60 protein-coding genes and 2 tRNA genes (2 of these 62 running past the window's edge) are annotated in these 54,029 nt (G+C 68.7%); 33 read left to right on the forward strand and 29 right to left on the reverse strand.

From position 1 onward, the window contains the following. Positions 1 to 197 carry the beginning of a gamma-glutamyltransferase gene (gene ggt / locus G524_RS0108585; protein ID WP_425387212.1) on the reverse strand. The gene continues 1,531 nt to the left of window position 1, outside the view, so only the first 197 of its 1,728 coding nucleotides appear in the window; its start codon is at positions 195 to 197; the stop codon falls past the left edge of the window. Positions 198 to 203: 6 nt separating this feature from the next. After that, the gene (locus tag G524_RS0108590; RefSeq protein ID WP_027443353.1) at positions 204 to 1,247 is read right to left on the reverse strand and encodes a quinone-dependent dihydroorotate dehydrogenase; all 1,044 of its coding nucleotides are present in this window, start codon (positions 1,245 to 1,247) and stop codon (positions 204 to 206) included. Positions 1,248 to 1,630: 383 nt separating this feature from the next. Here G524_RS0108590 and G524_RS15390 point away from each other — a divergent pair, with 383 nt between their 5' ends. From G524_RS15390 to G524_RS0108650, 12 genes are all read left to right on the forward strand, one after another. Next, positions 1,631 to 2,494, forward strand: coding sequence for a helix-turn-helix domain-containing protein (locus G524_RS15390; protein ID WP_051221019.1), 864 nt, complete (start codon positions 1,631 to 1,633; stop codon positions 2,492 to 2,494). 123 nt (positions 2,495 to 2,617) lie between these two features. Further along, the gene (locus G524_RS16300; RefSeq protein WP_027443354.1) at positions 2,618 to 3,493 is read left to right on the forward strand and encodes a helix-turn-helix domain-containing protein; all 876 of its coding nucleotides are present in this window, start codon (positions 2,618 to 2,620) and stop codon (positions 3,491 to 3,493) included. A gap of 97 nt (positions 3,494 to 3,590) precedes the next feature. After that, positions 3,591 to 4,031: an SUF system Fe-S cluster assembly regulator gene (locus G524_RS0108605; protein ID WP_027443355.1), complete on the forward strand. Its 441-nt coding sequence runs from the start codon at positions 3,591 to 3,593 to the stop codon at positions 4,029 to 4,031. Then, on the forward strand, positions 4,028 to 5,524 hold the full coding sequence (gene sufB / locus G524_RS0108610; protein WP_027443356.1) for a Fe-S cluster assembly protein SufB: 1,497 nt from the start codon (positions 4,028 to 4,030) through the stop codon (positions 5,522 to 5,524). Before G524_RS0108605 ends, sufB begins: the two co-directional genes overlap by 4 nt. Continuing rightward, entirely contained in the window at positions 5,521 to 5,808 is a 288-nt protein-coding gene (locus G524_RS0108615) for a hypothetical protein (protein WP_027443357.1), read from the forward strand. The genes sufB and G524_RS0108615 overlap by 4 nt, the downstream gene beginning before the upstream one ends. Before the next feature lie 10 nt (positions 5,809 to 5,818). Continuing rightward, a complete protein-coding gene (locus G524_RS15400) occupies positions 5,819 to 6,346 on the forward strand; it encodes an endonuclease domain-containing protein (RefSeq protein WP_036857670.1) in 528 nt (175 codons plus the stop codon). After that, positions 6,346 to 7,089, forward strand: coding sequence for a Fe-S cluster assembly ATPase SufC (gene sufC / locus G524_RS0108625; protein ID WP_027443358.1), 744 nt, complete (start codon positions 6,346 to 6,348; stop codon positions 7,087 to 7,089). The genes G524_RS15400 and sufC overlap by 1 nt, the downstream gene beginning before the upstream one ends. After that, a complete protein-coding gene (locus tag G524_RS0108630) occupies positions 7,089 to 7,859 on the forward strand; it encodes a SufD family Fe-S cluster assembly protein (RefSeq protein WP_027443359.1) in 771 nt (256 codons plus the stop codon). Before sufC ends, G524_RS0108630 begins: the two co-directional genes overlap by 1 nt. A gap of 53 nt (positions 7,860 to 7,912) precedes the next feature. Next, positions 7,913 to 9,088, forward strand: coding sequence for a cysteine desulfurase (locus G524_RS0108635; protein ID WP_051221040.1), 1,176 nt, complete (start codon positions 7,913 to 7,915; stop codon positions 9,086 to 9,088). Positions 9,089 to 9,092: 4 nt separating this feature from the next. Further along, complete coding sequence (locus G524_RS0108640) at positions 9,093 to 9,578, forward strand: SUF system Fe-S cluster assembly protein (RefSeq protein WP_027443361.1); 486 nt, start codon at positions 9,093 to 9,095, stop codon at positions 9,576 to 9,578. Positions 9,579 to 9,583: 5 nt separating this feature from the next. Beyond that, positions 9,584 to 10,081 (forward strand): GNAT family N-acetyltransferase, encoded by a 498-nt coding sequence (locus G524_RS0108645; RefSeq protein WP_036857683.1) that lies wholly within the window; start codon positions 9,584 to 9,586, stop codon positions 10,079 to 10,081. Beyond that, positions 10,078 to 10,443, forward strand: coding sequence for a HesB/IscA family protein (locus tag G524_RS0108650; protein ID WP_027443363.1), 366 nt, complete (start codon positions 10,078 to 10,080; stop codon positions 10,441 to 10,443). The genes G524_RS0108645 and G524_RS0108650 overlap by 4 nt, the downstream gene beginning before the upstream one ends. Positions 10,444 to 10,461: 18 nt before the next feature. Here the strand turns inward: G524_RS0108650 and G524_RS0108655 are convergent, their stop codons facing one another. Together G524_RS0108655 and G524_RS15405 are read right to left on the reverse strand one after the other, a co-directional pair. Next, positions 10,462 to 11,406 carry an SH2 domain-containing protein gene (locus tag G524_RS0108655; protein ID WP_027443364.1) on the reverse strand — a complete coding sequence of 315 codons (945 nt, stop codon included), beginning with the start codon at positions 11,404 to 11,406 and terminating at the stop codon, positions 10,462 to 10,464. A gap of 54 nt (positions 11,407 to 11,460) precedes the next feature. Continuing rightward, complete coding sequence (locus G524_RS15405; RefSeq protein WP_051221020.1) at positions 11,461 to 11,865, reverse strand: hypothetical protein; 405 nt, start codon at positions 11,863 to 11,865, stop codon at positions 11,461 to 11,463. A 131-nt stretch (positions 11,866 to 11,996) separates the two neighbouring features. Between G524_RS15405 and G524_RS0108665 the strand changes: the two genes are divergently transcribed. Beyond that, the gene (locus tag G524_RS0108665; protein WP_027443365.1) at positions 11,997 to 12,998 is read left to right on the forward strand and encodes an adenosine kinase; all 1,002 of its coding nucleotides are present in this window, start codon (positions 11,997 to 11,999) and stop codon (positions 12,996 to 12,998) included. Positions 12,999 to 13,004: 6 nt separating this feature from the next. Here the strand turns inward: G524_RS0108665 and G524_RS0108670 are convergent, their stop codons facing one another. Beyond that, on the reverse strand, positions 13,005 to 13,391 hold the full coding sequence (locus G524_RS0108670; protein WP_027443366.1) for a hypothetical protein: 387 nt from the start codon (positions 13,389 to 13,391) through the stop codon (positions 13,005 to 13,007). A gap of 44 nt (positions 13,392 to 13,435) precedes the next feature. Then, complete coding sequence (gene purD, locus G524_RS0108675; protein ID WP_027443367.1) at positions 13,436 to 14,719, reverse strand: phosphoribosylamine--glycine ligase; 1,284 nt, start codon at positions 14,717 to 14,719, stop codon at positions 13,436 to 13,438. On the opposite strand from purD, the gene xseA reads away from it, so the two are divergent. Genes xseA through G524_RS0108690 form a run of 3 tightly spaced genes read left to right on the forward strand, consistent with a single transcriptional unit; the run spans position 14,718 to position 17,398 of the window. After that, entirely contained in the window at positions 14,718 to 16,187 is a 1,470-nt protein-coding gene (xseA, locus tag G524_RS0108680) for an exodeoxyribonuclease VII large subunit (RefSeq protein WP_027443368.1), read from the forward strand. The two genes, purD and xseA, sit on opposite strands and share 2 nt — an antisense overlap. Positions 16,188 to 16,211: 24 nt before the next feature. After that, positions 16,212 to 16,427 carry a DUF2093 domain-containing protein gene (locus tag G524_RS0108685; RefSeq protein ID WP_027443369.1) on the forward strand — a complete coding sequence of 72 codons (216 nt, stop codon included), beginning with the start codon at positions 16,212 to 16,214 and terminating at the stop codon, positions 16,425 to 16,427. 8 nt (positions 16,428 to 16,435) lie between these two features. Beyond that, positions 16,436 to 17,398, forward strand: coding sequence for an esterase-like activity of phytase family protein (locus tag G524_RS0108690; RefSeq protein WP_036857671.1), 963 nt, complete (start codon positions 16,436 to 16,438; stop codon positions 17,396 to 17,398). A gap of 93 nt (positions 17,399 to 17,491) precedes the next feature. Here G524_RS0108690 and rpmB read toward each other — a convergent pair whose 3' ends face one another. Beyond that, positions 17,492 to 17,779 carry a 50S ribosomal protein L28 gene (rpmB, locus tag G524_RS0108695; protein ID WP_027443371.1) on the reverse strand — a complete coding sequence of 96 codons (288 nt, stop codon included), beginning with the start codon at positions 17,777 to 17,779 and terminating at the stop codon, positions 17,492 to 17,494. 119 nt (positions 17,780 to 17,898) lie between these two features. Here rpmB and G524_RS0108700 point away from each other — a divergent pair, with 119 nt between their 5' ends. Then, positions 17,899 to 18,354, forward strand: coding sequence for a nucleoside deaminase (locus G524_RS0108700; protein ID WP_027443372.1), 456 nt, complete (start codon positions 17,899 to 17,901; stop codon positions 18,352 to 18,354). Positions 18,355 to 18,372: 18 nt separating this feature from the next. Here G524_RS0108700 and G524_RS0108705 read toward each other — a convergent pair whose 3' ends face one another. The 14 genes from G524_RS0108705 to G524_RS15420 form a co-directional block, all read right to left on the reverse strand. Continuing rightward, complete coding sequence (locus G524_RS0108705; protein WP_245561331.1) at positions 18,373 to 19,056, reverse strand: T2 family ribonuclease; 684 nt, start codon at positions 19,054 to 19,056, stop codon at positions 18,373 to 18,375. Positions 19,057 to 19,066: 10 nt separating this feature from the next. Then, positions 19,067 to 19,474: a hypothetical protein gene (locus G524_RS0108710; RefSeq protein ID WP_027443374.1), complete on the reverse strand. Its 408-nt coding sequence runs from the start codon at positions 19,472 to 19,474 to the stop codon at positions 19,067 to 19,069. Further along, entirely contained in the window at positions 19,471 to 20,343 is an 873-nt protein-coding gene (gene nadC / locus G524_RS0108715) for a carboxylating nicotinate-nucleotide diphosphorylase (protein ID WP_027443375.1), read from the reverse strand. Before nadC ends, G524_RS0108710 begins: the two co-directional genes overlap by 4 nt. A gap of 8 nt (positions 20,344 to 20,351) precedes the next feature. After that, the gene (locus G524_RS0108720; RefSeq protein WP_027443376.1) at positions 20,352 to 21,245 is read right to left on the reverse strand and encodes a hypothetical protein; all 894 of its coding nucleotides are present in this window, start codon (positions 21,243 to 21,245) and stop codon (positions 20,352 to 20,354) included. Between the two features lie 82 nt (positions 21,246 to 21,327). Further along, positions 21,328 to 22,134 (reverse strand): LytR/AlgR family response regulator transcription factor, encoded by an 807-nt coding sequence (locus G524_RS0108725; protein WP_027443377.1) that lies wholly within the window; start codon positions 22,132 to 22,134, stop codon positions 21,328 to 21,330. Beyond that, positions 22,131 to 23,351, reverse strand: coding sequence for a sensor histidine kinase (locus G524_RS0108730; RefSeq protein WP_027443378.1), 1,221 nt, complete (start codon positions 23,349 to 23,351; stop codon positions 22,131 to 22,133). Before G524_RS0108730 ends, G524_RS0108725 begins: the two co-directional genes overlap by 4 nt. Positions 23,352 to 23,438: 87 nt before the next feature. Beyond that, entirely contained in the window at positions 23,439 to 24,437 is a 999-nt protein-coding gene (locus G524_RS0108735) for a M48 family metalloprotease (protein ID WP_245561332.1), read from the reverse strand. Next, entirely contained in the window at positions 24,434 to 25,153 is a 720-nt protein-coding gene (locus G524_RS0108740) for a DsbA family protein (RefSeq protein WP_051221022.1), read from the reverse strand. The genes G524_RS0108735 and G524_RS0108740 overlap by 4 nt, the downstream gene beginning before the upstream one ends. A gap of 32 nt (positions 25,154 to 25,185) precedes the next feature. Beyond that, positions 25,186 to 26,553, reverse strand: a complete 1,368-nt coding sequence (locus G524_RS0108745; protein ID WP_027443381.1) for a M48 family metalloprotease — start codon at positions 26,551 to 26,553, stop codon at positions 25,186 to 25,188. A 64-nt stretch (positions 26,554 to 26,617) separates the two neighbouring features. After that, positions 26,618 to 28,246: a PAS domain-containing protein gene (locus tag G524_RS0108750; RefSeq protein WP_027443382.1), complete on the reverse strand. Its 1,629-nt coding sequence runs from the start codon at positions 28,244 to 28,246 to the stop codon at positions 26,618 to 26,620. Positions 28,247 to 28,340: 94 nt separating this feature from the next. Beyond that, the gene (locus tag G524_RS0108755; protein ID WP_027443383.1) at positions 28,341 to 28,793 is read right to left on the reverse strand and encodes a DUF2141 domain-containing protein; all 453 of its coding nucleotides are present in this window, start codon (positions 28,791 to 28,793) and stop codon (positions 28,341 to 28,343) included. Next, entirely contained in the window at positions 28,793 to 29,572 is a 780-nt protein-coding gene (locus G524_RS15410) for a sterol desaturase family protein (protein WP_036857672.1), read from the reverse strand. The genes G524_RS0108755 and G524_RS15410 overlap by 1 nt, the downstream gene beginning before the upstream one ends. A 56-nt stretch (positions 29,573 to 29,628) precedes the next feature. After that, positions 29,629 to 30,135, reverse strand: coding sequence for an MmcB family DNA repair protein (locus G524_RS15415; protein WP_051221024.1), 507 nt, complete (start codon positions 30,133 to 30,135; stop codon positions 29,629 to 29,631). Between the two features lie 32 nt (positions 30,136 to 30,167). Continuing rightward, positions 30,168 to 30,569, reverse strand: a complete 402-nt coding sequence (locus tag G524_RS15420; protein ID WP_051221026.1) for a hypothetical protein — start codon at positions 30,567 to 30,569, stop codon at positions 30,168 to 30,170. Between the two features lie 202 nt (positions 30,570 to 30,771). Between G524_RS15420 and G524_RS0108775 the strand changes: the two genes are divergently transcribed. The 3 genes from G524_RS0108775 (at position 30,772) to G524_RS0108785 (ending at position 33,923) form a co-directional block, all read left to right on the forward strand. Further along, positions 30,772 to 30,848, forward strand: a tRNA-Arg gene (locus G524_RS0108775). 1,096 nt (positions 30,849 to 31,944) lie between these two features. Next, positions 31,945 to 33,000, forward strand: a complete 1,056-nt coding sequence (locus G524_RS0108780) for a diacylglycerol/lipid kinase family protein (protein ID WP_027443384.1) — start codon at positions 31,945 to 31,947, stop codon at positions 32,998 to 33,000. After that, positions 32,997 to 33,923 carry a hypothetical protein gene (locus tag G524_RS0108785; RefSeq protein WP_027443385.1) on the forward strand — a complete coding sequence of 309 codons (927 nt, stop codon included), beginning with the start codon at positions 32,997 to 32,999 and terminating at the stop codon, positions 33,921 to 33,923. Before G524_RS0108780 ends, G524_RS0108785 begins: the two co-directional genes overlap by 4 nt. On the opposite strand, the gene G524_RS0108790 is transcribed toward G524_RS0108785, so the two are convergent. Then, a complete protein-coding gene (locus tag G524_RS0108790; RefSeq protein WP_051221028.1) occupies positions 33,920 to 34,456 on the reverse strand; it encodes a DUF2141 domain-containing protein in 537 nt (178 codons plus the stop codon). The genes G524_RS0108785 and G524_RS0108790 overlap by 4 nt on opposite strands. 230 nt (positions 34,457 to 34,686) lie before the next feature. Between G524_RS0108790 and rpe the strand changes: the two genes are divergently transcribed. From rpe to dxs, 7 genes are all read left to right on the forward strand, one after another. Then, positions 34,687 to 35,349, forward strand: a complete 663-nt coding sequence (rpe, locus tag G524_RS0108795) for a ribulose-phosphate 3-epimerase (RefSeq protein ID WP_027443387.1) — start codon at positions 34,687 to 34,689, stop codon at positions 35,347 to 35,349. Beyond that, entirely contained in the window at positions 35,349 to 37,232 is a 1,884-nt protein-coding gene (locus G524_RS0108800) for a heparinase II/III family protein (protein ID WP_027443388.1), read from the forward strand. Before rpe ends, G524_RS0108800 begins: the two co-directional genes overlap by 1 nt. 9 nt (positions 37,233 to 37,241) lie before the next feature. Continuing rightward, positions 37,242 to 38,840, forward strand: coding sequence for a bifunctional phosphoribosylaminoimidazolecarboxamide formyltransferase/IMP cyclohydrolase (gene purH, locus G524_RS0108805; RefSeq protein WP_027443389.1), 1,599 nt, complete (start codon positions 37,242 to 37,244; stop codon positions 38,838 to 38,840). Positions 38,841 to 39,044: 204 nt separating this feature from the next. Continuing rightward, a complete protein-coding gene (locus G524_RS0108810) occupies positions 39,045 to 39,230 on the forward strand; it encodes a hypothetical protein (protein WP_027443390.1) in 186 nt (61 codons plus the stop codon). A 3-nt stretch (positions 39,231 to 39,233) separates the two neighbouring features. After that, entirely contained in the window at positions 39,234 to 39,929 is a 696-nt protein-coding gene (msrA, locus tag G524_RS0108815) for a peptide-methionine (S)-S-oxide reductase MsrA (RefSeq protein WP_027443391.1), read from the forward strand. A 40-nt stretch (positions 39,930 to 39,969) separates the two neighbouring features. Beyond that, entirely contained in the window at positions 39,970 to 40,443 is a 474-nt protein-coding gene (locus G524_RS0108820) for a Fur family transcriptional regulator (RefSeq protein WP_027443392.1), read from the forward strand. Between the two features lie 77 nt (positions 40,444 to 40,520). Further along, positions 40,521 to 42,458, forward strand: a complete 1,938-nt coding sequence (dxs, locus tag G524_RS0108825) for a 1-deoxy-D-xylulose-5-phosphate synthase (protein ID WP_027443393.1) — start codon at positions 40,521 to 40,523, stop codon at positions 42,456 to 42,458. Here the strand turns inward: dxs and G524_RS15425 are convergent. Beyond that, entirely contained in the window at positions 42,455 to 43,429 is a 975-nt protein-coding gene (locus G524_RS15425) for an MlaA family lipoprotein (protein WP_051221030.1), read from the reverse strand. The two genes, dxs and G524_RS15425, sit on opposite strands and share 4 nt — an antisense overlap. A 126-nt stretch (positions 43,430 to 43,555) precedes the next feature. Between G524_RS15425 and G524_RS0108835 the strand changes: the two genes are divergently transcribed. Next, a complete protein-coding gene (locus G524_RS0108835; RefSeq protein ID WP_036857673.1) occupies positions 43,556 to 44,362 on the forward strand; it encodes a crotonase/enoyl-CoA hydratase family protein in 807 nt (268 codons plus the stop codon). 2 nt (positions 44,363 to 44,364) lie between these two features. Then, positions 44,365 to 44,667: a hypothetical protein gene (locus tag G524_RS16815; protein WP_156894052.1), complete on the forward strand. Its 303-nt coding sequence runs from the start codon at positions 44,365 to 44,367 to the stop codon at positions 44,665 to 44,667. Between the two features lie 19 nt (positions 44,668 to 44,686). Here the strand turns inward: G524_RS16815 and G524_RS0108840 are convergent, their stop codons facing one another. The 4 genes from G524_RS0108840 to G524_RS0108855 form a co-directional block, all read right to left on the reverse strand. Continuing rightward, positions 44,687 to 45,364: an NnrU family protein gene (locus tag G524_RS0108840; protein ID WP_027443395.1), complete on the reverse strand. Its 678-nt coding sequence runs from the start codon at positions 45,362 to 45,364 to the stop codon at positions 44,687 to 44,689. A 57-nt stretch (positions 45,365 to 45,421) separates the two neighbouring features. Next, positions 45,422 to 46,738, reverse strand: a complete 1,317-nt coding sequence (locus tag G524_RS0108845) for an amidohydrolase family protein (protein ID WP_027443396.1) — start codon at positions 46,736 to 46,738, stop codon at positions 45,422 to 45,424. After that, complete coding sequence (locus G524_RS0108850) at positions 46,735 to 48,165, reverse strand: amidohydrolase (RefSeq protein WP_027443397.1); 1,431 nt, start codon at positions 48,163 to 48,165, stop codon at positions 46,735 to 46,737. Before G524_RS0108850 ends, G524_RS0108845 begins: the two co-directional genes overlap by 4 nt. 90 nt (positions 48,166 to 48,255) lie before the next feature. After that, entirely contained in the window at positions 48,256 to 49,800 is a 1,545-nt protein-coding gene (locus tag G524_RS0108855; protein ID WP_027443398.1) for a peptide MFS transporter, read from the reverse strand. Positions 49,801 to 50,103: 303 nt separating this feature from the next. On the opposite strand from G524_RS0108855, the gene G524_RS0108860 reads away from it, so the two are divergent. Both G524_RS0108860 and G524_RS0108865 read left to right on the forward strand, forming a co-directional pair. Continuing rightward, positions 50,104 to 50,460 (forward strand): GntR family transcriptional regulator, encoded by a 357-nt coding sequence (locus G524_RS0108860; RefSeq protein WP_027443399.1) that lies wholly within the window; start codon positions 50,104 to 50,106, stop codon positions 50,458 to 50,460. 214 nt (positions 50,461 to 50,674) lie between these two features. Beyond that, a complete protein-coding gene (locus G524_RS0108865) occupies positions 50,675 to 50,956 on the forward strand; it encodes an integration host factor subunit beta (RefSeq protein ID WP_027443400.1) in 282 nt (93 codons plus the stop codon). A gap of 86 nt (positions 50,957 to 51,042) precedes the next feature. On the opposite strand, the gene G524_RS0108870 is transcribed toward G524_RS0108865, so the two are convergent. Then, on the reverse strand, positions 51,043 to 52,731 hold the full coding sequence (locus G524_RS0108870; protein WP_027443401.1) for a cation:proton antiporter domain-containing protein: 1,689 nt from the start codon (positions 52,729 to 52,731) through the stop codon (positions 51,043 to 51,045). 126 nt (positions 52,732 to 52,857) lie between these two features. On the opposite strand from G524_RS0108870, the gene G524_RS0108875 reads away from it, so the two are divergent. Beyond that, positions 52,858 to 52,942, forward strand: a tRNA-Leu gene (locus G524_RS0108875). 142 nt (positions 52,943 to 53,084) lie between these two features. Continuing rightward, the gene (locus G524_RS15430; protein ID WP_245561333.1) at positions 53,085 to 53,741 is read left to right on the forward strand and encodes a PilZ domain-containing protein; all 657 of its coding nucleotides are present in this window, start codon (positions 53,085 to 53,087) and stop codon (positions 53,739 to 53,741) included. Here G524_RS15430 and msrB read toward each other — a convergent pair. Then, on the reverse strand, positions 53,738 to 54,029 hold the 3' portion of the coding sequence (msrB, locus tag G524_RS0108885; protein WP_027443402.1) for a peptide-methionine (R)-S-oxide reductase MsrB. 197 nt of this gene lie beyond the right edge of the window; 292 of the gene's 489 nt are visible here — the last part of the coding sequence; the start codon falls outside the window, past its right edge; the stop codon is at positions 53,738 to 53,740. The genes G524_RS15430 and msrB overlap by 4 nt on opposite strands.

The following is a 54,029-nucleotide window of genomic DNA, read 5'->3' on the forward strand; positions in this document are numbered from 1 at the left end:
GCCGCATCCATCGCCGAGCCACCTTGCGCCAGAATCGCCTCGCCCGCCGCAGTGGCGCGCGGATCGGCGCTGCTGACCGCGCCCGGCGCGGCTGGCGCGCTGGCGGCAAGGCCTTCGGGCGCGCCCTGGGTGCTGGCGCAGCCGGCAAGGGCAAGGGCGAAGGGGGCAAGAAGCGTGGCAAGACGGCGCATGACCATTACCTGCTATGCGCTTCCCACCGCTTCGGCAATGCTGGCAAAGCCATCGCGCCGCATGAGGCGCTCAAGCCCGCGCACGATCCGCGCGCCAAGGCCGGGGCCGTGATAGACCATCGCCGAATAGAGCTGCACCAGCGAAGCGCCCGCGCGGATGCGCTCCCAGGCGTGTTCGGCGCTGGCGATCCCGCCCACCCCCACCAGCGGCACCGCCCCGCCGGTGGCCTTGCGAAAATCGCGCAGGCGCTGGGTTGCCAGCGTGCGCAGGGGCGCGCCCGAAAGCCCCCCCGCCTCGCCCGCTTGGCGTGAGCGCAGCGCCGGGCGGCTCACCGTAGTGTTGGCAACCACCAGTGCGCCGAGGCGCTTGTCGATGGCGATGCGCGCGATGGCGTCGATATCCGCCGGTTCGAGATCGGGGGCGACCTTCAAGAACACCGGCGGAGGGGCGGATGGCGTGGCCGCATCCCGCGCCGCGATCACCGCATCGATGAGGCCGGCAAGCGCGCCCTCGTCCTGCAGCGCGCGCAGGCCCGGGGTGTTGGGGGAGGAGACATTGACGCACAGATAGCTCGCGACCGGGGCCATCATCCGGGCCATCTCGCCATAATCGGCGATACGATCGGGCGAATCCTTGTTGGCGCCGATATTGACCCCGACAATTCCCGGCCGGCCCGCGCGCGCCTGCAAGCGCGCCAGCGCCGCCGCGGCCCCGGCATTGTTGAAGCCCATGCGGTTGATCACCGCCTGATCTTCAACCAGACGGAACAGCCGCGGCCTGGGGTTGCCCGCCTGAGGCAGCGGGGTGATCGAGCCGACCTCGGCAAAGCCGAAGCCAAGGCCGATGAGCGCGTCGGGCACCTCGGCATCCTTGTCGAACCCAGCGGCAACCCCGACCGGATTGGGAAAGGAAAGGCCCGCAAGCGTGATCGCCAGCGGCCCCTCGGGCGGCGGGGCGGGGCGTGGCGGCAGGGCCGCGAGCGCGCGCACCGCAAGGCGGTGGGCATTTTCGGGATCGAGCGCGAAGAGCGCGGGCTTCAAGAGGCTGAACAGCATCGCGCCCTTGCGCCTAGGTGAGCCACGCGGCGCTGTCGAGTTCCTGCCGCGCGCTGCGCTGCCAGCCTGCGCGGCAAATTCTCAGCCCCGGTTCAGCTTGCCCCCGCCGCGATGGGCCCGGCGCTTGTCGCTTGCATACAATCCCGCCGCGCAATTGCGCGATATAGGTCGCCTTGCGACCCGAAGGGCTCGGAGCAGGTTTGCGAAGAGTTCCTCAACTCATGAGGGCGGCATTCCTGTTGGGGGTGCCGCCCCTTTTTCGCCCCCCTTCCATTATCGTCCCGGCAAAAGGGCGGGAAACAAAGCGGACGCAAAGGGTTTGGCAGCGCAATGGACGCGATCGCCTCACCCCACCCTTCCGGTGCGCCCGGCGATGCGCCCCCGTGCTCACGCCCCCGGCGCTCATCGCGGTCGATTACATCCCCCCGCCCGCCGCGATCGCGCCGCTGGTGACGACGCTCTACCATTTCCGCTGCGACGAGCCGCTGATCCGCGACATCCAGCCCGCCGCGATCGGCAATCTGTGCCTGTTCCCCCATGGCTCAGGGGAGATGCACTTTGCCGATGGGCGGCGCGATCCCAACCACGCCGTGGGGCTGATGACCCCGCTCTCGCGCGCCACCCCGATCGTGGTCGAAGGCCCGTTCCACGCCTTCGGCGCGGCGCTCACCCCGCTCGGCTGGGCGGCGCTCACCGGGCTGCACGCGGGCCAGCACCGTGACCGGCTGCTGCCCGCGGCCAGCGTGCTCGGCCCGGAGATCGAGGCGCTCGGCAATCGGCTGATCGCCGCCTATCGCACCGGAAGCCTCACCGGGCGGGAATGCGCGCTCGAAATCGGCGGCTTCATCGCCGCCCGCGCTCGGCCCCTGCCGCAGCGCCACGTGGCACTGATCGCCGCGGTGGGCGCCTGGCTGGGCGCCGCCTTCAACCCCGAAGTGGGCGATCTGGCCGGAGCGGCAGGCTATTCGCCGCGCCAGGTGCAGCGCCTGGTGGAGCGCTATTTCGGCCTGCCGCCGCGCGCGCTGGCCCGCAAATACCGGGCGCTGCGCGCCGCAGCGCTGCTGGCAGGGCCGCAGCTTTCGCTGGCCGAGGAGGCGGCGCTCGCCGAAGCCTTCTTCGATCAATCGCACATGATCCGCGAAATCGTGCGCTTCATCGGGCGCACCCCGGCGCGGCTGGCGGACAAGGCCACGCCCTATCTGGCCGAGATGATCGCCCCCACCAACCTGCGCGAGCTCGAGGTCTGAGGCCGCGCGGGCCGGCTCCGCTGCCGGCTCTCGACAAGCCGGCGCCTTTGCCGCATGAATCCGGGCGAAAGAGGCGCAAGGCCGCGCCCGGGCCGCGAAAACAGAGCACAAGGGGGCCCCGCAATGGGGGCAGGGTTGCGTTTCGCCTATCGTATCATCGCGCCGCCCGAGCCGGCTTCTGGACTGATCAACACCTTCTATCTGATCGAGACCTACGCGCCGCGGATCGAGGAGGCGATCCCGGCCTATTCGGCGCAGCTGGTAGTGATGGTCCGCGGGCGGCTCGAGATCACCTATGCCGACGGACATACCGAGCGCTCCGGCGCGCTGGTGCTCAACGCCCCGCAGCTGCGCGCGGCGCAATGCGTGATCGAAGGCCCGGCGTTGATCCTGGGCGCCTCGCTCACGCACACCGCCTGGCAGGAGCTTGCCAACCTGCCCGCCGATGCGGTGCATGACCGGCTGATCGCCCCCGAAACGGTGCTTGGACCCGAGGAGATCGCCGCGTTCGAAGCCGCGGCCGCCGCCTGCGCGGCGGGCAAGGCCGCGCCCGAGACGCTGTGTAAGCCGCTTGTCAACGTCGTCGCGGCCCGGCGCCATGCGCTCAATCCTGGCCATCGGCGGGTGATCGAGGCGGTGCTTGCCTGGCTGGCCGAGGGGCTCGAGCCCTCGCTCGGCGCGCTGCAGGCGAGCGTCGATGTCTCCCCGCGCCAGCTCCAGCGCATCTGCCGCCGCTTCTTCGGGGTGCCGCCAGCCCAGGTGCTCAAGCGCTTCCGCGCGCTGCGCGCCGCGATGGTGCTGGCCCAGCCCGCGCTGAGCGAGGAGGTGCGCGCGCAATTGCTGGCCAGCTATTTCGATCAGGCCCACCTCATCCGCGACATCCGCCGCTACACCGGGCGCACGCCCTCGCAGCTCCACCCCGATCTCATCTCGAGCGGCCTGCTCGATCCGGCCGCGCATGGCGAGGCCGCCGCCCCGATTGCGGCGGCCAAGCCCTGAGGACGGCGCCCGCCGGCAAAGCCGCGGTTGAAATCGGAGCACATTGCTCCTAATTGCCAAATCAGAACGAATCGCTCTGATTTGAGAACCATTCGCAATGCGCCTGTCCAACCTTGCCGATTATGCCGTGATCACCATGTGCCAGGCGGCGCTCCACTGCGGCAGCGGGCGGGTGAGCGCAGCCGAACTGGCGGCGGAAACCGGCCTGCCGGTGCCCACGGTGCAGAAGCTGGTCTCCAAGCTCACCGCCGCGGGCCTGCTGCGCTCGGTGCGCGGCGCGCATGGCGGGTTGCAGCTCGGCCGGCCCGCGGCGGCGATCACCGTGGCCGATATTGTCGAGGCGATCGAGGGGCGCATCGCGCTCACCGCCTGCATCGACCATGCGGTGTGCGACTATGAGAGCGGCTGCACGATGAAGCCGCATTGGCCGATCATCAACGAGGCGCTGCGCACCGCGCTTGCCGGGATTACCCTGGCCCAGCTGCGCGGCCCGGCGCTGGCAGCGCGCGCCCCGCTTGCAGAGGACCACCCGGCATGAGCGACGAGATCGAAATCCAGGACCGGGCCGAACGCGACAGGCAAGCGCGCGAGGCCGCCGCGAAGGTAGCCGAATACGAACATGGCTGGGCGGCCGATATCGAGACCGAATTTGCCCCCAAGGGTCTCAATGAAGACACCATCCGCTTCATCAGCGCCAAGAAGGGCGAGCCCGAATGGATGCTCGACTGGCGCCTCAGGGCCTTCCGCCTGTGGCAGGGCATGAAAGAGCCAAATTGGGCCAAGCTCGGCTATCCGCCGATCGATTATCAGGACGCCTATTACTACGCCGCGCCCAAGAAGAAGCCGGCGCTCAAATCGCTCGATGAACTCGATCCCGAGATCAAGGCGGTCTATGACCGGCTGGGCATCCCGGTGGCCGAGCAGGAAGTGCTCGCCGGGGTCGAAGGCGCGCGCAAGGTCGCGGTCGATGCAGTGTTCGACAGCGTTTCGGTGGCCACCACCTTCCGCGAGGAATTGAAGCGCGCCGGGGTGATCTTCCTCTCGATCTCCGAGGCGATCCGCGAATATCCCGATCTGGTGCGGCGCTGGCTGGGCAAGGTGGTGCCGCAGCACGACAATTTCTTCGCCTGCCTCAACAGCGCGGTCTTTTCCGACGGCACCTTCGTCTATGTGCCCGAAGGCGTGCGCTGCCCGATGGAGCTTTCCACCTATTTCCGCATCAATGCCGAGAACACCGGCCAGTTCGAGCGCACGTTGATCGTGGCCGACAAGGGCGCCTATGTCAGCTATCTTGAAGGCTGCACCGCGCCGATGCGCGATGAAAACCAGCTCCACGCCGCGGTGGTTGAACTGGTCGCGCTCGATGATGCCGAGATCAAGTATTCGACCGTGCAGAACTGGTATCCGGGCGATGCCGAAGGGCGGGGCGGGATCTACAACTTCGTGACCAAGCGCGCGCTGTGCCAGGGCGCGCGCAGCAAGGTGAGCTGGACGCAGGTGGAAACCGGGAGCGCCATCACCTGGAAATACCCCTCCTGCGTGCTCAACGGCGAGGATTCGGTCGGCGAGTTCTATTCGGTCGCGGTCACCAACAATTGCCAGCAGGCCGATACCGGCACCAAGATGATCCACAATGGCCGCGGCAGCCGCTCGACCATCATCTCCAAGGGCATCAGCGCCGGCAGGTCGAACAACACCTATCGCGGTCTCGTGCGGGTGGGGCCGAATGCCGATAATGTCCGCAATTTCACGCAGTGCGACAGCCTTTTGCTGGGCGACCAGTGCGGCGCGCACACTGTGCCCTATATCGAGGTCAAGAACCCCACCGCGCAGATCGAGCACGAGGCGACCACCAGCAAGATCAGCGAGGATCAGCTGTTCTACGCCATGCAGCGCGGGCTGGCCGAGGAAGACGCGGTGGCGCTGATCGTCAACGGCTTTGCCCGCGACGTGCTCAAGGAACTGCCGATGGAGTTTGCGGTCGAGGCGCAGAAGCTGCTGGCGATTTCGCTTGAGGGGAGCGTGGGGTGAACCTTGCCATCCTCGCCTTGGGCACGGTCTTCGTGTGGGTCACCGGTTTGTTCTATCTCCGGCATGTCCGCGAATTTCTGCGGATGCGGACTGACCGGATCACCTTCGAACTGTTCCCCTTCGCCAGATCAGCCGAATTGCAGAGCGGCGGGTTCTGGCACACGATCCTGCGCGGCGTTCACGGGATCTCGGCGATCCTTTATGTGGTGATCGGCGTGCCGATCATGTTGTTTTTCATGGGCCTGCTGCCGTTCATGCTGGTCCGCCAGCTGATGCAGGGGTGAGAGAGAGCCGATGACCACCCGCAAAACCCTCGCCCTCAACCCCGAGGCCACCACCGCCGAAGCCCCCGCGCTCAAGAAGAAGGGCCGCGGGTGGGAGATTTCGGAGAAGCGCCTCGATGCGCTGCACGAACAGGCGCGCGAGCTGCGGCGCCATTCCACCGAGGCGCACAAGGCGCTCGCCGCCAGGTTCGCGGCGGCCGACATGGGCCGCTACGCCTTCAAGCGCCACGCGGTGGTGGGCAGCGCGATTGTCGATTTCGTCTGCCACAACCTCGGCCTTGCCCTCGCCATCGACGAGGAAGGGCAGAACGACACGCTCGCGAGGCGGCGCGACAAGAGCCTTGAAAGCGTCGGCATCAAGGTGATGCGGATCGCGGCCAAGGATATTCTCGAGGATATCGACGCGGTGCTCGCCCGCATCACCCTCGCCATGCGTGAGCGCATCGCGACGAAGACCAGGGCCGCCCACGCCCATAGGGCAGCCAACCCCAAGCAGACCTATTCGCGCCCGAAACCGCGCGCCCCAAGGAACGATTGATGCTCGAAATCACCAATCTCCACGTCAGCGTTGCCGACAAGCCGATCCTCAAGGGCCTCACCCTCTCTGTCCCCGCGGGCGAGGTGCACGCGGTCATGGGCCCCAATGGCGCGGGCAAATCGACCCTCGCCCACGTGCTCGGCGGCAAGCCGGGTTATGAGGTGACCGCAGGCAGCGTGACCTTCCGCGGGGAAGACCTGCTTGCGCTCGAACCGCACGAGCGCGCGGCGAGGGGCCTGTTCCTCGGGTTTCAATATCCGGTCGAGATCCCCGGCGTTTCCAACGTCCAGTTCCTGCGCGAGGCCTTGAACGCCCAGCGCAAGGCGCGCGGGGAAGAGCCGCTGTCGGGCGGCGAATTCCTGAAGCTCGCCCGCGAGAAGGCGGCGCTGCTCAAGATGGACATGGAAATGCTGAAAAGGCAGGTCAATGTCGGCTTTTCCGGCGGCGAGAAGAAGCGCGCCGAGATGGTGCAGATGGGCATTCTCGATCCCGCCTTCGCGGTGCTCGACGAGACGGACTCGGGCCTCGATATCGACGCGCTCAGGATCGTCGGCGCAGGGATCAATGCGATCATGCGCAGCGCGGACAAGGCGGTGCTCCTCATCACCCACTACCAGCGCCTGCTCGATGTCGTCGCGCCCGACAAGGTGAGCGTGCTCGCCGATGGCCGCATCCTCGAGACCGGCGGGCCGGAGCTTGCCCTGAGGCTCGAGGCCGAGGGCTATGATGCGGTGCTGGCGTGATGGCTGAGGCCGCAACCCTTCCCACCCGCCGCGATGAGGCCTGGCGCTATGCCGATATCGACGCAATCGCGCGGCTTGGCGCGGAAGCGCTCGCACAGTGGCAGGCGTTGGATGTGCCTGCGGGGACAAGCCTGACCCGCTGCCTCGTGGTCGGCGCGGATGCGCCGGAGGTGCAGCGCTGGCGCGTGCGGCTGGAAGACAGCGCGCGCGCGGGTTTCTTCATCGTCAACCGCGGCGGCGATTACACCCGCGTGGAGCTGGAGGTGCACCTTGCCCGGGGCGCGCATTTCGAATTCGGCGGCGTCACGATTGGCGGGGCCAATGAACAGGGGGGCGTGACCCGCGAATTCGTGACCACGGTGATCCACGCCGAGCCGGAAGCCAGCTCCAACCAGGTGGTGCGCGCCGTCCACTGGGGCGGGGCGAGCGGCAATTTTCTTGGGCAAATCAAGGTTGCCCGCCACGCGCAGAAGACCGATGCGGCGCAGGACTTCAAGGGCCTGCTGCTCGAGGCCGGCGCGAGCGCCAATGCCGTCCCGCAGCTCGAAATCTTTGCCGATGATGTCAAATGCGCCCACGGCGCCACTGTCGGCGCGCTCGATGAGGCCGCGCGCTTCTACATGATGGCGCGCGGGATCGCCCCGGCCACGGCCCAGCGGCTGCTGGTGCAGGCCTTCATCGGCGATGCCTTCGTCGCGCTTGCCGACGAGGCCGAGCGGGAGCGCCTGCTCGATGCGGCGCTCGGCGTGCTCGAAGGAGCGCGGCTGTGAGCGCCGCCACCACCCTTGCCCCGCTGGTCGATGTCGGGGCCGACTTTCCCGGCATGGTCACCCATGACGGCAAGTCCTGGCACTATCTCGACACCGCCGCCACCGCGCAGAAGCCGCGCGCGGTGATCGACGCCATGGCCCGCGCCCTGGGCGAGGATTACGCCACGGTGCACCGCGGGGTCTATGCCCGCTCGGCCGAGATGACGCTCGCCTACGAGGCGGCGCGGCGCAAGGTCGCGCGCTTCATCGGCGGTGCAGAGGACGAGCTGGTCTTCACCCGCGGCGCGACCGAGGCGATCAATCTGGTGGCGCAGACCTGGGGCCGGGCAAACCTGAAGGCGGGCGATCGCATCCTGCTCTCGCAGCTTGAGCACCATTCCAACATCGTGCCCTGGCAGATGGTGGCCGAGGCCACCGGCGCGGTGATCGACGTCTGCCCGCTCACCCGCGATCACCGCATCGACCTCGATGCGGCCGAAGCCATGCTGACCGAGCGGCACCGGCTGATCGCGCTCGCCCATGTCTCCAATGTCACCGGCGCCGTGCTCGATGTGCCGCGCGCGGCGGCGCTGGCGCAGAAGGTGGGGGCAAGGCTGCTGCTCGACGGGTGCCAGAGCGCGCCGCACATGGACGTCGATGTTGCCACGCTGGGGTGTGATTTCTTCGTCTTTTCCGCGCACAAGCTCTATGGCCCCACCGGGATCGGGGCCTTGTGGGCGCGCCGCGAAGTGCTGGCGGCCATGCCCCCCTACCAGGGCGGCGGGGCGATGATCGACCGGGTGACCTTTGCACGCACCACCTATGCCCCCGCGCCGCAGCGCTTCGAGGCCGGCACCCCGGCGATTGCCGAGGCGATCGCCTTTGCCGCAGCGGTGGACTATGTCAGCGCCATCGGCACGGCTCGCATCCACGCGCATGAACAGGCGCTGGTCGCCCGGCTGCGCCGCGCGCTGGGGGCGATGAATGATGTGCGCCTGTTCGGCCCGGACGACAGCGCCGGGATCGTCAGCTTCGTGATCGAGGGCATCCACCCCCACGATCTCGGCACCATTCTTGATGAAGCCGATGTCGCGATCCGCGCCGGGCACCACTGCGCCCAGCCGCTGATGGACGCGCTTGGCGTTCCGGCCACCGCGCGGGCGAGCTTCGGGCTCTATTCGCAAGAAGCCGATATTGCCGCGCTGGTTGAAGGAATCGCGCGCACCCGCCGGATCTTTGCCAGAGGATGAGATGATGGACAGCGCCGCCGACATCACCCCCCGCAAGCCGCCCCGCGCCAGGGTTTCGGACGCCATCGATCCCGACGCCGCCCCCACCCCGGCCGCTCCCGAGGCTGCGCCCCCGCCGCGCCAGCGCGATTATCTGGAAGGATTTCTTGCCGCCAGGCCCGCCGAGGAGGCCGCCCATGGCCCGGGCAGCGCGCTGCAGGAAGCGGTGATCGCGGCGCTGCGCGAGATCTATGACCCGGAAATCCCGGTCAACATCTACGATCTCGGGCTGGTCTATGGGGTCGAGGTGGACGAGAATGCCGATGCCACCATCACCATGACGCTCACCACCCCGCATTGCCCGGTGGCCGAATCGATGCCGGGCGAGGTCGAACTGCGCGTTGCCAGCGTGCCGGGGATCCGCGATGTCGAGGTCAACCTCGTCTGGGATCCGCCCTGGGGCCCGCACAAGATGAGCGACGAGGCCCGGCTCGAGCTGGGGATGCTGTGATCGCGATGCCCTGCCCGCCCCCGGCCCTCAGCATCGCCCTTGCCGATTATCGCGATCCCCGCGATGCCGCTGCCCTGGTGGCCCTGCTCGATGCCTATGCCCGCGATCCCATGGGCGCAGGCACGCCCCTGCCCGAGGCGGTGAAGGCGCGGCTGCCGGGCGATCTTGCCGCCAACCCCCAGGCCTTTTCGCTGCTGGCCTGGCTCGGGGGGGAGGCGGTGGGGCTGGCCAATTGCTTCGTCGGCTATTCCACCTTTGCCGCTGCCCCCTTGGTCAATATCCACGATCTGGCCGTGGCGGCGCACCAGCGCGGCAAGGGCATCGGCAGGGCGCTGATCGCCGCGATCGAGGCCGAGGCCTTGAAGCGCGGGGCCGCAAAGATCACATTGGAAGTGCTGAGCGGCAATCCGGCGCGCCGGCTCTATGCCGCCTGTGGCTTTGGCGACTACCAGCTCGATCCCGCCGCCGGGCAGGCGCTGTTCTGGCAGAAGAGGCTGAGATGACGGACACCCCCACCACCACCCGCCCCGCGCCCAAGGCCGCCGTCACCCTCACCCCGCGCGCCGAGGCGCGCATCGCCGAGCTGATGGCCAGGGCCCCCGAAGGTGCGATCGGGGTGAAGCTCTCCACCCCGCGGCGCGGCTGCTCGGGCCTGGCCTATTCGGTCGATTACGTCACCGAGGAAGCCCGCTTCGACGAGAAGATCGAAACCCCGGGCGGCACCTTCTATATTGACGGGGCGAGCGTGCTCTACCTCGTGGGCAGCACCATGGACTGGCGCGAGGATGATTTCAGCGCCGGCTTCGTCTTCGACAACCCCAATGCCAAGGGCGCCTGCGGCTGCGGCGAGAGCTTCATGGTCTGATCCCGCGCGGCGCGCGGTTCAGACCTCGGCGGCGAGCCGGGCAATGAGGCGGGTTTCGAGCTCGTCGACCTCGCCATCGGCGCCGATCATGCGCGCGAGCCATTCCTGCTCGAAGGGCGTGACCTCGGCCCCCGCCGCGGCGAGGGCGCCATAATCCGGCCCGCCCGGCTGCTTCTTCCCGAAGACCTTGCCGAAATGGTTCATCACCTGCGGCGCCTCGCGCGCCAGCCGGGTCATGAAGCGCCCGACGCTCGCCTGGTTGTCGGCGATGAAGGCTTCCAGCTCGCGCCGCCGAGCGTGATCAAGCTGCGCATGGGCAAGGGTGAAGCCCTTGAGATAATTGGTAACCCCATCGAGGAACAGCGCCTCCCACTCGGGCGCGTTCTCCTCGGCGAGGGTCGCATCCTTGAGGCGGAAGAGCATTTCGGCATCGTGGCGCGTCACCGCCGCCGGGCCGTGGCCGCCGCTGGCAAACACCACCCGGCGCACGATCCGGCATTCGGCCGCGGTGATGTGGGTGGCGGCAAGTTCGCCGCCGCAGCGCGTCGGCCCCACGCCCGAGAGCACCGCGCGTTCGACCTGGGCGAGCACATAGTGCTTGAGCCGGTCGGGAGTGTTCTCGGCGCGCTCGAGGATGCGCACCAGGCATTCGAGCTCGGCCATGGTCTCGACCACGCCATCATGATCGACCTGGCTGATCAGCCATGCGGCCTCGTCCTCGGAACATTGCAGCCGCGGTGGGGAGCCGTTGAGCACGAATTCGCCGATCGCCTCGACGAAGAAGTCGCACCATTCGGCGCTGCGCTCATGAAGCGCGGCGTTGAGCGCGAACAGCGCCTCGGCCTCGGCCCGGGTGATGAGCCCGTCGCCCCAGCCTTCGCGGCGCAGCGCCAGCAGGGTGTCGGCGGCAAGCCGCCCCTCGGCCGTCGCGGCCCTGGCGATGGCGATGAATGGTGTGGTCATGCGCGCCCCCTCGAGGTTCGCCGGGGGAATGGCACAGACAGGCTTAAGACCGGGTTACCGCCGCTCGAGCTCGCGCAGGCAATCGGCCGGATCGCGCGGCGCGCCGCCCTGACGCTGGCGCGCGGCAAGGTGGGTGGCGGTGGGCTCGGCCCCGGCGCGTAAGGGATAGAGGTAGATATCGAGCACGCAGGAAGGCCCGGCAAACTGGAGCTTGCGCGCATCGCCCTCGGTCAGCGTCAGCCGCGGCGTGCCCAAGCGGCGGGTGAGCGCGGCGCCGGTTTCACCGATCACCCCGTCAAGCCCGGCCCCGCGCATCACCTGCGGCACCACCACGATGCTGCTGCGCGCGCCCGCCACGCCGGGGGCGGGGGCGGCGGGACGCGGTGGCGGCGCACCGGCACAGGCGGCAAGCGCCAGCGGGCAGGCGGCAAGCAGGGCCAAGGCACGGCACGGCAGCATGCGCCAAGCCGATGCGGATCGGGCGCGCCCAAGTCAACGCCAGAGGCGCGCCGCGCTGCGCACAAGAGATGCTTGGCGGCGCGGGCGAACGCGGCTAGGCGGCGCCAAGCCACAAACCCGAGGAACCGCCCGTGACCAATCCCACCCCGCCCCGCTACGATGTCATCGCCATCGGCAATGCCGTGGTCGACGTGATCGCCGCGTGCGAGGAGGAGCTGATCGAGGAGCTTCAGCTCAACCGCGGCGGCATGACCCTGATCGACGAGGCCCGCGCCGAGGAACTCTATGAGGCCATGCCCCCGGCGCGCGAGGTCTCGGGCGGCTCGGCAGCCAACACGCTGGCCGGCCTTGCCATGCTCGGCCTCGAATGTGCCTTCATCGGCCAGGTCGCCGACGACCAGCTCGGCAAGGTGTTCCGCCACGACATGCGCGCCACCGGCATCGATTTCGACACCCCGGCGCGCCCCGGCGAGCCGGCAACGGGCCGCGTGCTGATCTTCGTCACCCCCGATGGCGAGCGCACCATGAACACCTTCCTCGGCGCCGGGCAATATCTGCCGGCAAGCGCGCTCGATGAAGACCTGATCGCGAGCGGGGCGATCCTCTATCTCGAAGGCTATCTGTGGGACCCAGAAGAGCCGCGAGGGGCGATGCGCCGCGCGATCGAGGTGGCGCGCGCCGCCGGGCGCAAGGTGGCCTTCACCGCCTCGGAAAGCTTCGTGATCGAACGCCACCGCGCCGATTTCCTCGCCATGATCGACGAGGGCGTGATCGACATCCTGTTCGTCAACGAAAGCGAACTGGCCACCCTTACCGGCGAGGCGGATTTCGAGGCGGGCCTTGCCGCGGTGGCGGGCAAGGTGCCGGTGCTGGTGGCGACCCGCTCGGAGAAAGGCGCCGTGGCCATCGCCCATGGCGAGCGCGCCGAGGTCGCCGCGGTACCGGTGATGAAGGTGGTCGATACCACCGGGGCGGGGGATCAGTTCGCCGCCGGGTTCCTCTCGGGCTATGTCAAGGGCGAGCCGCTCACCCGCTGCCTGAAGCGCGGGGCGATCTGCGCCGCGGAAGTGATCTCGCACTATGGCCCGCGGCCCGAGGCCGACATGCTGAGGCTGATGGAAGAACGCCTCTAGGCGCGCCTATTCGTCGGGCACATAGCCCGCGTGCCGCAGCGTCACCATATAGGCGGCGATCTCATTGATCTGCGGCCGGGTGAGGGTGAAATCCATCTGCTCCGGGTAATTGTGCGCATCCGCCAGCCAGTCGGCGAGCGAGGTTTGCGACAGCCCCGGGCGGTTGGCGATCGCGGCAAAGCTGGGTGCGGCCGGATTGGGCGAGAGGAACGGCGGTTCGACCGCATGGCACCCGCCGCAGGCCGCCTCGATGAAGGCCGGGGCACGGGTATCGGGCGACGGCGAGGTCGGCTTGCCCAGCATCGGCGGGGGGTTGTCGCTGCCCGGGGCGGAGGCGCAGGCGGCAAGCGCGAGGCAGGCAAGCGGGGCGATGCAGGCGAGGCGATCGGTCATGCTGGCCTTATCCTTGCTGTTTGGCGCACAATCCTTGATCGGGATCAATTATCTGCCCCTGCCTGCTCGCGCGCCACTTCGCGCCAGCCGATATCGCGGCGGCAGAAGCCGGTGGGGAAGCTGATCCGGTCCACCGCTTCGTAGGCGCGCTGCTGTGCCTCGGTGACGCTGCGTCCCAGCGCGGTGACATTGAGCACCCGCCCGCCATTGGCCACCAGCGCCCCGTCCTTGATCGCGGTGCCGGCGTGGAACACCTTGGCCCCATCGGCCTCGGCATCATCGAGCGCGATTTTCCCGCCCTTGTCCGGCGTGCCGGGATAGCCTTTGGCCGCCATCACCACGGTGAGCGCGGCCTCATTGCGCCAGGCGATTGCGGCGTCCTCCAGCTTCCCTTGCGCGCAGGCGAGCATCAGCGCGACGAGATCGCTTTCGAGCCGCATCATCAGCACCTGGCATTCGGGGTCGCCAAAGCGGACATTGTATTCGATGAGCTTTGGCCCCTCGGCCGTCAGCATCAGCCCGGCATAGAGCACGCCCTGATAGGGATGGCCCTCCTCGCGCATGGTGCGCACGGTCGGTTCGATGATCTCGGCCATCACCCGGCCCTGCAAGTCGCTCGTCAGCACCGGCGCGGGGGAATAGGCGCCCATCCCGCCGGTGTTGGGGCCGGTGTCGCCCTCGCCCACGCGCTTGTGATCCTGCGCGCTGCCGAAGGGGATGATGTGGGTGCCATCGGTGAGCGCGAAGAAGCTTGCTTCCTCGCCTTCGAGGAACTCCTCGATCACCACCTCGGCCCCGGCGCTGCCAAAGGCCCCGCCGAACATCTCGGCAAGCGCCGCCTCGGCCTCGGCGAGGCTCTGGGCGATCACCACGCCCTTACCGGCGGCCAGCCCATCGGCCTTGAGCACGTAAGGTGGGGCAAAGCGGGCGAGCGCGGCGCGGGCCTCCTCCAGCGAGGATGTCCGCACATAACCCGCGGTGGGAATGCCGGCGCGGGCGCACAGGTCCTTGGTGAAGCCCTTGGAACCTTCCAGTTGCGCCGCAGCGCGCGAGGGGCCGAACACCGGCACCCCCGCCGCGCGCAGGGCATCGGAAAGGCCATCGACCAGCGGCGCCTCCGGCCCGATCACCACCAGGCCGATGGCACGATCCGCACAAAAGCCCACCACCGCCGCGTGATCGGCAATGTCGAGCGCCACGATCTCGGCCTCCTCGGCAATGCCGGGATTTCCGGGGGCGGCGTAAAGGCGGGTGAGCGAAGGGGATTGCGCCAGCTTCCAGGCCAGCGCATGTTCGCGCCCACCCGAGCCGACCAGCAGGATATTCATGGCACCTCCGCCCACTTCCGACAGCAACGCCGGGCTGGTAGCGCGCCAATGGCCCGGCGACAACGCCGAGCCGCTGAGCGTGAGCGCGCTGGCGGCGCTGCTCAAGCGCACGGTGGAGGAGCGCTTCGGCTTCGTGCGCCTGCGCGGCGAGCTTTCGGGGGTGAAGCGCGCCGCCTCGGGCCACCTCTATTGCGCCCTCAAGGACGAGAGCGCGGTGATCGACGGGGTGATGTGGAAGGGCACCGCGGCGCGCCTGTCCTTCCGCCCCGAGGATGGGCTGGAAGTGATCGCCAGCGGCAAGCTCACCACCTATCCCGGGCGCTCCAAATATCAGATCGTGATCGAGAGCCTCGAGCTTGCCGGCGAGGGCGCGCTCCTCGCGCTGCTGGAAAAGACCCGCGCAAGGCTCGCCGCCGAGGGCCTGTTCGCACCGGAGCGCAAGCGCCCCCTGCCATTCCTGCCGCGGGTGATCGGCGTCGTCACCTCGCCCACCGGCGCGGTGATCCGCGACATTCTCCACCGCCTTGCCGACCGCTTTCCCAGCCACGTGCTGGTCTGGCCGGTGCTGGTGCAGGGCGAGGGCGCGGCGGCGCAGGTGGCAGCGGCCCTGCGCGGCTTTGCCGCGATCGCACCCGGCGGCCCGGTGCCGCGCCCCGATGTGGTGATCGTCGCGCGTGGGGGCGGATCGATCGAGGATCTGTGGGCTTTCAACGAGGAAGTGGTGGTGCGCGCGATCGCCGAGTGCCCCATCCCGGTGATCAGCGCCGTGGGGCACGAGACCGACACCACGCTGGCTGATTTCGCTGCCGACCGGCGCGCCCCCACCCCCACCGCGGCGGCGGAAATGGCAGTGCCGGTGCGCGCCGATCTCATGCTTACCCTTGCCGATCTTGCCGCCCGCCAGCGCCGCGCGGTCACGCGCCCGCTCGAGCTGGGGCGCGAGCGGCTGGCGGCGCGCGTGCGGCTGCTGCCGCGCCCGGAGAACCTGCTCCAGCCGCAGGCGCAAAGGCTCGACGATCTCGCCGAGCGCCTGCGCCGCGCCCTTTCTGACCGGGCGATGCGGGGGCGCGAGCGGCTCGCCGGGGTGGCGGCGCGGCTCTCACCGGCGCTGCTGGTACGCAGCGCGGCCGAGGCGCGGCGGCGCCTCGAAGCGGTGCGGCTTGTCCCCGCGCTCGCCCGACGGCGCATCGAGACCGGGGCCGAGCGCCTCGCCGCGCTTGCCCGGGTGATGGGCCAGCTGCACCCCGAAGGCCCGCTCGCGCGCGGCTATGTGATCGTGCGCAGCCGCGCCGGGCGCGCGCTCACCAGCCGCGCTGCCGCGGCGGGCGAGCCGGGGCTGGTGCTGCAATTTGCCGACGGCACGCTCGATGCCGTCCCTGCGGGAAGCCCCGCCATTGCCCGCACGCCGCCCCGCCGCCCCGCCCGCCCCGCGCCGGACGCGGGGACGCAAGAGGATTTGTTCGGCTAGGCCCGCTCTGCTATTACCCTTGCCATGCTGATGACCCCTGCCGACAAGGCCGCCAAGCTCTATTACGGCCCCTCCAGCTTCCGGGTCCTGAGGCCCGGCACCCATGTCTATTGCGCGGTGACGGGCGAGGCGATCCCGCTGGCTGAACTGCGTTACTGGAGCGCCGAGCGGCAGGAGGCCTATGCCTCGTGCGAGATCGCCACGCGCCGCCTGCTCCAGCTCGACAAGCCGGGCCAATAGCCGCGCCGATGCGCAAGTGGCGGCGGGTGATCGCGGCGCTGGCCGTGGCTGCGGCCTGCGCGCCGGGCACCTGGCTGCGCGCACCGGTTGATGCGCGTCCGCCGCAGCATGTCACCATCACCCGCATCGCCGGGCCCGCGACCGTCAGCAGCGCCCCCGGCTGGCGGCGCGAAGGGGTGTGGCAGATCAGCGCGCCGGGGTTGCGCTTCGGCGGCTTTTCGGCGTTGCTGGCGCTGCGCCCCGGATCCTTGCGCGCCTTTTCCGACCGCAGCTTTCGCCTCACCCTCGATGAGCCGGGCCTGCCCAATGCAGACGGGAGCATGAACCGCCAGCTTTCGGTGCGCGGCCTTGCGCGCCACCTCACCGACATCGAATCGGCCACCCGCGATCCGGCGAGCGGCCAATACTGGCTCGGCTATGAGCAGACCCACGCGATCCAGCGCTTCACCATCGCCAGCCTGCCCGCTGGCGAGCGGCTGCTCGCAGGTCTGGTGGACTGGCCCGAGAATGCCGGGATCGAGGCGATGGTGCGCCTTGCCGACGGGCGCTTCGTCATCATCCCCGAGGCCGGAGACACGGGGCTGATCTTCGCGCGCGACCCGGTTGCCGGCGGCGCGCCGCAGCGCTTCCGGTTCCGCCTGCCGGGCAAGGGCTATGTCGCAACCGACGCGGCGCAGCTGCCCGATGGCCGCCTCCTCGTGCTGCTGCGGCGGCTCGAATGGCCCGGGCGCGAGGCCTGGCCACCCTTTTCGGCCATGCTGGCGATCGCACCGCCGCCCCGGCCGGGCGGGATCTTCGCGCCGCGCCTGGTGCTCAGGCTCGACGCGGTAGTGCCGCGCGAGAATTACGAGGGCCTCGCCTTGCGGGCGCGCGATGATGGGCAGGTCGATGTGTGGTTGATCTCGGACGACAATTTCTCGGTGTTCCAGCGCACCCTGCTGGCGCGGCTGGTGTTCGATCCGGCGGGATGAGCCGGACAAAGCAAAGGCGCCCGGGACCCGGGCGCCTCAGCTTTGCGCTTGCCAGTGTGGCAGGAATCGCCCCCTTGGCGGGGGCAGCGCCGATCAGGCCGCGGCCTCGGCCTTGATCAGCTCGCGCTTGACCTTGCGGGCATTGGCCGAGAGCTTGTCGTCGCTGGTCTTGAGCAGCCAGTTGTCCAGCCCGCCATTGTGCTCGACCGAGCGCAGCGCGTGGGTCGAAACCCGGAACTTGAAGCTGCGGCCCAGCTTCTCGCTCATCAGCGTCACGTTCTGCAGGTTGGGCAGGAAGACGCGCTTGGTCTTGTTGTTGGCGTGGCTGACATTGTGGCCGATCTGGCGGCCCTTGCCGGTCAGTTCGCAGATGCGCGACATGGTCTCGTCTCTTCTCGTGAAAGCGGGTCTAAGCCGGGAAAGCGGCGCGCATAACGGTGCCGCCCCGAATCGTCAAGCGCGTTGCAAGCGCGTGCCACCGCGGCTAGCCCGGCAGCACGATGACCCGCTGGCCACTTCCCCCGCCGATGCAACGCGCGCTCGACGAGGCGCGCCGCGCCGCCCGAGCGGGCGAAGTGCCGATCGGGGCGGTGGTCGTCAAGGACGGACGCGTCATCGCCGCGGCGCACAATACCCCGCGGGCGCTGCACGATCCCACCGCCCATGCCGAAATCCTCGCCATCCGCGCCGCGGCCAGGGCGCTTGGCGATGAACGCCTTTCCGGGTGCGAATTGTGGGTGACGCTCGAGCCTTGCGCGATGTGCGCGGGCGCCATCGGCCATGCCCGCATCGCCCGGCTCTACTATGCCGCGAGCGACCCCAAGGGCGGCGCGGTCGAGCACGGAGCGCGGGTGTTTGACCAGCCCCAGTGCCTGCATCGGATAGAGGTCTATGCCGGGATCGGGGCTGAGGAGGCCGCCGAACTCTTGCGCGCCTTCTTCGCCCAGCGGCGCTGAGCCGGGGCGTCCTCGGCCTCAAAGCCCGCGCCAGATCCGGGCCGGGGCCTCATCCCCGGCGCCGCGGCGCGCGGGCGGGCAGGGCGCGGGCTGGAAGGCTCTGCCATAGCACAGGCGGATTTCCTCGAGCCAGCCGCGCGGACCCAGCTTCACCGCGATCGCGCGTGCCGGCCAGCCGGGGTTGGCTGCGGCAAAGGCGGCGCGGATGCGCCCGGCGGTGAGGCCCTCCTCGCGCGCGATGCGGTCGTAATCGGGCAGGCTCAGCCCCTCCCACAGGATACGGATGACCTTGAGATATTGCCCCGGGCGGCGGGTCATGCAGGCCCCGTGCTTGGCCCATTGGCGCGCGACCAGATCGGGCGAGGGCATGAGGCACAGCGCGCCGCGCAGCTCGGCCGGGCTTGGGGCCGCGCGCGCCGGGCACCATTGCGGCCAGCCGCGCGGGCCTTGGGGCCACAACCCGTGCACCACGAGGCCAAAGCGCCCGCGCGCGCCGCTGCATTGCAGGTGATGCGCGCGCGCCTTGGTGCGGGGGCGGCAGAACTCGGGGCTCCAGCTCAGCGCCAGGGTGTAGCCGGAGACGGGGAGCACCCGGCGCGGGCCATCGGGCGCGATCCTGGGCACCGCCGCAACCACCGGCGCGCGGCATTGATAGGCCTGCGCCCGGGCGGCGCCGGGCAGGGCCAGCACCAGCGCCAGCACGGCGACAAGGCTAATCGAACACCGCAGGATCGATCTCCTGCCTGCGCGCGAACCAGCGGGTGGCCTGGGGGGTGAGAAGTGCGGCCATGGCGATGGCGATGAGCAGCGTACCGGCAAGGCCCGCCGGATCGCTCAGCACAAGCCGCAAGGCGCCAAAGCCCAGCACCAGCCAGCGGGCAAAGCGCGCGGCCAAGAGATAGATCCACACGAGCGGAATGAGCGCGATGGTGAATTCGGCGCTCAGCGCGATGATCGTGGCCTCGCGGTCCCAGGCGATCAGCGGAAGATTGGCGGCATAGACCGTCTCGGCCAGGGGCAGATCGGCCAGGCCATACGCCAGCCGCAGCAGCGCGGCGGCGAGGAAGGCGGCGGCAAAGATGCGGATGGCGAGCGGGCGCGGGCGGCCGAGCGGGATCATAGCGGGGCAAAATCAAGCCCGATATCGGCCGCGGGCGCGCTTTGGGTGATGCGCCCGACCGAGATGTAATCGACCCCGCTTGCGGCCTTGGCGGCGATGGTGTCGAGGTTGACGCCGCCGCTCGCCTCGGTCGGCACCCGGCCCGCAACCAGCCGCACCGCCTCGGCAAGGGTTGCGGCATCCATGTTGTCGAGCAGCAGGTGATGCGCGCCCGCCGCGAGCGCGGGCTCGATCTGCTCGAGCCGGTCAACCTCGCAGATGATCCGCGCAACGCCCGCCTCACGTGCGCGGGCCACCGCCTCGGCGACGCTGCCGGCAACAGCAATGTGGTTGTCCTTGATCATCGCCGCATCCCACAGGCCCATGCGGTGGTTCTGCGCCCCGCCCTGGCGGGTGGCGTATTTTTCCAGCGCCCGCAGCCCGGGCAGGGTCTTGCGGGTGTCAAGCAGGGTGCAGGCGGGATTGCCGCCGGGGGCGCGCATGGCGGTGACATAGGCCTGGGTCAGCGTGGCGATGCCGGAGAGGTGCTGGACGATGTTGAGCGCGCTGCGTTCGGCGGTGAGGAGGGCGCGCGCCGCGCCCTCGATGCGCATGAGATCGGTGCCGGCGGGCACCTTGTCGCCGTCGTGCACCAGCATGGTGATGGTGCAATCAGGATCGAGGTGGCGGAAGAAGGCCGCCGCCACCGGCAGCCCGGCGACCACGATCGCATCGCGGCTGTCCATCACGCCCGAAAAGCGCGCCTCGGCGGGGATCACGCTTTCCGAGGTGACATCCCTGCCGCCCCCGGGCAGGCCTTCGCCCAGGTCCTCGGCCAGCGTCGCGCGCACAAAGGCATCAAGATCAAGGCCCGGCAAGGAAAAGGACATGGCAAAATCTACTGTGCTTCGGGATCGCTGTGGGGTGCAAAAAAGCGTTCGTGCAGTCCGGCGATATAGATTCGCGCATTACGATCACCCTTGCGGGCCGCAGCCATGCTTTCGACAAGTTCTGCAAGCGCCTCCTTTCCACCGGCCCTGCCCTGAAGGAACTGCGTGATCGCCGCGATGTGGCTTTCGAGCAAGGCGCTGTCTTTCGCATAGGGATCGACAACTTCGGAGCGGGCCCTGTGGCTGCTGCTGCGCATCGCTCCGATCAGAACATTGTCGGGCGCCTTGTTCAGCTTGTCGATCGTATCGGCGTGGACGATCAGCTTCGCGCCTTCCTTGATGGCGGCGTGATCGACGGATTTGAGCATATCGAACAGATCCATGGCAGACTGACCGGCCTGTGCTTCGTTCTCGGACAGCATCACGGTGGCGAGGTGATAGTGCAAGAGACGCCACTCTTCGGGCTGTTCTTTGGCGGCGTGGCTTTTCTGCGCGGCATGGAAGATCAGAAATCGTCCCGCGGGCCCAACCATGGCCTCGAGCAGCAGTTCCTTGTCGCGCTGGAAAACGCTGGAGTTGCTCATTCCTGAATTGCGACCGGCACCCCTCCCTGCCTGTGCCACGGCTGCCCGTGCTATGACCAGTTCGAGCAGCAGACGGATCTCCTGCAAGCCGTCCACCACTTCGGTTTCACGACGATATTCTGCGGACTGCATGTGCAACGCGAGCACCAGCCCGACCGTGGCCACGATCAGGGCGAAAGACGATGTGATGGCGGCGCTGTTATCGCCACTGCCGGGCAAGTTGGCGCCGAATTCGAACACCAGCACCGCGATGCCGGCCAGAAACGAGAGCACGGCCAGAAGCCGAATGATGTTGCGATAGAACCGGATCGAAGTCATCAGCCCGCCCCCTTTCTCGCCACGAACGGGAGCACGCTGCTCCGGCAGGAGAGCGAGGTTGTCAGAGGCCGGGGCCCACTTGTCAATGCACGAAGCGCGCCACCACGTCCCGGTAGGAGCGGCTCACCTTCACCTCGGCACCCGATTCCAGCACCAGAAAGCATTCGCCATTGGTGTGCGGGCGCACCTGGCGCACCAGATCGAGATTGACGATGGTGGAGCGGTGGACGCGCTGGAACTTCCTCGGATCGAGCCGGCGTTCCAGATCCTTCATCGTCTCGCGCAGCACCAGCGAATTGTCGCCGGTGGAAATGATCATGTAATCGCCCGCGGCCTCGATGTGCTCGATGGTATCGACCTCGACGCGGAAGATCTGCCCGCGATCCTTGACATTGATGAGCTTTTCAAAGCGCCCCTCGCTCTCGCTCACCGCCTGGGTGGTCTCGACAAAATCGGCCACCCGCTCGGGCGCGACCTCGGCGAGCACGTCGAGCAATTGCCCGGCATCCTCGGCCGATTTCTTCTCGGCAAGGCGCTGGCGCACGCGCTCGATGGTGTCGGCCAGCTTGATCTCATCGACCGGCTTCATCAGGTAGTTGACGGCATTGGCCTCGAAGGCGCGGATCGCGTGCTCCTCATAGGCGGTGACGAAGACGAACAGCGGCGGCTCGATATCCATCACCCCCTTGACCACGGAAAAGCCGTCAAACCCCGGCATCTGGATGTCGAGGAAGACGAGGTCGGGCTTTTCGGTCTTGATCTTGCGGATCGCCTCGCGCCCGTTGGCGCAGGTGTCGATGATCTCGACGTCCTCAAAGGCAGCCAGGCGGTGGGCAAGGCCCTGGATCGCAAGCTTTTCATCATCGACGAGGATGGTTCTGATGGTCATGCCGAAGTTCCGATGGCTTGTTGGGGGGGATTGAGGGGGACGATCTTGCCCGCCTGCGCCGCCGGGCCGGGTGCCGGGGCGGCGGCGGGGGCAGGGGCCGGCGGCGCGGCCGGGACATAGGGGATTTCGATCAGCACGGTAAAGCCGCCGCCGGGCTGCGAGGAGGTCTCGAAGCGCTGGTTCTCGCCATAGGCCTGGATCAGCCGGTTGCGGATATTGGCAAGGCCCACCCCGGTGGAAACCGGGCGGCCAGACGCCGGATCGCCGCTGTCGGCGCGGCCGAAGCGCGCCGGATCGTCCGCCCCCGGGCCGGTGTCCTCGACCATCAGGCGCAGCCGATCCCCGATCACACGGGCGCTGAGCGAGATGCGCGCGCCCTCCTCCTGCGGGCTGACGGCATATTTGATCGCGTTTTCCACCAGCGGCTGGAGCAGCATTGCCGGAAGCTGCGCCTGGAGCGCGGCGTCCTCGATGGCGAAATGGGTGCGCAGCCGCTCCTCGAAGCGCATCCGCTCGATATCGAGATAGAGCTGCAGGGTCTCGATCTCCTGCGCCAGCGTCACCTGGCTTCCAGGCTCGGCAATCAGCGTGTGGCGCAGGAAGCTCGAAAGGCGGGTGAGCATGGCGTTGGCCGGCTCGGTCTGCTTGAGGAGCACCAGCGTGCTGATCGAATTCAGGGTGTTGAACAGGAAATGCGGGTTCAATTGATAGCGCAGCATGGCCAGCTGGGCCGCGGTCGCCTGGGCCTCGAGCCGCTCGAGCCGGTCGGCCTGCTGCTCGACGGTGAGGAAGAAATTGATCGCATAATAGAGCGCGCTCCACCCGCCCAGCAGCGTCAACGGCAGGTAGAGAAGGCCGATCAGCCGCTGCACGAAGGTGGTCTCGCGGCTGCCGGCGTAATAGATGCCCTGCACCCAGGCATCGATCGAGGCGTGGAGCAGCACCGCCACCACCAGCACCAGCGCGGTCACCCCCCAGGTCACCAGCGGGCGCTGGCGGATCAGCTGGCGATAGATCACCGAGAGGATGAGGCTGATCGAAAAGCCGGTGATGGTGGTCACCAGGATCAGCACCAGCAGATCGGGCGGCTGGCCATTGGCGAGCGCCGAGACCGCGCGCAGCAGGAAGGCGGCGCCCCAGCCGGCCAGCTGGAGGTTCCAGAACGCCCGGTTCTTGCTGGCGAAGAACGGCGCAGCCTGGAGCGGAAGCACGGACATGTCGCGTGTCATCTAGCCGATTTTGTCACACACCGCATGGGAAAAGCGCGGGTTTGCGCCGCGCTCCAGCCACGTCCCGGCGCGCCGCTAGCGCCTGGGATCGTCGGGCAGCCCGCCTTCAGGATCGATCTCACGGCGGAAATGGCGCGTCCAGTCGGCCCGGCCCTCGCGCGCCATCAGCGCGGCGATCTGAGGCAGTTCGGCGGCGATGAAGCGCGCGCGCTCGTCCCAGCCATCGTGCTTGCGCAGCCTGAGGATGCCGGCATCGTGCTTCGCCCCCCATTGCCGCATGAAGGTGACCCCGGCGGCCGGATCATAGCCGGCATTGGCGAGCAGCCAGGGGATCAGCCGGTCGGCCTCGCGCTCGGTGCGGCGCACGTGGCGGCGCGAGCGCCCGTTGCGATCGAGCCAGGCGCGGTGGCCGAGCACGTTGTGCGCCAGTTCGTGCGCGACCAGCGCGGCAAACACCGGCTCGTCATAGGAAAAGGCGGGAAAGCCGATGCCGATCACCACCCGCGCGCCATCGGCCACGGCCTTGTCGCCCTCGCCCATCAGTTCGAAGCGGGTACCGCAGACCTCGACCGGGGCGAGCCGCGCGCTCTGCCCATCGGCAAAGGTGATGGTGATGCCGCCGTGCTCGGTGAGCATCGCCTCGATATGGTCATGCGCGCGGGCAAGCCGCTGCCAGTCCATCCGCGGGCCGGCGGGCCAATCGTTGGGATCGAAGCGTTCGAGCCTTGCGATCTCGCGGTTGCGGGCAAACGCCCCGGCGGCGGCAGCGGGCGAGCCGCGCGCGGCGGTCTCGACCGCGAAATCGCGGGCAAGGCCAAGCGCCCGGCGGGCAATGTCGGGCGCGCCGTAGCTCGCCATGTCCTGGAGCTGCAGCCCGATTGCCGGCACGCTGCGCGGGCAGAAGGGGGCATTGCCGCGCGCCAGTTGCCAGCCCACGTCCTGCAGGCGCTGATCGGCCTCCTGAAAACGGGCGATCGCGGCGCGCTCGGCGGCATAGTCGATCGCCTGGGCGGCGAGCGGCGGGGCCATCACCCACCCCGCCAGCAGGGCCACCAGCAGCAGCGCCGCCCTCACCCCGCCTTTTCTCCGGCAAGCGCGGCCTTGAGCCGCTCATAGCCCACCGCTCCGCCGATCGGGCGGCGCCCGGCGATCCAGGCCGGGGTGCCGGTAAAGCCGAGCGCGCGGGCATAATCGAGATTGCGGGCGATCTCGCCGCTCACCGCCTCCGAGGCGGCATCGGCCTCGGCCCGGGCCATGTCGAGCCCCGCCGCACGCGCCGCCGCGGCGACATCGCCGGTGGCGAACATGGCATCGTGGAAGGCGCGGTACTTGCCCTGGAGCGCGGCGGCGAGCGCCATGCGCGAGGCCGCCTCGCTGCCCTCGAAGATCGGCCATTCGCGGATCACCACCTTGAGATCAGGGTCCTCGGCCACCAGCCGGTTCACGTCCTTGAGGCTGGCCTCGCAATAGGGACAATTGTAATCGGTGAACTCAACCAGCACCCGGCTGCCCCTGGGATTGCCCAGCACCGCACCTGGGAAGGGGGCAAAGACCTCATCGCCCATCGCCGCGAGGCGTTTGGCGGCTTCCTGTTCCTCATAGGCCTGGGCCATCTGCGGCAGGAGATCGGGATTGGCGAGCAGGAAGGCGCGGGTGCGCGCCTCGCCCAGCCCGGAATAGTCCCAGATCGCCGCGCCGAGAAAGCCGAAGACGAGCGCGGTGAGCGCGGTCAGCAGACTGGCGCGCAGGCCGGAAGGCGCAGCGGCAGGGGTGGGATGATCCTGGGGCATGTCCTCAAACGTGTGTGGCTATGCGCACGAGCCTAGCGCCGGTTGCGCGCGCGTTCCAGTTCGGCGCGCGCCTCGAGCGCAATATCCTGTGCGCGCAGCCAATCGGGCGAGCCATAGGGCAGATAGGCCTCGGCCGCCTGGGCATTCTGCAAGGCCTCGGGATAACGGCGGCTCATCACCTGCTGTTCGGCGCTGGCCAGGCGGGCGCGGGGAATGTCGCCGCGCGCCTCATAGACCACGCCGAGCTGATACCAGGCAAAGGGGTTGTAGCGATCGCGCTGCACCGAGGCGCGCAGCACCTGCTCGGCCTCGGCATAATTGGCCTTGTCCTCGGTGGCGATGAGCGCATGGCCGAGCATCGCGGCGATCAGCGGATGGGCGCGGGTCAGCTCGCTGGCGCGGCGCAGCGGGGCCAGCGCCTCGCGCACCCGGCCCGATTCGAGCAGCACCTGGCCCTTGAGCTCGAGAAACCAGGGATTGTCCGGCTCGGCTGCAAGCAGCGCCTCGGCCTCGGCGAGCGCGAGATCGACCCGCGCCTCCTTGTGATAGGCATAGGCGCGGGCATAGCGCGCAGGCACGCTGGTGTCGGAGGGCGGATAGGTGCGTAAGGTGCGCTGCGGCTCGGCGAGATAGCCGAACAGCTTGGCCTTGGCCCGCACGAAGCGCGCCTGCAACTCAGCGTCGGCGGGCGCATCCCAGGCGGGGTCTTTCTCGAGCAGATCGCGCAGAACCTGGATGCGATCGCCGGTGAGCGGGTGGGTGCGGGCATAGGCGGCCTCGTCGGCCTGGCTGTAGCCGGCGCGGATCTCGTTGCCGCGCAGCCGCTCGAAGAAGCGGATCATGCCCCGGCCCGAAATCCCCGCGCCCGAAAGATAGCGCGCCCCGGCAAGGTCGGTCGCGGCTTCCTGATCGCGGTTGAAGGACAGGAAGCTGCCGATAGCGGCCTGCTGCCCGGCAGCGATCACCCCCATCGCCGCATCGCCCGCCCCGGCAATCGCCGCACCGATGCCAAGGAGGAGCGAGAGCAGCGAGATATTGGTCGCCGCCCGGGTGCGCTCGTCGGTGCGCACCGCGTGCCCGGCGGTGATATGGCCAAGCTCGTGGGCGAGCACGCCCTGCACTTCCTCGGCGGTTTCGGCAGCCTCGATGAGGCCGGTGTGGACATAGATCGCCTGCCCGCCGGCAACGAAGGCGTTGATCGAGGGATCGTTGATCAGCACCAGCTCGACATGGCCAGGCTCAAGCTCGCTCGCCTCGATCAGCGGGGCGGCCATGTCGCGCAGCAATTGCTCGGTCTCGGCGTCGCGCAGGATCGACTGGGCCGCGAGCGGCTCGAGCGCAAGACCGAGGCTGGCGATCAGCGCGCAGGCAAGGGCAAGGGGCTGGAAGCGGCGGGGCATTCACCCCAAGCCTAGTGCGATTTGCCCTGAACGCAATCTGAAGCGTGGCGCGAGGGGGCGCGCCTCAGGCGCCGAGCTTGCGCGCCGCCCTTTCGATCTGGCCGATATCCTCGGGCAGTTCGCCGAGAATCTCGGCGCAGCCCACCTCGTCACGACGGATCAGCACCAGCGCGAATTCCGGCCCGGCCCCGTCGAGATCCTCGAGCGTGATGGCTGCGCGCGCGCGCAGCTGGGCGGCAATGGCCTCGCGCAGCACGCGCGGGGCCTCATCGGCGCGGCCCTGCTCCTCGCGGCGCAGGCGGCGTTCGGCCTGGACCACCGCCTTGATCCCGCCCTCGGTCTCGGCGAGGAAATCGGCCAGCTGCCCCTGGCCCAGCCCCAGCCGCCGGGCGTGGCTGAGCACCGCGGCATATTCGGTGAGGCGGGTCTTGTCGTAATCGGCGCCGAAGACGAGCTTGACCACCGGGGTCATCGGCGCGCGCTCCTGCACGGCAATGCCGGCCTCGGCAACGAGCGCGGCGTAGTCCTGGGGCGCGGCCGCAGCGGCGAGCGCGAAATCATAGGCGCGGCTCACCGCGGCATAGAGCGCGGCGCGGCTGCGATCCTCGCTGCTCTCGGCGCTGCGGGCAAGGCTCTGCGCGGCTTCGAGAAAGGCGCGCAGCCCCACCGCTTCGCCGCGCGGCGAAGGCATGTCGTCACGCGCGGCAAGCGGCACCCCATCCACCTCGCCTTCGTCGGCAGGCGGCGCGAATTCGGGGGCGAAATCGGCAAGCGGCCCTTCCTCCTCGAGCGGCACCGGCGGATAGTCGGCCAGGTTGATCGCCTTCTTGGCCGGGGCCTCGATATAATCGGCGAGCGAGGCGAAATTGTAGGGGCCGCTGTCCTCCTCGCCCTCGTCCTCGTCATAATCTTCTACATCAAGATCAAAGCGGCTGAAATCGGGCAGTGCCTCCTCATCCGCGTCCGCCTCGTCAGTGGCGAAGAACCCGGTCTCACGCGCCTCCGCCGGCATCTCGAGGCTCTCATGCGCCGGGGAATCGGCCCAGTCGGTGAGCGGTTCGGCCGGGCGCGGCGCGGGCGCGGGTTCGGACTCGAGGTCGAGCGCCTGGTCGATCTCGAGCAGCAGCTCGTCCGCGGTGATCTGGTCGGCCAGTTCCTTCCAGTTGATCACCCCGTAGATGAAGTCGATCGTGGCATCATCGCGCGAGAAGGGCAGCAGGATGCCGCGATAGAGGATCGCCGCCCCGCGCTGGTTGACGAATTCGGCCTCGAACCCGATCGGCGCCTGGTTGGCGAGGATTTGCAGATAGTGATCGGTGATGCGGCTGAGGAGCGAGCGCGGCGGCACATCGGAAAGCCGCAGGATCGGGCCCTGGCTGCCGCATTCCTGCGCGAGCCTTGCGCCCAGAAAGCGCACCTTGGGATCCTCGATCCCTTCGGAAAAGTCGAGCAGCACCGAATAGGGGCCGAAATCGGCAAGGCCCGCCGGATCGAGATCGTCGATATGCGGGAACATGCGCTCGCCCAAGAGGCTCGCCCAGTGGTTGTAGGCGCGCACCTGCATGCGGCGCTCGTCCTGGCCGATGGCCTCGGGCGGCAGGTCGCGGCGCGCGGCCGGCGCGGCGCTTTCGTCCTCGGGTGCGTCCCAGTCCCGATCGGCCTCGGGATCAAAGGTGCCGCGCAGAGTGTCCATGGCTGTCATCCGCCCCTTCATGCAGGTCTTGCCCGCAGGGTTTGGCGAGATGTGGTAAAGATCGCGTTAAGCCCGCGCAGGGCCGCGCAGGCCCTCACAGGAAATAGCGCATCCTGATGGTCATGCGGCTGGTGCCCTCGCCCTGGCGGAACACCGCATCGCCGAATTTGGGCGGCGCCATCTTGACCGGGGCATCGCGCGAGAAGCCATAGCCTTCGCGCGGCATCATCCCCATCGCCCGATCGGCCTTGCCGTTGCCGTTCTCATCGTGGAGCAGCGCGATCGCATAATCGCCCGGCGTCACCCCGGTGAAACGGATCTCGAGCCGCGCGGCCGCGGGCACCACCACGCGGTGCGAGGCCGGGTCCTTGATGCAGCGCGGGAAGATATCGGCCCGGCTGGTCATGCAGGCGCGCACCACGCCCTTGGTCGAGCGCAGATCGGTGACGGTGATCACCACCTCGCCCGCGCGCGCCTCGGCAGCGCCAAGCACGCCCGCCATAAGCGCGAGGGCGCCCGCCAGCCCCAGGCGCAATGGCGCCCCCATCAGGCTGCCTCCGGCCGGGCCGCGCCATGCCCGGCTGCCGCCACGATCCGCCGCGACAAGCCCCGGTCGGTGCCGCACAGGCGATCCCACACGCGGAAATAGAGGCCGAAATTGCATTGATAATCCTCGTGATGGCGTTCGTGGTGGCTCGCGGTGATGAGCCAGCCGCCCAGGGGCGAATGGACCAGCCAACGCGGGAAACATTCCCAGCCCATGTGGTTCGTCACACCCATGACGGTGGCGATGGTCAGCACCAGCCCCAACATGGCAACGTGGATGGGCACGATAAACACCAGGAGCGGCACCACCACCGCGCCGGTCACGGCCTCGATCGGATGAAAGCTCATCGCCGTCCAGGCGGTGGGCGGGCGGCTGGCATGGTGCACCGCATGGGCAAGCCTGAACCAGCGCGGCCGGTGCATCAGGCGGTGGCTCCAGTAGAAGCAGGTGTCCTGCACGGCGAGATAGATCAGCACCGAGATCGGGTGATACCACCAGGGCAGCGCCGCCCAATCGGCGGTGATCCTGGTCCAGCCAAGATGGTTCCAGGCCCACAGCACCATCCCCGCCGGAGCGCCATAGATCGCCGCGGAGAGCAGCGACCAGCCAATCTCGCGCCTGATCTGCGCGGCCTTGCCGGCATAAAGCCCCGGGCGCAGCCGCCCGGTCAGCAGCGCGAACAGCCCACTGGCGGCGAAATAGCGCAGCGCCACGATCGCGGTGACGGCAAGGCTGACGATCAGCAGCGCCAGCGGCACGGGCAGGTCAGGCGGCAACATGGCTGCGCTCTATGCCGCAAATGCACCGGTCGCGACAGGGTAAAGGCGCGCCGGCCTCATTGCGCGGCAAGCAGCGCCGCGCCCTGCGGATCGCACAGCGCCAGGTGCCGGCGCATGGCCAGGCGCGCAAGGCGCGTGGTCTCGGCCCGGCGCCGCGCCGGGGCCATGGCCCTGAGCGCTGCGGGGCGCAGGATCTCCGCATCGTAGGCATCGGCGACGATCACCCCGCAGACCTCCGGGCGATAGGCCGCCTGCTCGAGGGGCGCGCGATCAAGCCCCATCGAAAGCCCCCAGTAGAAGCGATCGCAGAAATCGAGATAGTCCTCCCACTTGGCATCGCCGAGCAGATCGGCGCGGGCCACCTTGATCTCGACGATCAGCACCTGCCCGCGCGCGTCGATCCCCATCAGATCAGCCCGGCGGCCATTGGGTAGGGGCACCTCGGCAAGGCACCAGATGTCGTTGCGGGCAAACAGCCGGGCAATGCCGCGCGCCACCGCAGCAGCGCCATGGCGCGGCGAATCGCTGGGGCCATCGCCGGGGGCAGGGGGTGCAGGGCGCATCGTGCCCCCGATGGAACAAACAATGAACTTCGTCAAGCCTGCGCGGTTGCCGCGGCAGCGGCGGGCGCAGGGGCGCCGAGCAGCGCGAGCATCGCCGCGCGCGCGGCGTGAAGCTCGCGCCACAGCGCCAGCGCCGGGGCGCAAGGATCCTGCCCGCGCGCCACCAGCGTCTCGAGCGCGGCAAGCCCGGCCGCGAGCATGGCGCGGCAATCCGCGATCGCCTGGGCGAGCAGCTGGCGCTGGCCGGGCCGGGCCGCGGCGATCAGCGGGGCAAAGCGCGTGGTGGTCTCGTCTGGCTCGGCGGCAAGGCGCGCGAGCAGAGCGAGGCGTGCCGCCTCGCCCTGGAGCGCCGCGAGCGCTCCGAGCAGCGCTTCGGCCTCGGCCTCCCGCGATGCGGCAGGCGGGAGAATCGTCTCGGGCGGAAGCGTGGCCATGGGGCCGAGCCTAGGCGGGCGTGCTTGCCGATTGGTTAAGCCTCCCCCCGCGGCGGGGCGCGAGAGGGGGCGCCGCCCCGGGACAGGGCGGCGCACCAGTGCGCAGGGCAGCGCGATCAGGAACATTTGTCTGGCGCCGCGCCGCGCCACTTGCTAAGCGCCCGTCCGCGCGCGATCAGCAGCGCGCAGCGCATGGCACCATGCACCCGTAGCTCAGCTGGATAGAGTGCTGCCCTCCGAAGGCAGAGGTCACAGGTTCGAATCCTGTCGGGTGCGCCACCGGGCTTTCTACGACGACAAGTTATTTGTCGGTAGTTAACTGAGCTAATTATTGCGAACAGCCAGTCTCAAGAAACAGCGCTGGCACAAGTTCGCCGCGAATTGGCGCTTTTCGACCGCCTTGCACATTTCTGAAACACGCTGAACTCATGGACTCAATGCCAATTGAGTCCGCGCGCGATTTTCGCTAGCCTCCGAGGGTGCCGTGTTGATGGAGGCTCTCTTTGGCTCGTTTGATTTGGCCTCGCGCTTCGAGACGTGAACCTGATCCTGCTCGATACCAGCAAAGGCCCGATTTCGTCTCGCGCGATCCGAGAGTTGTGGGCGCGCCGATAGAGCCACCTTCTGATCGAGTCTCGGTGCGAAATGTGGCAAAGCGCACAAAGAGAAAGCCGCGCCGCCCGAATGGAAGCGAGAAGACCAAATCACGCTACTTACAGTATATGCAGCAAGTCGAGGATAAAAACCGGGAGGCCCGCGAGCGCCGGAAGCGAGAGGTGATTAACAGGAGAAATTTTGAAGAGTACTTTGGAACGCCTGAATATAGGCAGAAATTATTGCAAGAGAGTCAAAATACTGCAAAGATAGTTAGATCGAGACGAGAAGACCTGCTAGCAACGGCTAGGAAAATTTTTTCCAATGACTCAGATCTGAAAAACCCATTCAGATTTCAATTGCCGAAAAAGTCCCCGCGAGGATCTTGATTTTATTGAGTTGGCTTGGGGTAATTTGGGGTGACCTGCTTATCGGCATGCCCAAAACACCTCAATCCGCCCGCAGCTGCTTACATGCTCTGCAGTTCGCTTGCCAAGCGAGCCGGAACAACAGTCTTCGGGCGTGAAATTTCTAAACTGTGCTGCGAGGGCAAGGTCAGGTGTCCGCAACGCAAGACTTTGCCTCGCGCTTTATCTTCCCAGCCACACGATCCCTGCCGCACCACAACTCCTTGAACGACGCTCGTCGCGCCGCGGCTGAGCTTTGTCGCGCGGCGCTTGCCCTTGCGCGCCGATCGGCGCTCCCTGCGCGCCCGGCAATGTTGCATTTCGGTTTCACGATTGCAGTGGAAAGTTGGTTTTCCGGCACCTATAGGACCACTATGGCGACCTCGATCTACGAATTTGCGCAATTGCCGCGGATGAAGCCCGCCGCCGCGCCCCAGGCGCGTCTGCGGCGGGTGCGCGATGCCGGCGAGGCGCCCACGGTCGGGGTGATCTACAACCCGCGCAGCCACCGTAACCTTGGTGCCGATTTCGATTGCGGGGTGTGCCCGCATGTTTACATCGCCCAGCCGCGCGCCCGCGCCCAGCTGCCTCAGGCGCTGGCCGAGCTGGCCGCACGCGGGATCGATCTTCTGGTGATCAACGGCGGCGATGGCACGGTGCGCGACGTGCTCACTTGCGGGCAGGCGATCTTCGGTGACAACTGGCCGGCGCTCGCGGTGCTGCCCAAGGGCAAGACCAACGCGCTCTCCTTCGATCTCGGAGTGCCCGAAAGCTGGACGCTGCAGGACGCGATCGACGCGCTCGACCATGGCGGGCGGGTGTGGCGGCGGCCGATGGTGATCACCCCGCGCAGCAGCGCGCCCGGCGCCCCGGGCGGTGCGATCGCGCAGGTCACCGGCTTCGTCCTCGGCGCCGGGGCCTTCACCATGGCGACCCAGGCGGGGCAGCGCGCGCATCGGCTCGGCGCCTTTGACAGCGCGGTGGTGGCGGTCACCGGGATCTGGGCGCTGCTGCAATCGCTGCTCGGCAGCCGCAGGAATCCCTGGCGCCGCGGCGCGCGCATGCGCATCGGCCTTGGCAGCGCCGAGGTGCCGATGGCGCACAGCGGGCGCGGCGATCCGGAAATGCGCCAGGTGCTGTTTGCCACCACGCTCGAACGCCTGCCCGCGGGCCTGCGCCCCTTCGGCCCGCTCAAGAACGGGCTCAAGCTGGTCGCACTCGATCAGGTCAGCCGCCGCACCACCGCGCTCATCCCGCTGATCCTGATGGGCTATATCCGCAAGGGCCTGCGCGAACGCGGCATCCACCAGCTCGCCGCCAGCCAGTTCACGCTGGCGATCGATGCGCCCTTCATCCTCGATGGCGAGGCCTTCCCCGCGGGCGAATACCGGATCGAACAGGGGCCCGAACTCGCCTTCGTCACGCCGTGAGCGCGCCGGAGGCGGCGCTGGCCGCGCGGATTGCCGCGCGGCTGGGCACGCCGGTCGATCCGGCGGTGCGCGCCTTTGCGGCGGCCCTCGGCGAAGCTGCGGGTGCGCGCGCGGTGCTGTTCTATGGCTCCAACTTGCGCACCGGCACGCGCGAGGGGGTGCTCGATTTCTACGTGCTGCGGCCCGCCGGGCGCGAGGCGATGATCTGGCCCGAGGTGAGCTATCACGAGCGCGCCGAGGCCGGGCAGATGCTGCGCGCCAAGGTCGCCACCATGCGCCTTGCCACCTTCGCCCGCGCCGCGGCGGGGCGCACGCTCGACACCACCATCTGGGCGCGCTTCGTCCAGCCGAGCGCGCTCGTCTGGTGTGCGGATGAGGCCGCGCGCCGCGAGGTGATCACCGCGCTCGGCGCAGCAGCCATCACCGCCGCGCGCCTTGCCGCCGCGCTCGGCCCGCCAAGCGGCAGCGCCGCCGATTATTGGCGCGCGCTGTTCCGCGCCACCTACCGGGCTGAACTGAGGGTGGAAAAGCAGGGCCGCGAGGAGGACATTATCGGCCACAACGAGGCCCATTTCGATGGGCTGCTGCCGCTCGCGCTGGCCGCCGGGGGGATCGCCCCGGGGGTGGAGGGCAACCGGCTGTCCCCTGCGCTTGCCCCGACCGAGCGGCGCCGCATCCTTGCCTGGTGGGGGTGGCGGCGGCGGCTCGGCCAGCCGCTCAATGTGATCCGCCTGATCAAGGCCAGCACCACCTTCAAGGGCGCGGCGCGCTATGCCGCCTGGAAGATCGAGCGCCACACCGGCATGGCGGTGCCGATCACCCCGTTTCGTGAGCGCTTCCCGCTGCTCGCCGCGCCGCAGGTGCTCTGGGATCTCCACCGCCACCGCCAGCGCCAGCGCCGCGCCGGCAAGGCCGGGAGTTAGAGATACTGCATGGTGATCGACAGGCGGGTGATGCCCTCGCCCACGGCAAAGCGCGTCTTGTCGAGCCCCGGCGGGCGCGGAATGCCGAGGATGCGGCCGATCTTGGGGTTGTTCGACATGCCCGCCCCGTCGGTGGAGATGTCGGTGTCGCGGTTGCCGTTGACATCGTGCTGGATGGTAAGCGCATATTCGCCCGGGCCGGGCACGGGCACGCACATCACCACGGTTCCGGGCTGGGGCCGCGCCTCGACCCTGACGATGTAGCGCCGGGACTTCATCCAGTCGCTCGCCCGGGCATGGTAGATCCGGGCAAACAGGTAGCCGCTCGAGGACTTGATCCCATTGACCGTCACCCGCACCGCCGGGCCTTTGCCGGGGGCGCACAGGCTGAGATCGTTCATCGCCTTGCGGGCATAGCCTGCTTCCTGCGCCAGCGCCGGGGCGCCAGCCGGGCCGAGCGCAAGGCCAAGCGCGGCGAGGGCGGCCAGCGCGCGGGCCGGGGCAAGGGTGAAGGCAGAAGCGGGAGCGATCATGGCAGGTCTCGGCTCGGCAAGGGTGAGAGAGGGGCGCAGCCCGGCGGGCGGGCGCGCTTTGGCATCAGGTTCTGGCGCGCCTATGGTGGCCTGCGCCTGAATTGCGGCTTAATCCTTAAGGGCCTGTGCGCCGCGGTGGAAAAGGCGAGGCCGCGCGCTTGTGCCGCGATTCGCGGCTCCCTTATGGCTGGGTGCGGATATCCCCGCCACCCGGGAGCCTTGCCAGCGCCATGCCCGCCCCGCTGATCTCGCCCTCGATCCTCTCGGCCGATTTTGCCCGTCTGGGCGAGGAGGTTCGCGCGATCGACGCGGCCGGGGCCGACTGGATCCATATCGACGTGATGGACGGCCATTTCGTCCCCAACATCACGATCGGGCCCGAGGTGATCAAGGCCCTGCGCCCCCACAGCGCCAAGCCCTTTGACGTGCACCTGATGATCGCCCCGGTCGATCCCTACCTCACTGCCTTTGCCGAGGCGGGAGCCGACATCATCACCATCCACCCCGAGGCCGGGCCGCATATCCACCGCTCGCTCCAGGCGATCAAGGCGCTGGGCAAGAAGGCCGGGGTGGTGCTCAACCCCGGCACCCCGGTCGAGGTGCTCGACAACCTCATGGACCTTGCCGATCTCATCCTGGTGATGAGCGTCAATCCCGGCTTTGGCGGGCAGGCTTTCATCCCCTCGCAGCTCGAGAAGATCGCCCGCATCCGCTCGATGATCACCCGCTCGGGCCGCGCCATCCATCTCGAGGTTGACGGCGGGGTCAATGCCGAGACCGCGCGCATGTGTATCGAGGCCGGAGCCGATGTGCTGGTCGCCGGATCGGCGAGCTTCAAGGGTGGGCCAGAACGCTACGCCGCCAATATCGCGGCGCTCAAGGGAGTTCGCTGATGGCGAGCGTGCTGCGCCCTCCGGCTGCCGCCCGCGCCGAGGCACTGGTCACACGCGCGGCGGAGCGCGAGGCGCTGGTGCTGCCGGGCGGGGCCGAGCCGGGCGTGGCGGACGTGGCCGCCGCGTCGCCTGCCACGCTCACGGCCGCGCCGCCCGCGCGGGCCCTGGCCCTGAGCGAGGCGATCGCGGTGCGATCGGGCCCTGGCGAGGCGCTGATCCGGCTTGCCTATCGCCTCGGCATCCCCGGCCATGCGCTGGCCCAGCCCTTCCGCCGCGCGCAGCCGGTGCGGGTGGTGGCGACGGTGGAAAGCCCCAACCGCGGCGAGCGCACGGCGGGCATCGCGCTGCGCGCCGGGCACTTCCTCATCAATGGCGTGCGCCTGCCGATCGCGAGCTTCGATTTCAGCCCCGCCGCGCGCCACGCCCCGGCGGTCGAACGGGTGGTGCACAGCTTTGCCTGGCTCGCCGATCTTGCGGCTGCCGCGCCGCGGCCCGAGGGCGTGCCGGTGGCCGAACGCATCGCCAAGGCCTGGCTTTCGGCCCAGCGCGAGGTCGGCAAGGGCCCGGCCTGGGAGACGGAACTTGCGGGCCTCAGGCTGGTCAATTGGCTGGTGCATGCCCCGCTGCTGCTTGGCGGCACCGACAAGACGCTCAAGACCCGCCTGCTTGCCGCCATCGCCGAGACCGCGACCTGGCTCGACAAGCGCGCCCCGCGCGAAGGCGCAGGGCTGGGCGCGGTGGCGGCCTGGGCCGGGGTGGTGGCTGCCGGGCTGCTGCTGCCCCAGGGGCGCCCGCGCCGGCTCTATGGCGAAGCCGGCCTCATCAAGGCCTTGGGCGACATGGTGGGCGAGGATGGCGGGGTGCTGGCGCGCTGCCCGGCAGCCCAGCTCGAGGCGATCCGCCTGCTCACCGATCTCATCGCCTGCTACGCGGCGGTCAACCTCACCCCGCCCGCCGCGCTGGCGGCGATCCGCGAGCTGCTGGTGCCGCCGCTGCTGGCGCTGCGCCACGGCGATGGGGGCCTTGGCAGCTGGCAGGGGCAGGGCGCGATCAGCGCCGAGCGGGTGAGCGCGATCATCGCCGCAAGCGGGGTGCGCACCCGCCCGCTCGCCGTGCCCGAGACCTGGGGCTATGCCCGGGTGAAGGCGGGGGAGACGCTGCTGCAATTCGACACCGCCCCGCCGCCGCCCGCACACCACACGCGGGTGGGCTGCGCCTCCACGCTCGCCTTTGAACTTTCCGATGGCCCGGCCCGGGTGATCGTCAATTGCGGCGGGGCAGCGCTCGCCGGGGGGCAGGTGCCTGCCCGCATCGGCCAGGCGCTGCGCACCACCGCGGCCTTTTCCACCCTGGTGCTCGACAACGCCAATTCCACCGCGGTGCTGCTCCACGGCCGGCTCGGCAAGGGGGTGGAGACCGTCACGCTCGCGCGCCGCAGCCTCGGCAGCGAGCGGCGCGGCGCCACCCGCATCGAGGCCGCGCATGATGGCTATGCCGCCCGCTTCGGCCTCACCCACCAGCGCATCCTCACGCTCTCGGGCGATGGCACCGAGCTTGCCGGCGAGGACCTGCTCATCCCCACCAGCAAGAACGGCAAGCGCGGCAAGATCGGCTTTGCCATCCGCTTCCACCTGGGGCGCGGGGTCGAGGTGCAGCTTTCCGGCGACCGGCGCGGGGCCAGCCTGCTGCTGCCCGATGGCAGGCTCTGGCAATTCCGCCTTGGCGGGGATAGGGCGGGCGCGAGCGAGATCACCCTTGCGATCGAGGACAGCCTGTGGGTCGATGGCGAGGGCCGCCCGCACGCCACCGAGCAGCTGGTGATCGAGGGCATGGCATGGCGCAGCGGGGGGCATTTCTCCTGGCTGCTGAAAAAGACGGGGTAGGCATCCTTGATGAGCGACAAGGCGATCCGGCGGGCGCTGCTGTCAGTGTCCGACAAGAGCGGCTTGGCCGAACTCGGCGCAGGCCTGGCGGCGCGCGGGGTGGAACTGGTGAGCACCGGCGGCACCGCCAGCGCGCTGCGCGCGGCGGGCCTCATGGTGCGCGATATTGCCGAGCTCACCGGCTTTCCCGAGATGATGGACGGGCGGGTCAAGACCCTGCATCCCCGGGTGCATGGCGGCCTTTTGGCGCTGCGCGACAACCCTGAGCACCGCGCGGCGATGGAAGCCCACGCCATCGGGCCGATCGACCTCGTGATCGTCAACCTCTATCCCTTCGAGGCCACCGTGGCCAAGGGCGCCAGCCGCGCCGAAATCATCGAGAACATCGATATCGGCGGCCCGGCGATGGTGCGCTCGGCCGCCAAGAACCACGGTTTTGTCACCATCATCACCGATCCGGCCGATTATCCGGCGCTGCTTGCCGAGATGGATGCCGAGGGCGGCGCCACCAGCCAGGCCTTCCGCACCCGCATGGCGGCCAAGGCCTATGTCCGCACCGCCGCCTATGACGCGGCGATCGCCAGCTGGTTTGCCTTTGCCGATCCCGAAGGCGAGGCCGCGCCCTTCCCCGAGACGCTCCCGATCGCGCTCAGGCGCGCCGACACCTTGCGCTATGGCGAAAACCCGCACCAGGCCGCGGCGGTCTATGTCCCTCAGGTCGTCGGCAGCCCCGGGGTGCCGCAGGCGACCCAGCTCCAGGGCAAGGAGCTGAGCTACAACAATCTGAACGATGCCGATGCCGCGCTCGAACTGGCGGCGGAGTTTGCCGGGGGCGCGCCCGCGGTGGTGATCGTCAAGCATGCCAATCCTTGCGGCGTGGCCCAGGCGCCGAGCCTGCTCGAAGCCTGGCAGGCCGCGCTTGCCTGCGACAGCGTCTCGGCCTTTGGCGGGATCGTGGCGGTCAACACCATGCTCGATGGCCCCACCGCCGAGGCCATCACCAGCATCTTCACCGAGGTGGTGATCGCCCCGAGCGTCTCGGACGAGGCGCGCGCGATCTTCGCGCGCAAGAAGAACCTGCGCCTGCTCGTATGCGGGGCCCTGCCCGATCCGCGCCGCGCCGGCCTTGCGCTGAAGACCATCGCCGGGGGCGTGCTGATCCAGTCGCGCGACAATGGCGCGATCGGCGCCGATGATCTCAAGGTCGTCACCAGGCGCGCGCCCACCGAACAGGAATTGAAGGACTGCCTGTTCGCCTGGACGGTCGCCCGCCACGTCAAGTCCAACGCCATTGTCTATGCCAAGGATGGGGCCACCGCAGGGATCGGCGCCGGGCAGATGAACCGGCGCGATTCGGCCCGCATCGCCGCGATCAAGGCGAAGGAAGCCGCCCAGGCCCATGGCTGGGATGCGCCGCGCACCGCGGGCAGCGCGGTGGCCTCGGATGCCTTCTTTCCCTTTGCCGATGGTCTGCTGGCCGCGGCCGAGGCCGGGGCCACCGCAGTGATCCAGCCGGGCGGATCGATCCGCGATGCCGAGGTGATCGCCGCCGCCGATGCGGCCGGGCTGGCGATGGTCTTCACCGGGATGCGCCACTTCCGCCATTGAGGTGGCGCGCAGCCCCCACCCCACCGCCTGCCGCAAGCCGCGAACGGCTCGGCGCGAAGCACTGGCGTGCGCAAGGTTTTTTCAGCGCCCCGGTAACCACATGGTGCGCGCAGCCTAACCGCGTCTGACCGCTGCATTCATCCCGGTGCAATTCGGCCCGGGCCATGGACGGGCGGCAAACCAAGCGAATCACGAGTTTCACCGATGCGTTTCCTCTCCTCAGACCTTGTGCGCCAGTTCGGCATCGGCTTTGCGCTGGGCGCGGTGCTGGTGGTGGGGGCACGGGCGCAGGATGCGGGTGAGGGGATCGCATCGCCCGCCCAGGCGGCCGAGCGTATCGCCGCGAGCGGGCCCACGGCGGACTTCGTGATCGCCCCTGAGGCGCGCTGAGCGATGCGGCGCCGGGCAGGGGTGATCGCCGCTGCCTGCCTCGTGCTCACCGCTTGCGCTGCCCCGGCGGTTGCCGCCGAAGAACCCGTCGATGCCCCTGCAGCAACGCGCATTGCCAGGGAAGGCGCCGGGGGCAGCAAGGGCCTCAAGACCGCGATCTTCGCCGGCGGGTGCTTCTGGGGCGTCGAGGGCGTGTTCAGCCATGTGAGGGGCGTGAGGCGCGCGGTTTCGGGCTATCACGGCGGCACTGCGGCAAGCGCCCGCTATGATGTGGTCTCGAGCGGCCTTACCGATCATGCCGAGGCGGTGAAGATCACCTATGATCCGGCGCTGGTGCGCTATGACGAGCTCTTGCGGATCTTCTTCTCGGTGGTCGCCGATCCCACGCTCAGGAACCGCCAAGGCCCCGATGTCGGCCCGCAATATCGCAGTGCCATCGTGCCCACCAGCGCCGAACAGGCGGCGGTGGCCAAGGCCTATCTGGCCCAGCTCGGCAAATCGGGGCTGTGGCAAAGGCCGATCGTCACCGCGATCGAGCCTTACAAGGCCTTCTATCCGGCCGAAAGCTATCACCAGGACTTCATGGCCAAGAACCCCACCCACGCCTATATCCGCCGCTGGGACGCGCCCAAGCTTGCCGCGCTCAAGGCGATGTTCCCGCAGCATTACCGGGCAAGCTTCCTGAGGGACGCCTCCTAGGCTCTTGGCGAGCGCGCCTGCGCGGGCCTATATCTGCGCCATGGGAGAGATCGCGCCGCATCCCCACACCCACCGCGAGCACACCGGCCCGGCGCTGGTGGCTGAGGCCGCGCGCGCGCTGCGGGCGGCGGGCGAGCAGTGGACGACGATGCGCGAGGCGGTTTTCACCGAGCTTGCCCGGCACGAGCGGCCGGTCTCCGCCTATGACATTGCCGAGAACCTCTCGGCCGCGCGGGGCAAGCGGGTGGCGCCCAATTCGGTCTATCGCATCCTCGATGTGTTCGTGGGCAGCAACCTTGCGATGCGGGTGGAAAGCGCCAATGCCTATCTGGCCAATCGCCACCCTGGCTGCGCGCATGACTGCATCTTCCTCGTCTGCGACGAATGCGGCGAGGCCATCCATGTCGATGACGAGCCGGTGAGCGAGGCGGTGCGCGCCATCGCCGCCGCGCGCCAGTTCGCCGCGCGCCGCCCGGTGATCGAGATCCGCGGTTTGTGCCGCTCCTGCGCCTGAGCGGCCCCCCCCCGCGCCCGATTGACGCCGATCAAGCCCGCATCGACACACCGGGTTTCCCCGTGTAAGGCTGGGGCATGACACAACCGCCTTACACCCCCCTGCTCGATCAGGTTGACACGCCGGCCGATCTGCGCCGCCTGAAGCCCGAGCAGCTGCGCCAGTTGGCCGACGAACTGCGCGCGGAAATGATCGATGCGGTCAGCGTCTCGGGCGGGCACCTGGGATCGGGGCTCGGCGTGGTCGAGCTGACCGTGGCGATCCACTATGTCTTCAACACGCCCGAGGACAAGCTGATCTGGGACGTCGGTCACCAGTGCTATCCGCACAAGATCATCACCGGCCGGCGCAGCCGCATCCGCACCCTGCGCCAGGGCGGCGGGCTCTCGGGCTTCACCAAGCGCTCGGAAAGCGAATATGATCCCTTCGGCGCGGCCCATTCCTCCACCTCGATCTCGGCGGCGCTGGGCTTTGCCATCGCCAACAAGCTCCAGGGAAAGCCCGGGCGCGCGATCGCGGTGATCGGCGATGGGGCGATGAGCGCAGGGATGGCCTATGAGGCGATGAACAACGCCGCCGAGGCCGGCAACCGCCTGATCGTGATCCTCAACGACAATGACATGTCGATCGCCCCGCCGGTCGGCGGGCTTTCGGCCTATCTGGCACGGATGGTCTCCTCGTCCGAATATCTCGGCATCCGCAGCCTCGCCAGCCGCGCGATCCAGAAAATGAGCCGCCGCCTGCACGACACGCTCGGCAAGGCCGAGGAGTTCACCCGCGGGATGGTGACCGGCGGCACCCTGTTCGAGGAATTGGGCTTCTATTATGTCGGCCCGATCGACGGGCACAATCTCGACCATCTCCTGCCCGTGCTCGAGAACGTGCGCGACACCTCCGAAGGGCCGGTGCTGGTCCATGTCGTGACCGAGAAGGGCAAGGGCTATGCTCCGGCCGAAAACAGCGCCGACAAGTATCACGGCGTGCCCAAGTTCAACGTCGTCACCGGCGAGAAGGCCAAGAGCGCGCCCTCGGCCCCGGCCTATCAGGACGTGTTCGGCACCACGCTGGCCAAGCTTGCCGAAACCGACGAGCGCATCTGCGCCATCACCGCGGCCATGCCCTCGGGCACGGGGGTGGACAAGTTCGCCAAGGCCCACCCTGCCCGCGCCTTCGATGTCGGCATCGCCGAGCAGCACGCGGTGACCTTCGCCGCGGGCCTCGCCGCGCAGGGGATGCGGCCCTTTGCCGCGATCTATTCCACCTTCCTCCAGCGGGCCTATGACCAGGTGGTGCACGATGTGTGCATCCAGAACCTGCCCGTGCGCTTCGCCATCGACCGTGCTGGGCTGGTGGGGGCCGACGGGGCGACCCATGCCGGCTCGTTCGACATCACCTATCTTGCCACCCTGCCCAACATGGTGGTGATGGCCGCCGCCGATGAGGCCGAGCTGGTGCACATGACCTACACCGCGGCCGAATATGATGATGGCCCCATCGCCTTCCGCTATCCGCGCGGCAACGGGGTGGGGGTGCCGCTGCCCGAAGTGCCGATGAAGCTCGAAATCGGCAAGGGCCGGGTGATCCGCGAGGGCAGCAAGGTGGCGATCCTCTCCCTGGGGGCAAGGCTTGCCGAGGCCTTGAAAGCCGCCGACACGCTCGAGGCCAAGGGGCTTTCGACCACGGTGATCGACCTGCGCTTTGCCAAGCCGCTCGATGAGGAGCTGATCGCCCGGGCCATGCGCAGCCACGAAGTGATCGTCACGGTCGAGGAAGGCGCGATCGGCGGCCTTGGCGCGCATGTGCTCACCTATGCCAGCGACCACGGCCTCATCGATGCCGGGCTCAAGCTGCGCACCCTGCGCCTGCCCGACATCTTCATCGACCACGACGATCCGGTAAGGCAATATGACCAGGCGGGCCTCAATGCGCCGCATATCGTCGATACGGTCCTGAAGGCATTGAAGCACAACAGCGCCGGCGTGGAGACGAGCGCGGCGGGCGAGGCGCGCGCCTAGCGCCCCTCCACCCGCGCGGCGGGCGCGGTGAGCTGCACGCGCTCGGGCAGCCGCAAGCGGCTGTGCGGCGGCAGCGGCGCGGCGGAAGGCCCTGCGTCCGCACCCGGCTCGGCGGCTTCCTCTTCCTCCTCATCCGCCACCGGCGCGCCCTTGAGCGCGGCGATCTCGCGCGCGCGCCTGGCAAGATAGGTCTCGCGTCGCAGGGTGTAGGGATCGTCCGAGGCGGCGATCATCGCCAGCTCCTCGTCAAAGGCGAGCCGCTGGTCGAGCCCGTTGATGACGAAATAGCCCGCCGCATAGGCCGGGCGGTTGAAGGGCCTTCCCACCGCCAGCGGCAGCAGCGCCTGATCGAGCGTGCTGCCAAACAGATCGCGCACCGTGGTCGCGCCGGTCACCGGCAGGTAGAGATAGGCCCCCGGGCCGACCCCGTAATACCCCAGGGTATTGGCAAAGCCGTTGCGGCGATAGGGAAGGCCGATCCCCGGCTTGGCGGCGATGTCGATCAGCCCGCCAAGCCCGAGGGTGGAATTGATCGCGAGGCGCCCCAAGGTCTCGAACGCCTTGCCCACCTTGCCCTGCAGCAGGAAGTTCAATGCATTGCTCGGCTCGCCAAGGTTCCTGACCACATTGCCAAGCCCATCGCGCAGCGGCCCCGGCAGGTTGTCGCGATAGGCATGGGCGACCGGCTCGACGACGGCGCGATCGACCGCCTGGGAGATGCGGTAGCTCTCCTCGTTGACCCCGATCATCGGGTCCTGCTTGGGCGGGCCATATTCGCCCTCAACCACGATCTCGCGATCGGGCGGCGCGGCTTCGCCTGCCGCTTCGGGCGGGGCGGCGCCCGGCGCGGAGCCTTGCGCCGCGGCAAGGCTCCAGTCCGCCGGCACGGGCGCGGCGGATGGCTCGCGGGCAGGCGCAGGCGGTGCGGCGAGGAGCGCAGGCGCGGCGGCAATCAACGCGAGCATCGGCATGGGCCTCCTCAAGAAGCTCCTCTTGTGACGGGCCGATCCTGACGCATGATCGCCATTCTTGCCCTTTGTGCCCCTGCGCACTAGGCAGGCTGGCGCAACTCCCGCCAAAGCGCAAGGCCCCCCGCAATGACCGCAAGCCCGCTGCTCGATATCGCCCGCGAAGGGCCGATCGCCATCCTCACCTTCAACCGTCCCGAGGCGATGAACCCGCTCGGCGCGCCGGGCGATGGCGATGCCTTTGCCGCCGCCTGCCAGGCGCTCAACCGCGACATGGAATGCCGGGTGGTTATCCTCACCGGGGCCGGCAAGGCCTTCAGCGCCGGGGGCGATATCAAGGCGATGCGCGACAAGAGCGGCACCTTCGGCGGCACCACCCCGGCGATTTCGGATGGCTACCGCGACAATATCCACCAGATGCTGCGCGCGCTCTATGGCCTGCGCGTGCCGGTGATCGCCGCGGTCAACGGCCCGGCGATCGGCCTCGGGTGCGATGTCGCCTGCCTTGCCGACATCCGCATCGCTTCCGAAAGCGCGCGCTTTGGCGTCACCTTCTTGAAGCTCGGGATCATCCCCGGCGATGGCGGCACCTGGATCCTGCCGCGGGTAATCGGCATGAGCCGCGCGGCCGAATTGTTCTACACCGGCGAGGTGATCGATGCCGCGACCGCCAAGGACTGGGGGCTTGTCAGCCGCGTGGTGCCTGCCGAGGCGCTGATGGACGAGGCCCGCGCGCTTGCCACCAGGATCGCCGCGATGCCGCCCCACGCGCTGCGCCACACCAAGAACCTGCTGCGCCAGGGTCAGCAGATGAGCTATGACAGCGCGCTCGAACTTGCCGCCAACACCCAGGCGATGATGCACACCACCGCCGACCATGCCGAGGGTGTTGCGGCGCTGATCGAGAAGCGCAGTCCTATTTTCAGTGGAGTTTAATCGTGAGCGAGTTAAATCCAATACTCTTGGACATAGTTCAATCTGTCATTTCCGGATTGGTCATGGCTCTGGCAGTTTTTCTTGGTATATTTTTCAGTGAAAAGATTGAGAATAAGAAGAACTATGTTGATTTGCTCAAGAAGGAAATACTTGCTCGATACGAACAAGAGCATATTTTAGCTGTCGAGTTGGCAAATCACACAAATAAAAGCGTGAAGACATGGAAAACGCAAACCCGCAATCAAGCCCATGAGATTACTGGCCATCGGCCCAGGCTCACTCCGAAAAGCAAGGAACTGCGCTAGCTACCCAAGCTTCAACCAGTCAGCCCAGCCACTTCCACACCCCCGCGGGGATGCCGGCGCGCCACAGGTGCAGCCAGCTTGCCCCCAGCCACAGCACCGTGCCCGCCACCAGCGGCACCGCGCCCACGCGCGCGAACTGGCCGAGCCGCGGCCAATAGCTGGTCTTCCTTGACCATTCTTCCCAGGCCGCGCCCATCTGCGCGGCCTTCTTGGCATCCTGGAGGTGCGCCCCCACCAGCGCGAGAAAGCCCATGGCGAGCGCCGTCACCATCGTGCGGGTGCTCCAGAACAGCACCAGATGCGATGCCGCCCACAGGCCGATCCCCCACATCATCGGGTGGCGGGTGACGCGGAAAACGCCCCGCGGCTCGGCCCGGGCCTGGGCCTCGGCCTGGGGCGTGGGCAGCGCCGGATTGCCCGCGAGCGAGCCGGCCAGCAGCACCATCGCCGGCCAGGTGAGCAGGGTGGCGAGCACCCAGCCCGCCTCGCCCGAGCCGGGAAGATCGGCCCCCGGCGCGGCGATGAAGGCGAAATAGACCCAGGCGAGCGCCGCGAGGCTGACGAGGCTGTAGCCGATCTGGAACCCGCTCGCCCCCAGCGCCTTGACCATGGCGCCGCGCAGGGGATGCGACATGGCAAGGTGCGAGCCGACAAAGGCGATGTTGGCGGCGATGAGGTTGGCGATGGCGCTGTCCATTAATGCTCCCCCGGATGCTTGATCCGGAGGGCCTTATAGCACGCGCCGCCCGCCTGCCTACCAGTCGAAGGCCTTGGGCCGATCGCTCTCGTCAAGATCAAGATAGCGGTCGCGCAGGCGGGTCTGGTGGTTGGTGAGATCCTGCTTGACGCCCCCGATATAGACCCTGGTGGGCACCGAGCCGACTTCGAGCGGATCGCCATCCCAGATCACCACATCCCCGAGCGCCCCGGGCTTCAACACCCCGGCCTTGCCGCCGAGGCCGCTGATCTCGGCCGGGACCGAGCTGATCGCGGCAAAGGCCGCGCCCCAGCTCATCCCGCTCGCCCCCGGCACGCGGGTGAGCGCGACGAGATTGCCCGCCACCTGCTGCAACCGGCGCGGATCCTGGAGGCTCCCGGCATTGATCGCCACCTTCACCCCGGCGCGCGCGAGGCGCCCGGCATTGGACTGGGTGGCGCCCAGTTGCTCGAAGCTCTCGGGCAGGTCGGTAAGGCCATTGGCGATCACGGGCACCCCGGCTGCGGCAATCGCATCGGCCACCAGCCAGCCCTCGCTCGCCCCCACCAGCACCAGATCGAGCCTGGGAAAATCGCGCTTGATCGCCAGCACCGCGCGGATATCGGCGGCACGCTCGGCAGCGACATAGAGCTTTTGCCGCCCGGTCACCACCGGCACCAGTGCCTCGGCATCGAAGCGGCCGAGGAACAGGTCATCGCCGCGGGCGATCTCGGTGGTCTGCGGAGTGCCCGTGCGCCCGACCAGCGCCTCGGCCTCGCGCAGCGCGGCGCGCAGCAGCACATGGGCAGCGACGCGGCTGCCGCCGGCCAGTTCGGCCCCGCCCTCGCCCAGCGCCACCATCTGGAAGGCGCGCGGCTGCATCACCGCCTGCCCATCGCCATCAAGATCGATGAGCGCCCCCTGGCCGGCAAAGATCGAGCCAGAGGGCAGGGTGGTGGTGGCCGCGCGGGTGATTCCGGCGGCGCGGTGGACGAGAATGTGCTGCGAGGCCGGGTTGATGATCGCCGCGGCATCGAGCGCGGCGCTGAAGGGCGCGGAGCGGGCGGTGATATCGTTCGATTCGCCCACCGCAGAGACATCGGCAAGGCCGAGCGTCGTCACCGTGGCGAACAGCCCCGGGGTGACCCAGGCCCCGGCGGCATCCACCGTCTCGCCTGCGCTGGGCGCGCCGCCGGCCGGCCCGGCATAGACGACGCTGCCGCCGCGCACGACCACGGTGCCGTTCGCGATCGGTTCAGAACCATCGCCGATCACCAGCCGGGCATTGGTGATGGTCACGTCCTGCGCCAGGGCCGGGGCGGCGGCAAGCGCGAGCGCGCAGGAGCTCAGCGCCGCGGCAAGAAGGCGCTTCATTTCACGTCTCCTTCACCGGGCTGGCCGAGCTCGAAATCGCTCACCGGGCGCAGCTTGGGGTTGGTGGCATCGAACATCAGCGCCCCGTCGATCCACACCTTTTCGGGCCGCGAATAGACCGAGAGCGGGTGGCCGTTCCACAGCACCACATCGGCCATCTTGCCCGGCTCGAGGCTGCCGGTCATTTCGGCAATGCCCATGGCCTTGGCCGGGTTGTAGGTGATCCACTGGATCGCCACGCCATCGGGAATGTCGATCCCCAGCCGCTGCCCGGCCTTCTGCGCCTTGCGCGCTTCCTGGTTGAGCCGCTGGATATCATTGGCATCATCGGAATGGATCACCACGCAGGCGCCCTCGCGCTGGAGGAAGGCGGCATTTTCAAGGATGCCGTCATAGCTTTCCATCTTGAAGCCATACCAATCGGCCCAGATCGCGCTGCACACGTCATTCTCGCGCAGCAGATCGCCGATCTTGTAGGCCTCGACCGCGTGGTGGAAGGTCGAGACCTTGTAGCCCATCTCCTTGGCCATATCGAGCACCAGGGCCATCTCGTCGGCGCGGTAGCAATGGTTGTGGACGAGGATTTCGCCCTTGAGCACGCCCACCAGCGTCTCCTTGGCCAGATCGCGCTTGGCCTCCTTGTTGTTGGCATAGTCGATCGCAGCGAGCCAGGTGCTGCGGTTGACGGCGAAATTGCCCATCCGGGTCGAAGGCATCCGCCCCTTGCCACCATAGACACGCTTGGGGTTTTCGCCGCAGGCCATCTTGAAGCCATAGGGCGCGCCGGGAAACTTCATCCCCTGCACCGTGCGCGCGGGCACGTTCTTGAGCGTGACCGAGCGCCCGCCCATCAGGTTGGCCGAACCGGGCAGAATCTGCAGGGCGGTGACCCCGCCATTGGCGAGCGCGCGGGTGAAGCCCGGGTCTTGCGGCCAGACCGAATGTTCGGCCCAGACCTCGGGAGTGGTGGGACTGGTCGCCTCGTTGCCATCCGAATGGGCCTGCACCGCCGGGGTGGGATAGTCGCCAAGGTGCGAATGGATGTCGATGATCCCGGGGGTGACGAACTTGCCCGTGCCATCAAGCACGGCAATGTCCGCCGGGATCGGGGTGTCCGGCCCGCCCACGGCGACGATCTTGCCTCCGCTCATGAAGACCACGCCATTGTCGATCTGCCCGCCGCGGCCATCGAAGATGGTGGCGCCGCGGATCGCGGTGGCGATGCCGGGATAGGGCCTGTAGGTCGAGGGGAAGACGCCCTCGGCCTCCTTCTTGGCGACGAGGGTGGGCGTATCGGCTGCGTCCTTGCCCTTCTTCTTGTCCTTCTCGCGCGCTTCGAGCGCGCCGGCGCCAAGGCTGAGCGCGAGCGCGCCCGCCAGCATCACAAGCGCGCCCCAGCGGGCGCGCCGCGGTGTGTGTGGTGTCATCACAAGCCCTTCCCGTTTCCCGGCGATGAGCTATGCCGGGAAGCGGGGGGCTTGTCCATGCCGCTGGTCGATTGCTGTTGGCGGCTTGCCCTACTCGGCCGGGCGCGGGGCGGGATAGGCCTCGTCCGCGGCAGGCATGTCGGTGCCGGCCGGGCTGTCATCCCTGAGGGTGTCAAGGTGCATCAGACGCTTGATCAGCGGGCTGACCACCAGCACGCCAACGCCCACCGCCACCGCGATCCAGCCGATCTGGCTATAGACGTCGAGCACCACCTGCTGGCCCGCGCCCTCGCCGCTCGCCCGCTCCGATCCGGTCGCCGCGGCGATCAGCCCGGCGACGAAATTGCCGGTGGCCGAGGCGAAGAACCAGGTGCCCATGATGAGGCTCGCCATGTGCGCGGGCGCGAGGCGGTTCATCGCCGAAAGGCCCACGGGCGAAAGGCACAGCTCACCGGTGGTGTGGAGCAGGTAGATGAGGAAGATGAACAGCACCGGGGTAAGATCGCCCGTCGCCGCGCCCGCCACCAGCACGAGGAAGCCCGCGCCCAGCTGGATCAGCGCCAGGCCGAACTTGGCCGGGGCCGAAGGCTCAAGCCCCCGGCGCCCGAGCCAGGTCCACAGCGTTGCAAAGAGCGGGGCGAGCAGCACGATGTAGATCGCGTTCACCGACTGGAACACCGAGGCCGGCACGCCGGCACGATCGACATAGCGATCGGTGTAGAGGTTGAGGGAGGAGCCGGCCTGTTCGAACAGCGCCCAGAACAGGATCGAGCCGATGATCAGGAACAGCGCGGCAAAGATGCGGTCACGATCATGCGCGGGCAGGCGCACCACCGCGATGAACAGCACATAGGCGACCAGCACCGCCCCGGCGGCGCCGAGCAGCGTGCCCACGATCGCCTGGTTCTGCACCATCCACCAGCACGCGCCCACCGCGAGGATGCCGAGCGCATAAAGGCCCCATTCGGTGCCCCGCGAAAGCGCGATCGGCGGCTCGCCGCGGCCGAGCAGCAGCGGCTTGAACCCGACAAAGACGATGAGGCCAAGCAGCATCCCCACGCCCGCCGCGCCGAAGCCATAGGCCCAGCCATAGGTCTCGCCGAGGTAGCCGCACAGCAGCGACCCGATCGCCGCGCCCAGGTTGATGCCCATGTAGAAGATCGTGTAGGCCCCGTCGCGCCGCACATCGGTGCGGGGATAAAGCTGCCCGACGATCACCGAGATATTGGCCTTGAGGAACCCTGAGCCGACGATGATGAAGGCGAGCGCCAGCCAGAAGATGTTGAGGCTGGCCGCATCCTGCCCGCCATTGCCTTCAAAGCCCATGAGGAAGTGCCCGAAGGTCAACAGCACCGCGCCATAGGTCACGGCCTTCCTCTGGCCCAGATATTTGTCAGCCAGATAGCCGCCGAGCACCGGGGTGATATAGACGAGCGCGGTGTAGGCGCCGTAGATCACCCCCGCCTCGGCATCGGAAAACAGCCAGTGCTTGGTGAGGTAGAAGATCAGGAGGGCGCGCATCCCGTAATAGGAAAAGCGCTCCCACATCTCGGCAAAGAAGAGGACGAACAGTCCCTTGGGATGGCCGAGGAAAGTCCCGGCGCTGTCCCCGTGCGGAAGTTCAGCAGTGGCCATGCGAAAATCTTGTCCCTTGTGCGCGCCGCTCCGGCCGCGCTTCGCTGGCCGCGCACCCTAGCGGCTGCCTCGCGCTTGTGAAGCTTTTGTTGCGCGGGCGGGAAACGACACGGCCCTGGCCCTGCCCTTTCCATGCAGGGCGTGCCCATGCAGCACGGCGAGATGCAGCAGCCCCGGCCCGGCAATCGACGGGCCGCAAGCGCAAACGCGCGCCCGCAGGGGCCCGTAGCGAAGCGAAGGAACAGCCCCGAGGAGGTGCCCGCGGAGGCGGGCACGCAAATAAATTGACCGCATGGCTGTATTATGGCACTGAAGCACCTGATGAGCGCCAACCGCCCGGTCTATCTCAAGCTGCGCGATCAGATCGCCGCGGCGATCATCGACGGGATCTATGCCGAGGGCGAGATGCTCCCCTCGGTGCGCGCGCTCGCGGCCGAGCAGGGGGCCAATCCGCTCACCGTCGCCAAGGCCTATCAGCAGTTCCAGAACGATGGCCTCGTCGCGGTGCAGCGCGGGGTGGGCATGTATGTGGTGCGCGGCGCCGCCGAACGGTTGCGCGCAGCCGAGCGCGAGGCCTTCCTGCGCGAGGAATGGCCCGAGATCCTGCGGCGGATGCGGCGCCTGGGGCTCGATCCGGCCGACCTTGCCGAAAGGGTGTGATCGGCCACGCCTTGCTGACATTTGTGCAGGTTGCGCCGATTGCCCAAGTGTGACACTATCTTGCGCGTCGGCAGGGCGAGTGGTCGCAGCGCCTCGCCGTCAAGGATGAGGGGGCGCCGCAAGGGTCGCGGGCGCATCGGGACAAAAGCACAGGGGCAACCCGCAAGGGCGCCTGCACGCCGGCATATCCGCGCGCAGGTGCCGGGAGATCGAGATGATCAGATCGGAATTGCTGCAGGAACTCCACAAGGACAATCCTGAGCTGCGCGCCGAGGAAATCGAGCAGGTGGTGGACATCTTCTTCGACGAGATCGCCCAGCGTCTCGCCGAAGGGGGCCGGGTCGAGCTGCGCGGCTTTGGCGCCTTTTCCACCCGCGAGCGCGAGGCGCGCACGGGTCGCAACCCGCGCACGGGTGAGGCCGTGGCGGTGCCGGAAAAGCGCGTGCCCTATTTCAAGGCCGGCAAGGAAATCCGCGAGCGCCTGAACGCCAAGTAGCCCGCGCGCGCCGCCAGGCAGGCGGGTGCGCCTTGGGCGCGATAGCCAATGTTTCACGTGAAACATTGGCGCGTCCCTCGCGCCTCTCACGCGGCGAGCGGCTGCGGGGTGCTGTCCTGCGCGAGGCCCGGCACCGGCAGGGCGCGCTCATGCCCGAGTGCGGCAAAGACGAGGTCAATGAGCTTCTCGCGCCCGCCGCTCTGGCTCATGTCCACCGGCACCAGCCCGAGCGCGTCCATCTCGCGCGCCGCCTCGGCGCCGGGCACGGCGATGATCCGCACCAGATCGGGCACGCGCGCGGCGATCAGCGGGGTGAGCGCACGGCTCGGCTCGGTCGCTCCGGTCGCCACCACCACCACCTGCCGCCGAGCCATCCCGATCGCCTCCCAGCTGCGCGGATCGGCGGGATTGGCGCGGTGGACGGGGTAGCCATCGGCCAGCGCCATGCGGAAGCGCGCCTCCTCCGGCTCGAGCGCGAGATAGGCGATGTGGTTGAAGGTGAGCGCATCGGCGAGCGCGCGCCCGGCCGCGGTCATGCCGATGATCACCACCGGCGCGTCCTCGCCGGCAAGGGGGCGATCGGGCGGGCCGCGCCGCAGGTGCCCGGCAAGCCTGCGCCCGAGGTTGGAGACCAGCGGGGTTGCCGCAAGGCTGATCGCGATCGCGGTCACCAGCGCGGCGATCAGGCGCGGCTCGGCCAGCCCCGCCACCGCCGGCAGCGCCAGCAGCACCAGCGCGAACTCGCTCCCCTGCCCGATGAGAAAGCCGAGCTGGATCGAGCCGGGCACCGACCAGCGGTTCATCAGCGCGGCGATCACGTTGACGGCGCATTTGACCAGGATCAGCCCCAGCGTGATCGCCAGCACCAGCGGCCAGTCCTCGACCAGCAGCGCCGGATCGATCCCGAGCCCGACCGAGATGAAGAAGAAGCTGAGGAACAGCCCGCGAAAGGCGTCGATCTCGGTCTGCACCAGGATGCGGTACCGCGAATCGGCCACCGCCATGCCGCCGAGAAAGGCCCCGAGGGTGAGCGACAGGCCGGCCATGCCGGTGGCCCAGCCCGCCGCCAGCGCCAGGAACAGCGCGGTGGCGGTATAGACCTCGGTGGTGCCCGCCCGCGCGATCAGGGCAAACAGCGGCTCGGTGAGATAGCGGGCAAAGAGCACCGCGATGGCGAAGGCCGCAAGCGCCTTGGCCGCGGCCAGGCCGAGCGCCGGGGCGAGCGCCCCACCATCGGCGAGCGCCCCGGCCGCCACCAACAGGAGAATCGCGGCGATATCCTGGAAGATCAGGATCGCCTGCGCCGCGCGCCCGACCGGGCAATCCTCCTGCCCGCGCTCGCGGATGAGGCCGATCACCACCGCGGTGGACGAAAGGCCGAGCGCAAAGCCGGCGATCACCGCAAAGCCCGCCGGCAGGCCGAAGGCGGCAAGGATGAGGGCAAAGGCCCCGCCCGCCACCAGCATCTGCAGCGCCCCGAAGCCGAAGATCGTGCCGGCCTCGGCGCGGATGCGCCCGAGCGAGAAATGAAGGCCGAGGTTGAACAGCAGGAACATCACCCCCGCCTCGGCCATGGCAGCGACCACCGGGCCGCGGAAATCCTCGGCCATGCCAAGGCTTGCGAGCGCCAGCCCCAGCCCGAGATAGCCGACGATCGGATTGAGCCTCACGGCCCGGGCGACAAGCGCGGCAAGGATGCCAAGGCCAAGCAGGGTGATCGCCGGCTCGATCGTGGCGAGCACTCCGTGGCCTGCCTCATCGCCCGCGCCCGCCATTGCCCCTGTGCCCCTGTGCCTGCGTCCGGGCCCACGCCGGCCCACCTTCCTCCACATGGGGGCTCGCCCGGGTGCTGGCAAGCGCTGGCCATCGCGGGGCCACCTGTGGCAAGGGCCTCAGCCAAGGCGGGCGTGGCGGAATGGCAGACGCCGGGGACTTAAAATCCCCTGAGCTTGGCTCGTGCGGGTTCGAGTCCCGCCGCCCGCACCACGCATGTGCGCCCGCTGGAACAAGGGGGGCGCGCGATTAGCCGGCTTTTAACGTCTTTGTTCCTATCCCGCTGGGTTGAGCATGGGATCACCGCGTCCCGCTGGCGCTGCACCCCGGCGCGGCGGGTAAGGGGCGAACTGGCATGGACAAGGCGGCTTCATCGGCGATGTGCGCAGCGCCTGCGGGCGCGCCGGACGGCAATGCGGGCGCAGAACAGCGCGCCGCCCCGCGCGTCACGCTGCTGATCCGCGCCGCCAAGCTGGTCTCGAGCACCGACGAATTCGTCTGCGTCATCCGCGATGTTTCCGAGACCGGGGTAAGCGTCAGGCTGTTCCACGATCTTCCCGCCGGCGAGGCGCTGGAACTGCACATGCCCGCCGGCGCGATCTATCCCATCGGCCGGGTGTGGCACCGCGGCAACGAGGCGGGCTTTCGCTTCCTCAGCGCTCCGGTCGCGGTCGAGGCGCTGGTCAACGAGGCGAGCGACTATCCCAAGCGCGGCCTCAGGCTGTCGGTCAGCCTGCCGGTGCGGCTGCGCAGCTCGGCGGGCGAGCAAATGGTGCGGGTCGAGAACCTCTCGCAGCAGGGCGCCAGGCTGGCGTGCGAGAGCCTGCTGGCGATCGACCAGGCGGTGCAGCTCGATCTGCCCGATGCGCAAGGAACGCCGCGCGCGGTGCGCGCCAAGGTGCGCTGGCGGCGCGAGCGGCATTATGGCGTGGTGTTCGACGACACCTTCACCCTCGGCGATTTCGCCCGGCTCGCCGCGCGGCTCCAGGCGCCCGAACTGCTCACCGGCTAAGCCGGCACGAAGCGGAGCGCGACACCGTTGATGCAGTGGCGCTTGCCGGTGGGGGGCGGGCCATCGCCGAAGATGTGCCCCAGGTGCCCGCCGCAATCGGCGCAATGCACCTCGGTGCGCGGATAGCCGATCAGGTAATCGGTGCTGGTGCCGACCGCGCCCTTGTCGATCGCGCGCCAGAAGCTCGGCCAGCCGGTGCCGCTGTCATATTTGTGCGCGGATGAATAGAGCGGATTGGCGCAGCCGACGCACACGAAGGCGCCCTTGCGCTTCTCGCCATTGAGCGGC

The sequence above is a fragment of the Erythrobacter cryptus DSM 12079 genome (assembly GCF_000422985.1).
Lineage (GTDB): Bacteria > Pseudomonadota > Alphaproteobacteria > Sphingomonadales > Sphingomonadaceae > Erythrobacter > Erythrobacter cryptus.

Bases quoted from the DNA above. Each gene is read 5' to 3' on its own strand.
- G524_RS0108850 (WP_027443397.1), bottom strand. From the start codon at position 48,165: ATGACACCACACACACCGCGGCGCGCCCGCTGGGGCGCGCTTGTGATG.
- G524_RS0108685 (WP_027443369.1), top strand. From the start codon at position 16,212: ATGCTGATGACCCCTGCCGACAAGGCCGCCAAGCTCTATTACGGCCCC.
- G524_RS0108605 (WP_027443355.1), top strand. From the start codon at position 3,591: ATGCGCCTGTCCAACCTTGCCGATTATGCCGTGATCACCATGTGCCAG.
- G524_RS15430 (WP_245561333.1), top strand. From the start codon at position 53,085: ATGGACAAGGCGGCTTCATCGGCGATGTGCGCAGCGCCTGCGGGCGCG.
- G524_RS0108640 (WP_027443361.1), top strand. From the start codon at position 9,093: ATGGACAGCGCCGCCGACATCACCCCCCGCAAGCCGCCCCGCGCCAGG.
- sufC (WP_027443358.1), top strand. From the start codon at position 6,346: ATGCTCGAAATCACCAATCTCCACGTCAGCGTTGCCGACAAGCCGATC.
- G524_RS0108700 (WP_027443372.1), top strand. From the start codon at position 17,899: ATGACCCGCTGGCCACTTCCCCCGCCGATGCAACGCGCGCTCGACGAG.
- G524_RS0108790 (WP_051221028.1), bottom strand. From the start codon at position 34,456: ATGATCGCTCCCGCTTCTGCCTTCACCCTTGCCCCGGCCCGCGCGCTG.
- G524_RS15405 (WP_051221020.1), bottom strand. From the start codon at position 11,865: ATGCTGCCGTGCCGTGCCTTGGCCCTGCTTGCCGCCTGCCCGCTGGCG.
- G524_RS15400 (WP_036857670.1), top strand. From the start codon at position 5,819: ATGACCACCCGCAAAACCCTCGCCCTCAACCCCGAGGCCACCACCGCC.
- G524_RS0108635 (WP_051221040.1), top strand. From the start codon at position 7,913: ATGGTCACCCATGACGGCAAGTCCTGGCACTATCTCGACACCGCCGCC.
- G524_RS0108650 (WP_027443363.1), top strand. From the start codon at position 10,078: ATGACGGACACCCCCACCACCACCCGCCCCGCGCCCAAGGCCGCCGTC.
- G524_RS0108820 (WP_027443392.1), top strand. From the start codon at position 39,970: ATGGGAGAGATCGCGCCGCATCCCCACACCCACCGCGAGCACACCGGC.
- G524_RS0108835 (WP_036857673.1), top strand. From the start codon at position 43,556: ATGACCGCAAGCCCGCTGCTCGATATCGCCCGCGAAGGGCCGATCGCC.
- G524_RS0108655 (WP_027443364.1), bottom strand. From the start codon at position 11,406: ATGACCACACCATTCATCGCCATCGCCAGGGCCGCGACGGCCGAGGGG.
- G524_RS0108750 (WP_027443382.1), bottom strand. From the start codon at position 28,246: ATGGACACTCTGCGCGGCACCTTTGATCCCGAGGCCGATCGGGACTGG.
- G524_RS0108725 (WP_027443377.1), bottom strand. From the start codon at position 22,134: ATGACCATCAGAACCATCCTCGTCGATGATGAAAAGCTTGCGATCCAG.
- G524_RS0108865 (WP_027443400.1), top strand. From the start codon at position 50,675: ATGATCAGATCGGAATTGCTGCAGGAACTCCACAAGGACAATCCTGAG.
- G524_RS0108870 (WP_027443401.1), bottom strand. From the start codon at position 52,731: ATGGCGGGCGCGGGCGATGAGGCAGGCCACGGAGTGCTCGCCACGATC.
- G524_RS0108810 (WP_027443390.1), top strand. From the start codon at position 39,045: ATGCGTTTCCTCTCCTCAGACCTTGTGCGCCAGTTCGGCATCGGCTTT.
- G524_RS0108755 (WP_027443383.1), bottom strand. From the start codon at position 28,793: ATGGGGGCGCCATTGCGCCTGGGGCTGGCGGGCGCCCTCGCGCTTATG.
- G524_RS15410 (WP_036857672.1), bottom strand. From the start codon at position 29,572: ATGTTGCCGCCTGACCTGCCCGTGCCGCTGGCGCTGCTGATCGTCAGC.
- G524_RS0108840 (WP_027443395.1), bottom strand. From the start codon at position 45,364: ATGGACAGCGCCATCGCCAACCTCATCGCCGCCAACATCGCCTTTGTC.
- sufB (WP_027443356.1), top strand. From the start codon at position 4,028: ATGAGCGACGAGATCGAAATCCAGGACCGGGCCGAACGCGACAGGCAA.
- G524_RS0108855 (WP_027443398.1), bottom strand. From the start codon at position 49,800: ATGGCCACTGCTGAACTTCCGCACGGGGACAGCGCCGGGACTTTCCTC.
- G524_RS0108845 (WP_027443396.1), bottom strand. From the start codon at position 46,738: ATGAAGCGCCTTCTTGCCGCGGCGCTGAGCTCCTGCGCGCTCGCGCTT.
- G524_RS0108740 (WP_051221022.1), bottom strand. From the start codon at position 25,153: ATGCCCCAGGATCATCCCACCCCTGCCGCTGCGCCTTCCGGCCTGCGC.
- G524_RS0108590 (WP_027443353.1), bottom strand. From the start codon at position 1,247: ATGCTGTTCAGCCTCTTGAAGCCCGCGCTCTTCGCGCTCGATCCCGAA.
- G524_RS0108670 (WP_027443366.1), bottom strand. From the start codon at position 13,391: ATGACCGATCGCCTCGCCTGCATCGCCCCGCTTGCCTGCCTCGCGCTT.
- rpmB (WP_027443371.1), bottom strand. From the start codon at position 17,779: ATGTCGCGCATCTGCGAACTGACCGGCAAGGGCCGCCAGATCGGCCAC.
- G524_RS15420 (WP_051221026.1), bottom strand. From the start codon at position 30,569: ATGGCCACGCTTCCGCCCGAGACGATTCTCCCGCCTGCCGCATCGCGG.
- purD (WP_027443367.1), bottom strand. From the start codon at position 14,719: ATGAATATCCTGCTGGTCGGCTCGGGTGGGCGCGAACATGCGCTGGCC.
- G524_RS16300 (WP_027443354.1), top strand. From the start codon at position 2,618: ATGGGGGCAGGGTTGCGTTTCGCCTATCGTATCATCGCGCCGCCCGAG.
- G524_RS0108730 (WP_027443378.1), bottom strand. From the start codon at position 23,351: ATGTCCGTGCTTCCGCTCCAGGCTGCGCCGTTCTTCGCCAGCAAGAAC.
- G524_RS0108720 (WP_027443376.1), bottom strand. From the start codon at position 21,245: ATGACTTCGATCCGGTTCTATCGCAACATCATTCGGCTTCTGGCCGTG.
- G524_RS0108780 (WP_027443384.1), top strand. From the start codon at position 31,945: ATGGCGACCTCGATCTACGAATTTGCGCAATTGCCGCGGATGAAGCCC.
- rpe (WP_027443387.1), top strand. From the start codon at position 34,687: ATGCCCGCCCCGCTGATCTCGCCCTCGATCCTCTCGGCCGATTTTGCC.
- G524_RS0108860 (WP_027443399.1), top strand. From the start codon at position 50,104: ATGGCACTGAAGCACCTGATGAGCGCCAACCGCCCGGTCTATCTCAAG.
- G524_RS15415 (WP_051221024.1), bottom strand. From the start codon at position 30,135: ATGCGCCCTGCACCCCCTGCCCCCGGCGATGGCCCCAGCGATTCGCCG.
- dxs (WP_027443393.1), top strand. From the start codon at position 40,521: ATGACACAACCGCCTTACACCCCCCTGCTCGATCAGGTTGACACGCCG.
- purH (WP_027443389.1), top strand. From the start codon at position 37,242: ATGAGCGACAAGGCGATCCGGCGGGCGCTGCTGTCAGTGTCCGACAAG.
- G524_RS0108690 (WP_036857671.1), top strand. From the start codon at position 16,436: ATGCGCAAGTGGCGGCGGGTGATCGCGGCGCTGGCCGTGGCTGCGGCC.
- G524_RS0108645 (WP_036857683.1), top strand. From the start codon at position 9,584: ATGCCCTGCCCGCCCCCGGCCCTCAGCATCGCCCTTGCCGATTATCGC.
- G524_RS0108800 (WP_027443388.1), top strand. From the start codon at position 35,349: ATGGCGAGCGTGCTGCGCCCTCCGGCTGCCGCCCGCGCCGAGGCACTG.
- G524_RS0108630 (WP_027443359.1), top strand. From the start codon at position 7,089: ATGGCTGAGGCCGCAACCCTTCCCACCCGCCGCGATGAGGCCTGGCGC.
- G524_RS0108745 (WP_027443381.1), bottom strand. From the start codon at position 26,553: ATGCCCCGCCGCTTCCAGCCCCTTGCCCTTGCCTGCGCGCTGATCGCC.
- G524_RS0108710 (WP_027443374.1), bottom strand. From the start codon at position 19,474: ATGATCCCGCTCGGCCGCCCGCGCCCGCTCGCCATCCGCATCTTTGCC.
- nadC (WP_027443375.1), bottom strand. From the start codon at position 20,343: ATGTCCTTTTCCTTGCCGGGCCTTGATCTTGATGCCTTTGTGCGCGCG.
- msrA (WP_027443391.1), top strand. From the start codon at position 39,234: ATGCGGCGCCGGGCAGGGGTGATCGCCGCTGCCTGCCTCGTGCTCACC.
- G524_RS15425 (WP_051221030.1), bottom strand. From the start codon at position 43,429: ATGCCGATGCTCGCGTTGATTGCCGCCGCGCCTGCGCTCCTCGCCGCA.
- xseA (WP_027443368.1), top strand. From the start codon at position 14,718: ATGGCACCTCCGCCCACTTCCGACAGCAACGCCGGGCTGGTAGCGCGC.